The sequence below is a fragment of the Streptomyces sp. NBC_00086 genome (genome assembly GCF_026343255.1).
GTDB lineage: Bacteria > Actinomycetota > Actinomycetes > Streptomycetales > Streptomycetaceae > Streptomyces.
On record NZ_JAPELZ010000001.1, the window covers coordinates 5,129,974 to 5,187,644 of the forward strand.

General features: G+C 72.2%; 41 protein-coding genes and 1 other RNA gene (1 of these 42 running past the window's edge). 28 read left to right on the plus strand and 14 right to left on the minus strand.

Features of this window, described 5'->3' with window-relative positions; translation table 11 throughout:
• The 5 genes from mtrB to OG276_RS23085 all read left to right on the plus strand — a co-directional run.
• Positions 1 to 1,745: the 3' portion of an MtrAB system histidine kinase MtrB gene (gene mtrB, locus OG276_RS23065; RefSeq protein ID WP_266908304.1), read on the plus strand. 343 nt of this gene lie to the left of the window's left edge; only the last 1,745 of its 2,088 coding nucleotides appear in the window; the start codon falls outside the window, past its left edge; the stop codon is at positions 1,743 to 1,745.
• Entirely contained in the window at positions 1,735 to 3,597 is a 1,863-nt protein-coding gene (locus tag OG276_RS23070; RefSeq protein WP_266908306.1) for an LpqB family beta-propeller domain-containing protein, read from the plus strand. Before mtrB ends, OG276_RS23070 begins: the two co-directional genes overlap by 11 nt.
• Positions 3,598 to 3,728: 131 nt before the next feature.
• Positions 3,729 to 4,496, plus strand: a complete 768-nt coding sequence (locus OG276_RS23075; RefSeq protein ID WP_266908308.1) for a ComF family protein — start codon at positions 3,729 to 3,731, stop codon at positions 4,494 to 4,496.
• A gap of 362 nt (positions 4,497 to 4,858) precedes the next feature.
• Entirely contained in the window at positions 4,859 to 5,566 is a 708-nt protein-coding gene (gene raiA / locus OG276_RS23080; RefSeq protein WP_266908310.1) for a ribosome-associated translation inhibitor RaiA, read from the plus strand.
• A 270-nt stretch (positions 5,567 to 5,836) separates the two neighbouring features.
• Entirely contained in the window at positions 5,837 to 6,565 is a 729-nt protein-coding gene (locus OG276_RS23085) for a response regulator transcription factor (RefSeq protein WP_266908312.1), read from the plus strand.
• Positions 6,566 to 6,900: 335 nt separating this feature from the next.
• On the opposite strand, the gene OG276_RS23090 is transcribed toward OG276_RS23085, so the two are convergent.
• Positions 6,901 to 8,061, minus strand: a complete 1,161-nt coding sequence (locus OG276_RS23090; protein WP_266908314.1) for a winged helix-turn-helix domain-containing protein — start codon at positions 8,059 to 8,061, stop codon at positions 6,901 to 6,903.
• Positions 8,062 to 8,070: 9 nt separating this feature from the next.
• Positions 8,071 to 8,661 (minus strand): GNAT family N-acetyltransferase, encoded by a 591-nt coding sequence (locus OG276_RS23095; RefSeq protein WP_266908316.1) that lies wholly within the window; start codon positions 8,659 to 8,661, stop codon positions 8,071 to 8,073.
• A gap of 227 nt (positions 8,662 to 8,888) precedes the next feature.
• Between OG276_RS23095 and secA the strand changes: the two genes are divergently transcribed.
• A complete protein-coding gene (secA, locus tag OG276_RS23100; protein ID WP_266908318.1) occupies positions 8,889 to 11,666 on the plus strand; it encodes a preprotein translocase subunit SecA in 2,778 nt (925 codons plus the stop codon).
• Between the two features lie 109 nt (positions 11,667 to 11,775).
• Here the strand turns inward: secA and OG276_RS23105 are convergent, their stop codons facing one another.
• Positions 11,776 to 12,372: an Rv3235 family protein gene (locus OG276_RS23105; RefSeq protein WP_266908320.1), complete on the minus strand. Its 597-nt coding sequence runs from the start codon at positions 12,370 to 12,372 to the stop codon at positions 11,776 to 11,778.
• 402 nt (positions 12,373 to 12,774) lie between these two features.
• On the opposite strand from OG276_RS23105, the gene OG276_RS23110 reads away from it, so the two are divergent.
• From OG276_RS23110 to OG276_RS23120, 3 genes are all read left to right on the plus strand, one after another.
• On the plus strand, positions 12,775 to 13,275 hold the full coding sequence (locus tag OG276_RS23110; protein WP_266908322.1) for a hypothetical protein: 501 nt from the start codon (positions 12,775 to 12,777) through the stop codon (positions 13,273 to 13,275).
• 122 nt (positions 13,276 to 13,397) lie between these two features.
• Entirely contained in the window at positions 13,398 to 14,102 is a 705-nt protein-coding gene (locus OG276_RS23115; RefSeq protein WP_266913042.1) for an HAD family hydrolase, read from the plus strand.
• A 396-nt stretch (positions 14,103 to 14,498) separates the two neighbouring features.
• Positions 14,499 to 19,481: an NAD-glutamate dehydrogenase gene (locus OG276_RS23120; RefSeq protein ID WP_266908324.1), complete on the plus strand. Its 4,983-nt coding sequence runs from the start codon at positions 14,499 to 14,501 to the stop codon at positions 19,479 to 19,481.
• A 158-nt stretch (positions 19,482 to 19,639) separates the two neighbouring features.
• Here OG276_RS23120 and OG276_RS23125 read toward each other — a convergent pair whose 3' ends face one another.
• Positions 19,640 to 20,422 (minus strand): ABC transporter ATP-binding protein, encoded by a 783-nt coding sequence (locus OG276_RS23125; protein ID WP_266908326.1) that lies wholly within the window; start codon positions 20,420 to 20,422, stop codon positions 19,640 to 19,642.
• Positions 20,415 to 21,356, minus strand: coding sequence for an ABC transporter permease (locus OG276_RS23130; RefSeq protein WP_266908328.1), 942 nt, complete (start codon positions 21,354 to 21,356; stop codon positions 20,415 to 20,417). The genes OG276_RS23125 and OG276_RS23130 overlap by 8 nt, the downstream gene beginning before the upstream one ends.
• A 130-nt stretch (positions 21,357 to 21,486) precedes the next feature.
• On the opposite strand from OG276_RS23130, the gene OG276_RS23135 reads away from it, so the two are divergent.
• Positions 21,487 to 22,116, plus strand: coding sequence for a TetR/AcrR family transcriptional regulator (locus OG276_RS23135; protein WP_266908330.1), 630 nt, complete (start codon positions 21,487 to 21,489; stop codon positions 22,114 to 22,116).
• Positions 22,117 to 22,240: 124 nt separating this feature from the next.
• Here OG276_RS23135 and OG276_RS23140 read toward each other — a convergent pair whose 3' ends face one another.
• From OG276_RS23140 to OG276_RS23160, 5 genes are all read right to left on the minus strand, one after another.
• Positions 22,241 to 24,490, minus strand: a complete 2,250-nt coding sequence (locus OG276_RS23140) for a bifunctional glycosyltransferase family 2 protein/CDP-glycerol:glycerophosphate glycerophosphotransferase (RefSeq protein ID WP_266908332.1) — start codon at positions 24,488 to 24,490, stop codon at positions 22,241 to 22,243.
• A gap of 128 nt (positions 24,491 to 24,618) precedes the next feature.
• The gene (locus tag OG276_RS23145) at positions 24,619 to 25,476 is read right to left on the minus strand and encodes a carbohydrate ABC transporter permease (RefSeq protein ID WP_266908334.1); all 858 of its coding nucleotides are present in this window, start codon (positions 25,474 to 25,476) and stop codon (positions 24,619 to 24,621) included.
• Positions 25,473 to 26,738, minus strand: a complete 1,266-nt coding sequence (locus OG276_RS23150; protein ID WP_266913044.1) for a carbohydrate ABC transporter permease — start codon at positions 26,736 to 26,738, stop codon at positions 25,473 to 25,475. The genes OG276_RS23145 and OG276_RS23150 overlap by 4 nt, the downstream gene beginning before the upstream one ends.
• A gap of 131 nt (positions 26,739 to 26,869) precedes the next feature.
• Complete coding sequence (locus OG276_RS23155) at positions 26,870 to 28,294, minus strand: ABC transporter substrate-binding protein (protein ID WP_266908336.1); 1,425 nt, start codon at positions 28,292 to 28,294, stop codon at positions 26,870 to 26,872.
• A gap of 140 nt (positions 28,295 to 28,434) precedes the next feature.
• Positions 28,435 to 32,577 carry an FHA domain-containing protein gene (locus OG276_RS23160; protein ID WP_266908338.1) on the minus strand — a complete coding sequence of 1,381 codons (4,143 nt, stop codon included), beginning with the start codon at positions 32,575 to 32,577 and terminating at the stop codon, positions 28,435 to 28,437.
• Positions 32,578 to 33,094: 517 nt separating this feature from the next.
• Here OG276_RS23160 and OG276_RS23165 point away from each other — a divergent pair.
• Positions 33,095 to 34,891, plus strand: coding sequence for a serine/threonine-protein kinase (locus OG276_RS23165; protein ID WP_266908340.1), 1,797 nt, complete (start codon positions 33,095 to 33,097; stop codon positions 34,889 to 34,891).
• A 171-nt stretch (positions 34,892 to 35,062) separates the two neighbouring features.
• Positions 35,063 to 36,313, plus strand: coding sequence for a serine/threonine-protein kinase (locus OG276_RS23170; RefSeq protein WP_266908342.1), 1,251 nt, complete (start codon positions 35,063 to 35,065; stop codon positions 36,311 to 36,313).
• A 191-nt stretch (positions 36,314 to 36,504) separates the two neighbouring features.
• Here OG276_RS23170 and OG276_RS23175 read toward each other — a convergent pair whose 3' ends face one another.
• Positions 36,505 to 37,584 carry an isopenicillin N synthase family oxygenase gene (locus OG276_RS23175; protein ID WP_266908343.1) on the minus strand — a complete coding sequence of 360 codons (1,080 nt, stop codon included), beginning with the start codon at positions 37,582 to 37,584 and terminating at the stop codon, positions 36,505 to 36,507.
• A 313-nt stretch (positions 37,585 to 37,897) separates the two neighbouring features.
• On the opposite strand from OG276_RS23175, the gene prfB reads away from it, so the two are divergent.
• Positions 37,898 to 39,007, plus strand: coding sequence for a peptide chain release factor 2 (prfB, locus tag OG276_RS23180; RefSeq protein ID WP_266908345.1), 1,110 nt, complete (start codon positions 37,898 to 37,900; stop codon positions 39,005 to 39,007).
• Positions 39,008 to 39,140: 133 nt separating this feature from the next.
• Here prfB and OG276_RS23185 read toward each other — a convergent pair whose 3' ends face one another.
• The gene (locus OG276_RS23185) at positions 39,141 to 39,335 is read right to left on the minus strand and encodes a hypothetical protein (protein WP_266908347.1); all 195 of its coding nucleotides are present in this window, start codon (positions 39,333 to 39,335) and stop codon (positions 39,141 to 39,143) included.
• 225 nt (positions 39,336 to 39,560) lie between these two features.
• On the opposite strand from OG276_RS23185, the gene ftsE reads away from it, so the two are divergent.
• The 5 genes from ftsE to ssrA all read left to right on the plus strand — a co-directional run bounded on the left by ftsE (position 39,561) and on the right by ssrA (position 43,505).
• Positions 39,561 to 40,250: a cell division ATP-binding protein FtsE gene (gene ftsE, locus OG276_RS23190; RefSeq protein ID WP_266908349.1), complete on the plus strand. Its 690-nt coding sequence runs from the start codon at positions 39,561 to 39,563 to the stop codon at positions 40,248 to 40,250.
• 17 nt (positions 40,251 to 40,267) lie between these two features.
• On the plus strand, positions 40,268 to 41,191 hold the full coding sequence (gene ftsX / locus OG276_RS23195; RefSeq protein ID WP_266908351.1) for a permease-like cell division protein FtsX: 924 nt from the start codon (positions 40,268 to 40,270) through the stop codon (positions 41,189 to 41,191).
• A 67-nt stretch (positions 41,192 to 41,258) separates the two neighbouring features.
• Complete coding sequence (locus OG276_RS23200; RefSeq protein ID WP_266908353.1) at positions 41,259 to 42,485, plus strand: S41 family peptidase; 1,227 nt, start codon at positions 41,259 to 41,261, stop codon at positions 42,483 to 42,485.
• An 18-nt stretch (positions 42,486 to 42,503) separates the two neighbouring features.
• Entirely contained in the window at positions 42,504 to 42,989 is a 486-nt protein-coding gene (gene smpB / locus OG276_RS23205) for an SsrA-binding protein SmpB (RefSeq protein ID WP_266908355.1), read from the plus strand.
• A 127-nt stretch (positions 42,990 to 43,116) separates the two neighbouring features.
• Positions 43,117 to 43,505, plus strand: a transfer-messenger RNA (tmRNA) gene (gene ssrA, locus OG276_RS23210).
• A gap of 54 nt (positions 43,506 to 43,559) precedes the next feature.
• Here the strand turns inward: ssrA and OG276_RS23215 are convergent.
• On the minus strand, positions 43,560 to 44,822 hold the full coding sequence (locus tag OG276_RS23215) for an MFS transporter (protein ID WP_266908357.1): 1,263 nt from the start codon (positions 44,820 to 44,822) through the stop codon (positions 43,560 to 43,562).
• 84 nt (positions 44,823 to 44,906) lie between these two features.
• Between OG276_RS23215 and OG276_RS23220 the strand changes: the two genes are divergently transcribed.
• From OG276_RS23220 to OG276_RS23255, 8 genes are all read left to right on the plus strand, one after another.
• The gene (locus OG276_RS23220; protein ID WP_266908359.1) at positions 44,907 to 45,878 is read left to right on the plus strand and encodes a LysR family transcriptional regulator; all 972 of its coding nucleotides are present in this window, start codon (positions 44,907 to 44,909) and stop codon (positions 45,876 to 45,878) included.
• Positions 45,879 to 46,036: 158 nt separating this feature from the next.
• On the plus strand, positions 46,037 to 47,407 hold the full coding sequence (locus OG276_RS23225; RefSeq protein WP_266908361.1) for a nitrate/nitrite transporter: 1,371 nt from the start codon (positions 46,037 to 46,039) through the stop codon (positions 47,405 to 47,407).
• Between the two features lie 152 nt (positions 47,408 to 47,559).
• The gene (locus tag OG276_RS23230) at positions 47,560 to 48,714 is read left to right on the plus strand and encodes a uroporphyrinogen-III synthase (RefSeq protein ID WP_266913046.1); all 1,155 of its coding nucleotides are present in this window, start codon (positions 47,560 to 47,562) and stop codon (positions 48,712 to 48,714) included.
• A gap of 91 nt (positions 48,715 to 48,805) precedes the next feature.
• A complete protein-coding gene (locus OG276_RS23235) occupies positions 48,806 to 49,351 on the plus strand; it encodes a GNAT family N-acetyltransferase (RefSeq protein ID WP_266908363.1) in 546 nt (181 codons plus the stop codon).
• Positions 49,352 to 49,411: 60 nt separating this feature from the next.
• Positions 49,412 to 49,981, plus strand: a complete 570-nt coding sequence (locus OG276_RS23240; protein WP_266908365.1) for a CGNR zinc finger domain-containing protein — start codon at positions 49,412 to 49,414, stop codon at positions 49,979 to 49,981.
• A 128-nt stretch (positions 49,982 to 50,109) separates the two neighbouring features.
• Positions 50,110 to 52,431: a UvrD-helicase domain-containing protein gene (locus OG276_RS23245; RefSeq protein ID WP_266908367.1), complete on the plus strand. Its 2,322-nt coding sequence runs from the start codon at positions 50,110 to 50,112 to the stop codon at positions 52,429 to 52,431.
• A gap of 469 nt (positions 52,432 to 52,900) precedes the next feature.
• Positions 52,901 to 54,325 carry an NAD-dependent malic enzyme gene (locus tag OG276_RS23250; RefSeq protein ID WP_266908369.1) on the plus strand — a complete coding sequence of 475 codons (1,425 nt, stop codon included), beginning with the start codon at positions 52,901 to 52,903 and terminating at the stop codon, positions 54,323 to 54,325.
• 320 nt (positions 54,326 to 54,645) lie between these two features.
• Positions 54,646 to 54,927 carry an HU family DNA-binding protein gene (locus OG276_RS23255; protein WP_007264399.1) on the plus strand — a complete coding sequence of 94 codons (282 nt, stop codon included), beginning with the start codon at positions 54,646 to 54,648 and terminating at the stop codon, positions 54,925 to 54,927.
• A gap of 199 nt (positions 54,928 to 55,126) precedes the next feature.
• Here OG276_RS23255 and murA read toward each other — a convergent pair whose 3' ends face one another.
• On the minus strand, positions 55,127 to 56,470 hold the full coding sequence (gene murA, locus OG276_RS23260; RefSeq protein WP_243337326.1) for a UDP-N-acetylglucosamine 1-carboxyvinyltransferase: 1,344 nt from the start codon (positions 56,468 to 56,470) through the stop codon (positions 55,127 to 55,129).
• A gap of 274 nt (positions 56,471 to 56,744) precedes the next feature.
• On the opposite strand from murA, the gene OG276_RS23265 reads away from it, so the two are divergent.
• Complete coding sequence (locus OG276_RS23265; protein WP_266908372.1) at positions 56,745 to 57,305, plus strand: YqgE/AlgH family protein; 561 nt, start codon at positions 56,745 to 56,747, stop codon at positions 57,303 to 57,305.
• A gap of 72 nt (positions 57,306 to 57,377) precedes the next feature.
• Positions 57,378 to 57,665 (plus strand): DUF3039 domain-containing protein, encoded by a 288-nt coding sequence (locus OG276_RS23270; RefSeq protein ID WP_243337322.1) that lies wholly within the window; start codon positions 57,378 to 57,380, stop codon positions 57,663 to 57,665.
• Positions 57,666 to 57,671: the final 6 nt, after the last annotated feature.

A 57,671-nucleotide genomic window follows, 5' to 3' on the forward strand; every position in this document is an offset into this window, starting at 1 on the left:
GGCCCGACGCCTCCGACAACAAGGTCGGCCGGGACGCCAGTACCTGGATGAACTCCCTGGTCAAACAGCTCGCCAGTGGCGGGCAGAGCGCCTTCGAGGTGGCGGCGCTGGGTGCCGGCACCGGAACCGGCGAGGAACAGCCGTCCGCCCGCGGAGCCCTCGGCGGCGTCCGCGGAGCCCGCGCCTCCGGCAACGTGGATCCCACGGCCAGCGTCCCGCTGGAGCTGCGCCGCAACGTCAACCACGCGACCGGCGCCTTCAAGACCTTCTCGCAGATCCGCTACACCGACGCCGGGGACAAACTGCCCGAGCCCGCGCTCGTCATCGGCAAGCGGCTCATCGACATCAACGGCGAACCGTACGACCTGTACTACCTCTTCCCGCTCACGCAGGAGGAGGAGTCCCTCAACCTGGTCAAGGCCACCATCGCCACCGCGGGGCTCTTCGTCGTGGTGCTCCTCGGCGGGATCGCCTGGCTCGTGGTGCGCCAGGTCGTCACCCCCGTCCGGATGGCCGCGGGGATCGCCGAGCGGCTCTCGGCGGGGCGGCTCCAGGAGCGGATGAAGGTCACCGGCGAGGACGACATCGCCCGTCTGGGCGAGGCCTTCAACAAGATGGCCCAGAACCTCCAGAACAAGATCCAGCAGCTGGAGGACCTCTCCCGGCTGCAGCGCCGCTTCGTCTCGGACGTCTCCCACGAGCTGCGCACCCCGCTCACGACCGTACGCATGGCGGCGGACGTCATCCACGACGCCCGCGCCGACTTCGACCCGATCACCGCGCGCTCCGCCGAGCTCCTCGCCGGACAGCTCGACCGCTTCGAGTCCCTGCTCGCCGACCTGCTGGAGATCAGCCGGTTCGACGCGGGAGCCGCCGCGCTGGAGGCCGAGCCGATCGACCTGCGGGACGTCGTGCACCGGGTCATCGACGCGGCCGAGCCGCTCGCCCAGCACAAGAACACCCGGATCCGCGTCCTCGGGGACACCCAGCCGGTGATAGCCGAGGCCGACGCCCGGCGCGTGGAGCGGGTCCTGCGCAACCTGGTCGTCAACGCCGTCGAGCACGGCGAGGGCCGCGACGTGGTGGTCCGGCTCGCCTCGGCGGGCGGGGCCGTCGCCGTGGCCGTACGGGACTACGGAGTCGGGCTCAAGCCCGGCGAGGCCACCCGCGTCTTCAACCGCTTCTGGCGGGCCGACCCGGCCCGGGCGCGCACGACCGGCGGTACCGGCCTCGGCCTGTCCATCGCCGTCGAGGACGCCCGCCTGCACGGAGGATGGCTCCAGGCGTGGGGCGAGCCCGGCGGCGGCTCGCAGTTCCGCCTGACGCTGCCGCGCACCGCCGACGAGCCGCTGCGCGGATCGCCGATCCCGCTGGAGCCCGAGGACTCCCGGGCCAACCGGGCCAGGGCCGCCGCGGAGGGTTCCGCGGCCGCCGGGCAGCGGGCGCAGCAGGCGCAGCAGGCCGGGCGCGGCGACCGGTCGCCGATGCCGCCGAGGTCCCCCGTCGCGGGTGCGGTGCCGGTACCGGCCGACCCGACGGCGCTGCCGGGCAACGGGGCGCGGGTCGTGACCCGGCCGGGGCCGGCGGAGCAGGGACACGGCGCCGGGGGCGGGGCGGCGGACGCGCGGTCCGGCGGGACGGCGGGAGCAACCGACCGAGAGGGTGGTAGCGGTGGAGCGGGCGGAGCGGGTCGAGCGGGTGGAGCGGGCGGGGCAGCCGGAGCGGGCGGATCGCATGGGCGCTGAGCCGGGCCGGCCGCGCCGGCGCACGCCGCGCACCCGCGGGGCTCTCGGGGCTCGCGGGGCTCTCAGGGCGTTCGCCTTCGGGGCGGCCGGGCTGCTGCTGGCCGGCTGCGCCTCCATGCCCGACCACGGCGAGGTCCGTCCCGTGGAGGCCTCCCAGGGCGTCGACTCCCAGGTCCGGGTCTTCGGCGTACCGCCGGCCGACCGGGCCAGCCCGCAGGAGATCGTCGACGGTTTCCTGGAGGCCATGACCAGCGACGATCCGCAGCTCCAGACCGCACGCAAGTACCTCACCGAGGAAGCGGCGAAGAACTGGAAGCCCGGTGCGGCGGTCACCGTGCTCTCCGCCGGCCTCGACCGGTTCTCCGTACAGGGCGAGAAGGACCCGGCCGCCCCCCGGTTCAAGGTCGCGGGCAAGATGCTGGCCACGGTGGACGAGCGCAGCGCGTACCAGCCGGAGACCGGCGGCCGGCGCTACGAGCAGTTCCTCCAGCTCGTGCAGAAGGACGACCAGTGGCGGATCGCGACCCCGCCCAGCAGCCTGGTCCTGAGCGAATCCGACTTCCAGCGCATCTACATGCCGGTCAACAAGTACTACTTCGCGGGCGCCACGCTCGTCGCCGACCCCGTCTACGTGCGTCAGCGCAGCGACCCCGACTCCCGGATGGACCCCACCACCCAGACCGTCACCTCGCTGCTGGCCGGCCCTTCCAAGTGGCTGGGACCGGTGGTCACTTCGAGCTTCCCGACCGGTACGGAACTGCGGGAAGGCACCAAGTCCCTTTCGATCGACGGTCAGAACACGCTGCGCGTGCCCCTGAACAAGAACGCGGACGACGTGGACGAGGCGCAGTGCCAGCGGATGGCGACCCAACTCCTCTACACGGTCAAGGACCTGACGGGTTCCAGGGTCGACCGGGTCGACGTCGTGCGCTCCGACGGCACCACGCGCTGCCAGGTGTCCGAGGCGGCCGCGGCCGTGCTCGCCAACCGGCCGCCCTCGCCCGGCCACCAGTACTACGTGGACGCCGAGAACCGGCTGCAGCGGCTGAACCTGGACCCCAACCGTGAGGACCAGCAGGATCCGCCGACACCGGCCCCCGGGCCGCTGTCCACGAACCCGGCCTTCAAGGTGGGCTCCGCCGCCGTGTCCTACGACGAGAAGCGGGCCGCGGTCGTCTCCGCGGACGGGCACGGGCTGTACGTGGTCAACCTGACCACCGCCGGAGCGATGCCGCCGTCGCTGCTGACCGGCAAGGGGGCCAAGCCCAACGGGCTCGCCACCCCGACCTGGGACGCGGCGGGCGATCTGTGGGTCGCGGACCCCGATCCGCAGGACGCGGCGCTGTACCGGCTGCCCGGCGGCACCGGCACCCCCGAACGGGTCGAGGTGTCCGGGCTGGCCGGCGGGCGGATCACGGGGCTGAAGGCCTCCCCCGACGGGGTGCGGATCGCGCTGCTGGTGCAGCGGGAGAGCCGCAAATACCTGTACATCGGGCGGATCGAGCGGCCCGACGCGAAGGGCGACGTCTCCGCGGTCTCGGTGCGCGAGCTGCGCCCGGCCGCCCCGCAGCTGGCGGACGTGGTGGCGATGAGCTGGGCGCCGCGGGGCCGGCTGCTGGTGGTGGGCCGGGAGAGCGGCATGGTCGTCCAGGCCCGCTACATGCTGGCCGACGGGTCGATGGTCGGGGCCGGGCTGCCCGGGGCGAACGGGCTGGTGGCGGTGGCCGCGAGCGAGGACGAGAAGAAGCCGGTGGTCGCCGAGTCGCTGGAGGACGGCATCGTGTGGCTGCCGCCGGGGGCGCAGTGGCGCACGGTGGTGGCCGGCGGGCAGGCTCCGGTCTACCCGGGCTGAGGGCTGGGGACTGAAGGCTGGGGGCTGGGTGAGGGTGGGCCGGCCGTCGCCGCGGCGGGGTGTGACCTGCCCTCTCCGTGGTTGTCCACAGGGCTGGTGGAGTGCTGTCCCGGCCCGGCAGGGTGGACGTCATGCGGGAGTGGTGGCGGGGATGGGCCGGTGAGCTCGCCGGACTGGTGCTGCCGGTGACGTGCGCCGGCTGCGGGGCCGGCCGCGCGGTGCTGTGCGCAGACTGCCGGTCGGAGCTCAGTGGGGCCGGGGCGGGCCCGGTACGGCCGTCTCCGTGCCCCGGCGGGCTGCCCGCGGTGTATGCGGCCACCGCGTACCGGGAGGCCGTACGGGCCGTCGTACTGGCCCACAAGGAGCGCGGGGCGCTGCCGCTGGCCGGAGCCCTCGGGGCCGCCCTGGCTGCCGCCGTCCGCGCGGGCGGGGCGCAGGGAGGGGCGGTGGCCCTGGTCCCCGTGCCCTCCGCGCGGCACCGGGTGCGGGCGCGCGGGCACGACCCGGCGCTCAGGATCGCGCTGGCCGCCTCGGCGCGGCTGCGGCGGGAGGGCGTGCCCGCGCGCGTGACGCCCGTACTGCGGCTGCGGCGGGCGGTGGCCGACCAGGCGGGCCTGGGGGCGGCGCAGCGCCGGGAGAACCTCGCGGGGGCCCTGGAGGCGCGTCACGGTGCCGGGCGGGTGACGGCGGGGGCGGCCCGGATCGTGCTCGTGGACGACCTCGTCACCACCGGGTCCACGCTGGTGGAGGCGGCGCGGGCGCTGCGCGCGGCCGGGATCGGGGTGCCGGGCGGGGCGGCCGCGGCGGCTCTGGTGGCCGCCGTGGTGGCCGCGCCGGCGGACTCCTTCGTGCGTTCCGGCACTGGCGCAACTCGGACAGACCAAAAAACTTGTGAATAGATTTGGAACTGGCGGGGAAGGCGCATCGTTGCAGGTAGTAAGAGGGAACGGCCACCTGAACGGAGGTACGTTCCGGTAGCGGGTGCCGACAACCGGCATAGAGGGATATGTTCGGTTGTAAGGAATTGGCGAACCTTGGGCCCCATGCATCGGAGCGCACGTTTCGAGCGTCTGTACGTTTCGAAAACTTCGTGCCAGCAGAGGTTGTCCCTCGACTCCGAAGTCGGTGGGGTGTAGATCTTGCCGATGGGGGAGGAGGAGGTGGAAGTCGCCAAGTCCGAGGCTCCGGTGTTCACCGGGGTCTGGTGCGAAAGGGAGACGCTTCGCCCCTGAGGCGGAGCTATCCGGGAACGGAGTTCTGCGTGGACATCGTCGTCAAGGGCCGTAAGACCGAGGTGCCCGACCGGTTCCGCAAGCACGTGGCCGAGAAGCTGAATCCGGAGCGGATCCAGAAGCTCGACGCCAAGGTGATCAGCTTGGACGTCGAGGTGTCCAAGGAGCACAACCCGCGCCAGGCCGACCGTTCCGACCGCGTGGAGATCACCCTGCGTTCGCGGGGCCCGGTCATTCGTGCCGAGGCTTCCGCCGCTGACGCGTACGCGGCGCTCGACCTCGCTCAGGACAAGCTGGAGGCCCGGCTGCGCAAGCAGCACGACAAGCGCTACACCCGGCGCGGCGCCGGACGGCTCTCGGCGGCCGAGGTCGCCGACGTGGTTCCGAACGCCGCGACCCTGAATGGCAACGGCGAGCCGGTCAACGGGGAGAAGGCGGACGCGGACGCGATTCCGACCACCCGGATCGGATCGCTGGAAGTGCAGGGCGACGGCCCGCTCATCGTTCGCGAGAAGACCCACTCGGCCGCACCCATGTCGCTCGACCAGGCCCTGTACGAGATGGAACTGGTCGGTCACGACTTCTATCTGTTCGTCGATTCCGACACCAAGATGCCGAGCGTCGTCTACCGGCGCCACGGTTACGACTACGGCGTGATCCACCTCAACGCCTCCGACGCCGCCTCCAGCTCGGGTGAGCTCGACGGTGCGGGTGCGGGTGGCGCGCTCGGGGGCTGAGCCGCTGATTCCGGTCTGATTCCGGACTGATTCCGGGCTGGATCCGGATGTTCGTGCGGTGCCGGTGTGGTGCCCCCGCGTTCGCCCAGGCGGGCGCGGGGGCACTCTTATGAGGCGATGGCTGCGAAACGGTGGCCTGTATGGGTCGGCCTGTAATCGCCGGACCCCGTTCTGCCACGTAGGCATGGAATCATGTCGGGCAGTCAGCCGGCGGCCGCTCTCGTCGGATTGACCCAGCAGCTCAGCACACGTGGTGCAGGGGGAGGAACGATGGCGGACAGCTTCGGGCCGGTGCGTGATGACAACGGTGCGGGCTGCCGTGAGGAGGACCAGGTGGCAGAGCCGATCCGGGTGCTCGTGGTCGACGACCACGCGCTGTTCCGGCGCGGGCTGGAGATCGTCCTCGCGCAGGAAGAGGACATCCAGGTCGTCGGCGAGGCGGGGGACGGGGCGGAGGCCGTGGACAAGGCGGCCGATCTGCTGCCGGACATCGTGCTGATGGATGTGCGGATGCCGCGGCGCGGCGGGATCGAGGCCTGTACCTCGATCAAGGAGGTGGCGCCCTCCGCGAAGATCATCATGCTGACGATCAGCGACGAGGAGGCGGACCTCTACGACGCGATCAAGGCGGGGGCGACCGGGTACCTGCTGAAGGAGATCTCGACGGACGAGGTCGCGACGGCGATTCGTGCGGTTGCGGACGGGCAGTCGCAGATCAGTCCTTCGATGGCGTCGAAGCTGCTGACGGAGTTCAAGTCGATGATCCAGCGGACGGACGAGCGGCGGTTGGTGCCGGCGCCGCGGCTGACGGATCGGGAGCTTGAGGTTTTGAAGCTGGTGGCCACCGGGATGAACAACCGCGATATCGCGAAGGAGTTGTTCATCTCCGAGAACACCGTGAAGAACCATGTGCGGAACATTCTGGAGAAGCTGCAGTTGCACTCCAGGATGGAGGCGGTGGTGTACGCGATGCGGGAGAAGATCCTCGAGATCCGGTAGCTGAGGGTTTCCGGATCCCGTTCCGGATCCCGTTCCGGTTCCGGTCCCGTCAAGGGTGCGGGTGGGATGGCCCTGCGGGGCGGAATCCCCTACCCGCCCTTCGACCGTTCCCAGGGCTCTGCCCTGACCCGGTCCTCAAGCGCCGGACGGGCTGGAGAGGGGTGCCGGGCTGCGCCCGGACCCCCTGGGGCTCCGCCCCAGACCCCGGTCCTCAAACGCCGGACGGCTGGGTTGGCTGCGCCCGGACCCTGTTGGGCTCCGCCCCAGACCCCGGTCCTCAAACGCCGGACGGCTGGGTTGGTTGGCTGTGGGGCCCGGGGGCGAGCGGTGGGTGGTCAGAGGGTGGAGAGTTCTGCGGTTACCGCTTCTGCTTCCGCGGGAGAGCTCGCGCGGTCGATTCGGATGGTGTCGCAGCCGACCCAGGAGGCGGCCTCGCGGAGGGCTTCGGCCATGGGGCGGGCTGCCTTCGGGGTGGTCAGGGAGAGTTGGCGGGCCACCAGGGTGGTGCCCTCGCGGGCCGGGTCCACTCGGCCCTGGAGGTGGCCTCCGGCCAGCAGGGGCATCGCGAAGTAGCCGTGGATCCGCCGGGACTTGGGGACGTACGCCTCCAGGCGGTGGGTGAAGCCGAAGATCCGCTCCGTGCGCGGGCGCTCCCAGACCAGGGAGTCGAACGGGGAGAGGAGGGTCGTGCGGTGGCGGCCCCGGGGCACGGACGCCAGCGCTGAGGGGTCTGCCCAGGCCGGCTTTCCCCAGCCTTCCACTTCCACCGGGATCAGGCCCGCGTCCTCGACCACCGCGTCGAAGTCGACGGCCTTGAGCCGGTGGTAGTCCGCGATGTCGGAGCGGGTGCCGACGCCCAGGGACTGCCCCGCGAGGGCCACCAGGCGGCGCTTGCACTCGCGGTCGTCCAGGTCGTCGTGGAGCAGGGCGGCGGGGACCGCGCGCTCGGGGAGGTCGTAGACCCGCTTCCAGCCGCGCCGCTCGGAGCAGACCACCTCGCCGACGTCGAGGAGCCACTCCACCGCGATTTTCGTCTCGGACCATTCGAACCACTCGCCGCCGTTCTTGGCGCCGCCCAGCTCGGTCGAGGTCAGAGGGCCTTCGGCGGCGAGGCGGTCCAGGACCGTCTTCGTCGAGCGGTGCTTGTCCTCCAGGACGTGCCAGCGGTGGCCGCGGGCCTTGTTGGCCCGGCGGCGGAAGGCGAAGTGCGGCCACTCCTCCATCGGCAGGATGCAGGCCGCGTGCGACCAGTACTCGAAGGCGTGCTGGTCCGACCAGTACGAGGCTTCGACCGTGGAGCGGCCGACCGCGCCGAGGCGGGCGTACGGGATGAGCTCGTGGGAGCGGGCCAGTACGGAGATCGTGTCGAGCTGGACGGCGCCCAGGTGACGCAGGATTCCGCGTACCCCGCCGCGGCGGTCGGGGGCTCCCATGAAGCCCTGCGCGCGCAGGGCGATCCGGCGGGCCTCGTCGGCGGACAGCGAGATCAAGGTCATGTCCGCAGCCTAGGCGGCGCCACTGACAGCGGGCAGGTACGGGACGGCGGACGGCAGGCCGATGTCCGCGGGGAGCAGCGCGCCCACCCACGAGTCGCGGACGCCGTCGGCACGGTGCAGGGAGGCCCGCAGGAGTCCCTCGATCTGGAATCCGGTCTTCTCGGCGACGGCGCGGGAGCCGGCGTTGCCGACCTCGGCGCGCCATTCCAGGCGTACGGCGCCCAGGTCGGTGAAGGCCCAGCGGGCTACGGCGGTGACGGCCTCGGCCATGAAGCCCTGCCCGCGGTGTTCCTTGACCGCCCAGAAGCCGATCTCGTACGAGTTCGCCCCGAACGCCTCGTGCACGTGGACGCCGACGGCCGCGACCAGCGGGCCGCCGGGGCCGAGGCGGACGGCGAAGGAGTAACCGGTGTCGTCGCGCCAGCCGCCGGGAACCAGCTCGCCGACGAAGCCGCGGGCGTGCTCGCGCTCGTACGGGGAGGGGACCATGGTCCAGCGTTGGATGTCGGGGTCCTGGCAGGCGGCGAAGACCTCGTCCTCGTCGGCCGGGCCGAAGGGGCGCAGCTGCAGTCGGGCGGTGTTCAGGACGGTGGGTTCCATGGAGTGATTCTGGTTCTCCGCCGCGCCCGGGGCGAACACTTTTCCCTTGCCCCGGCACCTTCGGTGCCCCCCGCACGTTCTCTTTTCCGGGCAGTCCTGCCCCGCGGATGGTACGGACCTCCCGACACGACCGTGTCCTCGCTTACGATGGCCGTTGCGGTGGGGCCCACCCTCCGTGCCCGCGCACGAAATAGTGCCAGGCCCGACCGGCAAGGAGACAAACCTCGGTGTCCGTCTTCAACAAGCTCATGCGTGCAGGCGAAGGCAAGATCCTCAAAAAACTGCACCGCATCGCGGACCAGGTCAACTCCATCGAAGAGGACTTCGTCAACCTCTCCGACGCCGACTTGCGTGCGCTCACGGACGAGTACAAGCAGCGCTTCCAGGACGGCGAGAGCCTGGACGACCTGCTGCCCGAGGCCTTCGCGACGGTCCGCGAGGCCGCCAAGCGCGTCCTCGGCCAGCGTCACTACGACGTACAGATGATGGGTGGCGCCGCGCTGCACCTCGGCTACGTGGCCGAGATGAAGACCGGTGAGGGCAAGACCCTCGTCGGCACGCTGCCCGCGTACCTGAACGCGCTGTCCGGCAAGGGCGTCCACCTGATCACGGTGAACGACTACCTCGCCGAGCGCGACTCCGAGATGATGGGCCGGGTGCACAAGTTCCTCGGCCTGGAGGTCGGGTGCATCCTGGCGAACATGTCTCCGGCGCAGCGCCGTGAGCAGTACGCCGCCGACATCACGTACGGCACGAACAACGAGTTCGGTTTCGACTACCTCCGCGACAACATGGCGTGGTCGCAGGACGAGCTCGTCCAGCGCGGCCACAACTTCGCCGTGGTCGACGAGGTCGACTCGATCCTGGTCGACGAGGCCCGTACCCCGCTGATCATCTCGGGTCCGGCCGACCAGGCCACCAAGTGGTACGCGGACTTCGCGAAGCTGGTCACGCGCCTGACCAAGGGCGAGCCCGGTCAGCCCCTCAAGGGCATCGAGGAGACCGGCGACTACGAGGTCGACGAGAAGAAGCGCACCGTCGGCATCCACGAGTCCGGTGTCGCGAAGGTCGAGGACTGGCTCGGCATCGAGAACCTCTACGAGTCGGTGAACACCCCGCTCGTCGGCTACCTGAACAACGCCATCAAGGCGAAGGAACTGTTCAAGAACGACAAGGACTACGTCGTCATCGACGGCGAAGTCATGATCGTCGACGAGCACACCGGCCGCATCCTCGCCGGCCGCCGCTACAACGAGGGCATGCACCAGGCGATCGAGGCGAAGGAAGGGGTGGACATCAAGGACGAGAACCAGACCCTCGCGACGATCACCCTCCAGAACTTCTTCCGCCTGTACTCGAAGCTGTCGGGCATGACCGGTACGGCCATGACCGAGGCCGCCGAGTTCCACCAGATCTACAAGCTCGGTGTCGTCCCGATCCCGACCAACCGCGACATGGTCCGCAAGGACCAGGCCGACCTGATCTACCGCACCGAGGTCGCGAAGTTCGCCGCCGTCGTCGACGACATCGCGGAGAAGCACGAGAAGGGCCAGCCGATCCTCGTCGGTACGACGTCGGTCGAGAAGTCCGAGTACCTCTCGCAGCAGCTCTCCAAGCGCGGCATCCCGCACGAGGTGCTGAACGCGAAGCAGCACGACCGCGAGGCCACGATCGTCGCCCAGGCGGGCCGTCGCGGCGCCGTCACGGTCGCCACGAACATGGCCGGCCGCGGTACCGACATCAAGCTCGGCGGCAACCCGGACGACCTCGCCGAGGCCGAGCTGCGCCAGCGCGGTCTGGACCCGGAGGAGCACATCGAGGAGTGGGCGCACGCCCTTCCCGAGGCGCTCACGCGGGCCGAGGCGGCCGTGAAGGCGGAGTTCGAGGAGGTCAAGGAGCTCGGCGGGCTGTACGTGCTGGGCACCGAGCGCCACGAGTCGCGCCGTATCGACAACCAGCTGCGCGGCCGCTCCGGCCGACAGGGCGACCCGGGCGAGTCCCGCTTCTACCTGTCGCTCGGCGACGACCTGATGCGGCTGTTCAAGGCGCAGATGGTCGAGCGCGTCATGTCGATGGCCAACGTGCCGGACGACGTGCCGATCGAGAACAAGATGGTCACGCGGGCCATCGCTTCGGCCCAGTCGCAGGTCGAGACCCAGAACTTCGAGACGCGCAAGAACGTCCTGAAGTACGACGAGGTGCTGAACAACCAGCGCACCGTCATCTACAAGGAGCGCCGCCGGGTGCTGGAGGGCGAAGACCTCCAGGACCAGATCCGTCACATGATGGACGACACGATCGACGCGTACATCACGGCCGAGACGGTCGAGGGGTTCGCGGAGGAGTGGGACCTGGACCGGCTGTGGAACGCCTTCCGGCAGCTCTACCCGATCAAGGTCACGGTGGAGGAGCTGGAGGACGCCGCGGGCGACCGCGCCGGCATCACCGCCGAGTTCATCGCGGAGTCCGTCAAGGACGACATCCACGAGCAGTACGAGGCCCGCGAGGCCACGCTCGGCTCCGACATCATGCGCGAGCTGGAGCGCCGCGTGGTGCTGTCGGTGCTGGACCGCAAGTGGCGCGAGCACCTGTACGAGATGGACTACCTGCAGGAGGGCATCGGCCTGCGGGCGATGGCCCAGAAGGACCCGCTGGTCGAGTACCAGCGCGAGGGCTTCGACATGTTCAACGCCATGCAGGAGGGCATCAAGGAGGAGTCCGTCGGCTACCTGTTCAACCTGGAGGTCCAGGTCGAGCAGCAGGTCGAGGAGGTCCTGGTGTCGGACTCCGGTCCGTCGCTGACCAAGCCGGAGATCCGGGCGAAGGGTCTGGACGCCCCGCAGCGGCCGGACCGGCTGCACTTCTCCGCGCCCACCGTGGACGGTGAGGGCGGCGTCGTCGAGGGCGACTTCGAATCGGAGTCCGGTGACGACTCCGACGGGATGACGCGCGCGGAGCGCCGCAAGGCCGCGAAGGCCACGGGCGGCCGTCGCCGCAAGAAGTAACCCGCGCCGCTCGCGGGACCACCGCCGGGGCCGGACACCACGCTGTGCGTGGGGTCCGGCCCCGGCGGCGTTCGCGGGTACGGGTACCGGTACGGGCCGGGCGCCGGGGTCACGGGCGCGGGCCGTGGAGTTCCACGGCGGCGCAGCGCCAGCGCAGGTCGGGGCCCTGCTCCAGGCGGAAGGCCAGCGCGGTGAGGCGGTCGCCCGTGGCGATGCGGGCGAAGGCCTCGATGACCCCCGGACCGGGGGTGAAGCGGCCGCATCCGTGCAGGACGGGGCTGGGCCGGCGGGCCTCGTACGGGCGCTCCTGCGGCGGGTCGGCGGGGGCGAGGGTGATCAGCTGGTCGTAGGCCGGGCCGATGGTGTGGCCGATCAGGGAGTGCACGGGACGGCGTCCGCTGAGGACGGCGAGCAGCCGTTCGGCGAACCAGTCGTGGGGGCCGCGGTGGATCCCGGCGGAGGGCCGGCGCCGGTCGTGGCGGCGGCCGGGCCGCGCGGAGCCGGGGCCGGTGCTCGCGGGCCTCGCGGAGCCGCGGCCGGGGCCTGTGCCGGCTCCGGCGCTGCCGGGCGTGCGGGGGGTCGCGCTCCCGGTGGTTACTGGGCGCCGGGCGGCCCCGGTGGGTGCGGGGCTCGTGGGCCTCGTGGGGGTGGGGGTGGGGGTGGGGGTGGTGGTGCTTTCGGCGGTGCGGGGGGTGCTGATGGGCATTGCGGTCGTCCCCGGGGGTCGGGCCCGGCGTGGTACCGGGCGGTAACTTGGTAGGGGACTTCTACGGGGCTGCGAACATGCTCCGCAACGACGCCGCGGGAGCCGTCCCGCGCCCGGCCGCCTTCACCTATCCGGGTCGGTCCCCGGCCGCCCCCGGGCCCCGCCCCGGGTCCCGCAAGGAGCGAGGTGGACGCCGCGCGGCCCCGCCGCGGCACCCCGAAGGGGGACGCGGGCCGTCACGGACGGAGTCCGTGACCTCCGGCGGGCGTGCCCCCGGCGCGACCCAGCCCGCCGGAGCCGCGCAGGCCCCCGGGGAGAAGGCGTGCGAGGGGGCGTCGCGAAGGACCGCGGGCGGCCCGGTCGTATCCTGGGGGCGTTTCCGACTACCGAAAGCAGCCGGCCATGCGCGTGTACGTCCCCCTGACCCTCCCCGGGCTCGCCGAGGCGCACCAGGCGGGTGAGCTGGGCCCGGCTCCGCTGCGGGCGTACGCCGTCACGCCCGGGCTGCGCGAGTGGTACGTCTCGGACGACATCGAGGAGCTGGAGTACGCCGCCCTGACCAGGGCCGCCGCCGCCTCGCTGCGGATGATCGCCGAGGACGGGGCCGCGCCCCGCAAGCGGGTCGTGGTCGCCCTCGACGTGGACGACAAGGCCGCCACCGCCACCCCCGGCGCCGACGAGGCCACGCTGGGCCAGGTGGCCCTCGCCGGGGCCGTACGGCTCGCGGTGGCCGCCGCGGTGCACGTGGACGCGGAAGAGGCCCTGGAGGACGTGAGCGCCGCCGTGGCGGCCGTCCCGGCCGCGGACGGGGGCGACGAGGACGCGCGGTCCACCGTCGACGGTGCCGAGGACCACGAGCTGCTGTGGTTCGGGATCCAGGAGATTCCGGGGCTGCTGAAGTGAGCGCGGCATCCCGGAACCCGGAATCCCGGAACCCGGCGGCATCCCAGAACCCGGCGCCCGAGGGCACCCCGCTCGTGGTCCCGACGCCCGAGGGCCCCGCGCTCGCGGTGCCGGCGCCGCCCGTGGCCGCCGCGCCCGAGGGCCCGGCGGCACCGGTCCGCGCCCCCGCGGCCCCGCACATCGTCTGGGACTGGAACGGCACGCTGCTCCACGACATCGACGCCGTGATAGCCGCCACCAACGCCTCCTTCGCCGAGCTCGGCCTCGCGCCGATCACCCTGGAGCGGTACCGCGAGCTGTACGTCGTACCGGTGCCGAAGTTCTACGAGCGCCTCATGGGACGGCTCCCCACGGACGCCGAGTGGCTGGTCATGGACGAGGCCTTCCACCGCCACTACTGGGTGGCCGCCGAGGACGCCGGGCTCGCCGAGGGGGCACGTGAGCTGCTGCGGGGCTGGCAGGCGGAGGGGCTGACGCAGTCGCTGCTGTCCCTCGCGCCCCACGACCAGCTCGTGCCACTCGTCCGGGCGCACGGGATCGACGGGCACTTCCTGCGCGTCGACGGGCGTACCGGGCCCTCCCACACCACCAAGGCGGGGCACCTCGTACGTCACTTGGCGGCCCTGGACGGGACGGGAGTGAGCGCCGGTCGTACGGTACTCATCGGAGACGCCGTGGACGACGCGCTGGCCGCCGCGCACGTGGGCGCGCGGGCCGTCCTCTATACGGGCGGTTCGCACAGCCGCGGCAGTCTGGAATCAGCCGGTGTCCCCGTCGTGGACAGCCTGGCGGAGGCCGTACGCACTGCTCGCGAGCTGGCCGGATAGCGACCGGGCCATGAGCGGAGAGCGACCGCGCACCGGCCTGGCACGCACGGCCGGGCGAGACCCTGTCCAGAGTGTCAAAGTTACCCCCCCTCTTTTGTACACATACAGCTCATGACGAGCCGGGGGTGGAGCGAGATAGCCTGGTACCCGTGATCAGCGCGATAGTTCTCGGAGGCACCGAAGCCTCCGCCCGGCGCCCGGCGCACCACCGTGCCCGGGCCCTCGCTGATCCCCGCCCCCGGGACATCCTGCCGATCATGGCCGATTTCCTCCCGGTGGGCTCTCTCGACGGCATAGCGTCGATCCCGAACGGACACCGACATCCCGCCTCGCGGTGCTATGCCATTCCTTCCTTCACCTACGTCACGCAATGGCGCGCGACAGGAGCCAGAGGACATGCAGACCAAGCTGGACGAAGCAAAGGCCGAGCTGCTCGCGCGGGCGGCACGGGTAGCTGAGAACAGCCCGGCCGGGGGGCTACTTCCGACTGGGTCCGAGCAGGGGGAGCGTCCCGACCGGGACACGACTCTCGCCTACCTCCAGCGCTACTACCTGCACACCGCCCCGGAGGACCTGCTCGACCGGGACCCGGTCGACGTGTTCGGGGGCGCGCTCTCGCACTACCGGCTCGCGGCGAACCGTCCGCAGGGCACGGCGAACGTGCGGGTGCACACGCCCACGGTGGAGGAGAACGGCTGGACCTCCAGCCACTCCGTCGTCGAGGTGGTCACCGACGACATGCCGTTCCTCGTGGACTCCGTGACGAACGAGCTGTCCCGCCACGGGCGCGGCATCCACGTCGTGATCCACCCGCAGGTCGTCGTCCGCCGCGACATCGCCGGCAAGCTGATCGAGATCCTCGGCCCCGACTGCGACGCGCACGGTCCCCGCACCGCGCGCCCCCACGACTCCCTCGTCGAGTCCTGGATCCACGTCGAGATCGACCGCGAGACCGACAAGGCCGACCTCAAGCAGATCACCGCCGATCTGCAGCGCGTCCTGTCCGACGTACGCGAGTCCGTCGAGGACTGGGAGAAGATGCGCGACGCGGCGCTGCGCATCGCGCAGGAGCTCCCCGAGGAGCCCACCGCCCCGGACCTGCGCGAGTACGAGCTGGAAGAGGCCCGTGAGCTGCTGCGCTGGCTCGCCGACGACCACTTCACCTTCCTCGGCTACCGCGAGTACAACCTCGTCGACGGCGACGCCCTGGCCGCCGTGCCCGGCACCGGCCTCGGCATCCTGCGCTCCGACCCGCTGCACCACGGCCAGGACGAGGCGCACCCCGTCTCGCCGTCCTTCAACCGGCTGCCGGCCGACGCCCGCGCCAAGGCCCGCGAGCACCGCCTGCTGGTGCTGACCAAGGCCAACAGCCGCTCCACCGTGCACCGGCCCTCCTACCTCGACTACGTCGGCGTGAAGAAGTTCGACGCCGACGGCAACGTCGTCGGCGAGCGCCGCTTCCTCGGCCTGTTCTCCTCCGCCGCCTACACCGAGTCGGTGCGCCGGGTCCCGGTCATCCGCCGCAAGGTCGCCGAGGTCCTCGAAGGCGCCGGCTTCGCCCCGTCCAGCCACGACGGCCGCGACCTGCTCCAGATCCTGGAGACCTACCCGCGCGACGAGCTGTTCCAGACCCCGGTCGACCAGCTCCAGGCCATCGCCACCTCCGTCCTGTACCTCCAGGAGCGCCGCCGGCTGCGGCTGTACCTGCGCCAGGACGAGTACGGGCGCTACTACTCCGCGCTGGTCTACCTGCCGCGCGACCGCTACACCACCGGCGTGCGGCTGCGGCTGATCGCGATCCTGCAGGAGGAGCTCGACGGCATCAGCGTCGACTTCACCGCCTGGAACACCGAGTCGATCCTCTCCCGCATCCACTTCGTCGTCCGCGTCCCGCAGGGCACCGAGCTGCCCGTGCTGACCGACGCCGACGTCGAGCGGATCGAGGGCCGCCTGGTCGAGGCCGCCCGTTCTTGGGCCGACGGCTTCGGCGAGGCGCTCGTCGCGGAGCTGGGCGAGGAGCGCGCCGCCGAGCTGCTGCGCAAGTACGCGAACTCCTTCCCCGAGGGCTACAAGGCCGACCACTCGCCGCGCTCGGCCGTGGCCGACCTGTGCCACCTGGAGCGGCTGTCCGCGAGCGACCGCGAGTTCGCGCTGTCGCTGTACGAGCCGGTCGGCGCGGGCCCCGGCGAACGCCGGTTCAAGATCTACCGCACGGGCGAGCAGGTCTCGCTCTCCGCGGTCCTGCCGGTCCTGCAGCGCCTGGGCGTCGAGGTCACCGACGAGCGGCCGTACGAGCTGCGCTGCACCGACCGCACCAACGCGTGGATCTACGACTTCGGTCTGCGGATGCCGCTTCCGAGCGGCAACGGGGACCCCGCCGGGAGCTCCAACTACCTCGGCGACGACGCCCGCGAGCGGTTCCAGGACGCCTTCTCCGCGGTCTGGCAGGGCGACGCCGAGAACGACAACTTCAACACCCTGGTGCTCGGCGCCGGACTGACCTGGCGACAGGCCGTGGTCCTGCGCGCGTACGCCAAGTACCTGCGCCAGGCCGGTGCCACCTTCAGCCAGGACTACATGGAGGACACCCTCCGCAACAACGTCCACACCACCCGGCTGCTGGTCTCCCTCTTCGAGGCCCGGATGTCGCCCGGCCGCCAGTCCGCGGGCACCGAGCTCGTCGACGCGATGCTGGAGGAGCTGGACGGGGCCCTGGACCAGGTCGCCTCGCTGGACGAGGACCGGATCCTGCGCTCCTTCCTCACCCTCATCAAGGCGACGCTGCGCACGAACTTCTTCCAGCTCAACTCCGCGGGCGAGCAGCACTCGTACGTGTCGATGAAGTTCGACCCGCAGGCCATCCCCGACCTGCCGGCGCCGCGCCCGGCCTTCGAGATCTGGGTGTACTCCCCGCGCGTCGAGGGCGTCCACCTGCGCTTCGGCAAGGTCGCCCGAGGCGGCCTGCGCTGGTCCGACCGCCGCGAGGACTTCCGTACGGAGATCCTCGGCCTGGTCAAGGCGCAGATGGTCAAGAACACCGTCATCGTGCCCGTCGGCGCCAAGGGCGGCTTCGTCGCCAAGAACCTCCCCGACCCGTCGGTGGACCGCGACGCCTGGCTCGCCGAGGGCATCGCCTCGTACAAGATCTTCATCTCGGCGCTGCTCGACATCACCGACAACCTCGTCGGTGGCGAGGTCCTGCACCCCAAGGGCGTGGTCCGCCACGACGAGGACGACACCTACCTCGTCGTCGCCGCCGACAAGGGCACCGCGACCTTCTCCGACATCGCCAACGGGGTGGCCGAGTCCTACGGGTTCTGGCTGGGCGACGCCTTCGCCTCCGGCGGCTCGGCCGGCTACGACCACAAGGGCATGGGCATCACCGCCCGCGGCGCCTGGGAGTCCGTCAAGCGGCACTTCCGCGAGCTCGGGCACGACACCCAGACGCAGGACTTCACGGTCGTCGGCGTCGGCGACATGTCCGGCGACGTCTTCGGCAACGGCATGCTGCTCTCCGAGCACATCCGCCTGGTCGCGGCCTTCGACCACCGGCACATCTTCATCGACCCGAACCCGGATGCGGCGACGTCCTACGCCGAGCGCCGGCGCCTCTTCGACCTGCCGCGCTCCTCGTGGGCGGACTACGACAGCTCCCTGCTGTCGGCCGGTGGCGGGATCCACCCGCGCAGCGCGAAGGCCATCCCGGTCAACGCGCAGGTCCGCGAAGCCCTCGGCATCGAGGCCGGCGTCACCAAGATGACCCCGGCCGACCTGATGAAGGCGATCCTCCAGTCCCCGGTGGACCTGCTGTGGAACGGCGGCATCGGTACGTACGTCAAGGCGACGGCCGAGACGCACGCCGACGTCGGCGACAAGGCCAACGACGCCATCCGCGTCAACGGCTCCGACGTGCGCGCCAAGGTCATCGGCGAGGGCGGCAACCTGGGCCTGACCCAGCTCGGCCGCATCGAGTTCGCGCGCAGCGGCGCCGGCGGCGAGGGCGGCAAGGTCAACACCGACGCCATCGACAACAGCGCGGGCGTGGACACCTCCGACCACGAGGTGAACATCAAGATCCTGCTGAACTCGGTGGTCGCCGACGGGGACCTGACCGTCAAGCAGCGCAACAAGTTCCTCGCCGAGATGACCGACGAGGTCGGCCGGCTGGTGCTGCGCAACAACTACGCCCAGAACGTGGCGCTGGCCAACGGCGCCGCCCAGGCCCCCAGCCTGCTCCACGCCCAGCAGCGCTTCATGCGCCGCCTGGGCCGTGACGGCCTGCTGGACCGCGCCCTGGAGTTCCTGCCCAACGACCGGCAGCTGCGCGAACTGCTGAACAACGCCAAGGGCCTGACCCAGCCGGAGCTGGCCGTCCTGTTCGCCTACACCAAGATCACGGTGGCGGACGAGCTCATCCACACCGAGCTGCCGGACGACCCGTACCTCGACCGCCTGCTGCACGCCTACTTCCCGGGCGCGCTGCTCGCGAAGTTCCCCGAGCAGGTCGACGGGCACGCGCTGCGCCGCGAGATCATCACCACGGTGCTGGTCAACGACACCGTCAACAGCGGTGGCTCGACCTTCCTGCACCGCCTGCGCGAGGAGACCGGAGCCTCCCTGGAGGAGATCGTCCGGGCGCAGCTCGCGGCCCGCGAGATCTTCGGCCTGGCCGAGGTGTGGGACAGGGTCGAGGCCCTCGACAACGAGGTCGCCGCCGACGTCCAGACCCGGATCCGGCTGCACTCGCGGCGCCTGGTCGAGCGCGGTACGCGCTGGCTGCTGAACAACCGGCCGCAGCCGCTCCAGATCACCGAGACCATCGAGCTCTTCGCCGAGCGGGTGGAGCGGGTCTGGTCGGACGTGCCGAAGCTGGTGCGCGGCGCGGACCTGGAGTGGTACGAGGCCGTCATGGCCGAGCTGATCGGCGAGGGCGTGCCGGAGGAGCTGGCGGCCAAGGTGGCCGGGTTCTCGTCCGCCTTCCCGACGCTGGACATCGTCGCGATCGCCGACCGTACGGGCGTCGAGCCGCTGGCCGTCGCCGAGGTGTACTACGACCTCGCCGACCGGCTCGACATCACCCAGCTGATGGACCGGATCATCGAACTGCCGCGGGCCGACCGCTGGCAGTCGATGGCCCGCGCGTCCATCCGCGAGGACCTGTTCTCCGCGCATGCGGCGCTGACCGCGGACGTGCTGGCGGTCGGGAACGGGACCTCGACTCCCGAGGAGCGCTTCAAGGCGTGGGAGGAGAAGAACGCGGCGATCATCGGGCGGGCGCGGACGACTCTGGACGAGATCCAGGGGTCGGACGACTTCGATCTGGCGAATCTGTCCGTCGCCATGCGGACGATGCGCTCGCTGCTTCGGTCGCACGCGTAGCCCTGCGGGCGGCGGTACTCGAACGGGCCGGGCCCGGGACCCTCTGGGGGGTTCCGGGCCCGGCCCGTTCGTGGTGTGGTCGGTCGTGTGCGGGTGCGGCGCCGTTGGAGTGGTCCTGGAGGGGCTGGATTCGGCCGGCCCGGTGGGGCTGGAGTGGGTCAGCGCTTGTTGGTGAACTCTTCGTATGCGTCGCAGACCTCTTCTGAGGGGCCGTCCATGCGGAGGACGCCTGATTCGAGCCAGATCGCGCGGTCGCAGGTTTCGCGGACCGTGCCGATGCCGTGGCTGACGAGGAAGACGGTGCCTGCCCGTTCGCGGAGTTCCTCGATGCGGGCCTTGCTGCGGCGCTGGAAGGCGGCGTCGCCGGTGGCCAGGGCTTCGTCGATCATCAGGACGTCGTGGTCCTTGGCGGCGGCGATGGAGAAGCGCAGCCGGGCGCCCATGCCCGAGGAGTAGGTGCGCATGGGCATGGAGATGAAGTCGCCCTTCTCGTTGATGCCGGAGAAGTCGACGATCTCCTCGTAGCGCTCGCGGATCTGCCGCTTGGACATCCCCATGGCGAGGCCGCCGAGGACCACGTTGCGTTCGCCGGTCAGGTCGTTCATCAGGGCCGCGTTCACGCCGAGCAGGGACGGCTGGCCGTGCGAGAAGATCCGGCCGCGCGCGACCGGCTGGAGGCCCGCGATGGCGGACAGCAGGGTGGACTTGCCGGAGCCGTTGGTGCCGATCAGGCCGATGGCCTCGCCCTTGTAGGCGGTGAAGCTGACGCCCTTGACGGCGTGCACCTCGCGGATGCCGGTGGCGGGCTTGCGGGAGAAGATCCGGCTGAGGGCCGCGGTCGCGCCGCCCTTGCGGCCGCCCGATCCCTGCACCTTGTAGATCACGTGGACGTCGTCGGCGATGACGGTCGGGGTCCGGGTCTCGGTTGCGGTGTCAGCCACGGCCGTACTCCTCCTCTGCCTTCCAGAAGAAAACGAACCCGCCGACGCCGGCGAACAGGGCCCAGCCCAGGGCGACCGGCCAGACGTGGGGCGGGAGCTGGTGCGCCGTGTACGAGTCGATGAGCGCGAAGCGCATCAGGTCGATGTAGACGGCGGCGGGGTTGAGCTTGAGGGCCATCGAGACCCACTGCGGCAGGTTGTCCGTCTTGAGCATCTGGTCGATCGACCACATGACGCCCGAGGCGTACATCCAGGTCCGCAGGACGAACGGCATCAGCTGGCTGACGTCGGGGCTCTTCGCTCCGACCCGCGCCATGACCATGGCGCAGCCGGCGCAGAAGACGGCCATGAGGAGCAGGGCGGGGAGGGCGAGCAGCCAGCTCGGGGCGGGGGTCTGGCCGAAGACGAGCAGCAGGATGACCAGCGCGCCCATGGTGATCAGCAGTTGCTGGAAGAGCTGGACGACGGTGGACAGCGGCAGCGAGGCGCGCGGGAAGTGCAGGGCGCGGACCAGGCCGAGGTTGGACTGGACGGCGCGGGTGGAGGCGTTGATGCAGCTTCCGATGAAGTCCCAGACGAAGACGCCCGTGATCAGGAACACGATGTAGTCCGGCACGCTGTGCTGGGCGTGCATCACGATGCCGAAGATGAAGTAGTAGACGGCCGCGTTGAGCAGCGGCGTCATCAGGTGCCAGACCTGGCCGAGGCTGGCCTGGCTGTACTGGGCGTGCATCCGGGCGGTGGCGTACGCGGTCACGAAGTGGCGCCGGCCCCAGAGCTGAGCGATGTAGCGGGGGAGGGTGGGGCGGGCTCCGCTGAGGGTCAGATCGTGGGCCGCCGCCAGCTCGGCGATCGGGTCCGGGGTCTTGCCTGCGGCCCTGACCTGGGGATTCGCCGGGGCGGGGGCCGGGGGTGGTGCGGTGGTCGCAGTCACGTGGGTCGCTTTCGACGGGGGCGGGGCGTCGGCGCTTTCGATGGGACGGGTCCGTATCGTCGCTACGGCGAGGTTAGGTCGTTCAACGTCGGAACGCAACCGTATCGTCGTCGCGGGATATGCTCTGCTCATGACTTCTGAGCCTGCCGCCGCCGCCCCTGCCCCCACCGCCCGAAGAGCTCCCGCGGGGGCCGCCGTTCTCCGCGAGGACGTGACCGAGGCGATCCGGGCGGCCGTCGTGGAGGAGCTGGCCACCGTCGGCTTCGCGCGGATGTCGATCGAGGGCATCGCGCGGCGCGCGGGCGTGGGGAAGACGGCCGTGTACCGCCGGTGGAAGTCGAAGCTGCACCTGGTGCTGGACCTGGTGGGAGCCTTCGCGACGGAGGGCCTGCCGGTGCCGTCGACGGGGTCGCTCTACGGGGACGTACGGGCGCTGCTGGAGGTGATGACGCACGTGCTGCGGCATCCGGTGGCCTCGGCGGTGATTCCCGACCTGCTGGTCGAGGCCGCGCGGAATCCGGAGATCGCGGATGCGGTGCGGGGGGCTTTGCTGGAGGGGCAGCGGCGGATGGCGGAGGGGATCATCTCGGAGGCGGTGTCCCGGGGGGAGCTGCCGGTGGGGGTGGATGCGGGGAGGGCGCTCGATCTGGTGATCGGGCCGTTGTACTGGCGGCAGGTGGTCGTGCGGGACGCTGTCCCGGGGGGATATCTGGACGACCTCGCGCGGTCGGTGGTCGCCGGGCTGACGGCCACGCCCTAGGGGCTGCCGCTGCGCGGGGCGGAGTCCCCTACCCGCCCTTCGACCGTTCCCCGGGGCTGCGCCCCGGACCCCCTGGGGCTCCGCCCCAGGCCCCGGTCCTCAAACGCCGGACGGCTGGAAAGACCTACGGCCAGCGGGACGTCGTCAGGTGGGCCAGGGTGGGTTCCGGGGTGGCGGAGGGGGCTGCTGGGGTGGGGCGGCGGTCTTCCAGGGGGGTGATGGGGGCGGTCGGCTGGCTCAGGAAGACGCGGCGGACCACGCGCTCCGCCGCCTGGCCGTCGTCGTGCGTGCAGAACCGGGTCCGGAAGGACGCGCGGAGCTGAGCGGAGCGGGAGCCCTGCCAGTGGCCCGTCGAGAAGATGTCCACCAGCTCGTCCTCGGTGCGGGCGATCGCCCCCGGGGGGAAGGCCCGCAGGTCGAAGTACGTGCCGCGGGAGGCCTCGTACGCCTCCCAGTCGTCCGCGTGGATGACGATCGGGCGGTCCAGGGACGCGTAGTCGAACATCAGGGACGAGTAGTCCGTCACCAACGCGTCCGAGGCCAGGCAGAGTTCCTCGACGGAGGGGTGGGAGGAGACGTCGAGCAGGCGGGGGTGCGGCTCGGGGGAAGGTGAGCCCGCGTAGGTGAGGTGGGTGCGGGTCAGGATCGTGTAGCGCGGGCCCAGGTCGCGCAGGATCCGGTCGAAGTCCGGGTGGGCGGGGCGGCTGCGGCGGTAGTCGCGGTGGGTCGGCGCGTACAGGATCGCCGTGGAGCCCGGCGGGATGCCGAGGCGTTCGCGCAGTTCCAGGACGTCGGCCTGGGTGGCCCGGTGGAACACGTCGTTGCGGGGGTAGCCGTATTCGAGCGTCGTGTACGAGGAGGGGACCGCCTTCTCCCAGACGAGCGTGGAGTGGCGGTTCGAGGAGAGCAGGTAGTCCCACTGGTCCGCGCCGCGCAGCAGGCCCGCGAAGTCCGGTGTGGGGGTGGCCGCCGGGCGGTCCTGGAGGTCGAGGCCGACCCGCTTGAGCGGGGTGCCGTGCTGCGTCTGGACGAGGATCTGTCCGGGACGCTTGACCAGGCCGCGGTCGAAGTTGACGTTCGTGACGAGGTAGGTGGCGCGGGCCAGGGCCGCCCAGTACGCCGCCGAGCCCGGGCGCAGGGGGGTCGTGTCGCGGGGCAGGGTCGAGGCGTGCGCCGGGTCGCAGATCCAGGCCGTCCTCATGCGCGGGGCGAGTTCGCGCAGCTTGGCCTCGATCGCCGCGGGGTTGCAGGCGTAACCGCCGTGCCAGTACGCGGAGAAGACCGCCAGCTCCGGCCGGAGCGGGAGCAGGCGCTGCGCGCGGTAGTGCAGGCGCAGGGCTGTTTCGCGCAGGCCCCGGCCGAGGGTGACCCCGGTGCGGCCCGCCGCGAGCGAGCCCGAGCGGAGCAGGGACAGGACGCGGTACGCGCGTCGCGTGCCCAGCCGCATCAGGAGGTGGCGGGTGCGGTCCGTGCGGCTCAGGGACAGCGGCCGGGGGCCCGGCACCCGGTAGCGGCGCAGCAGGGCCGAGGCCCGGGCGAAGAACTCGGCCCGGGCGGCGCGCGGGAGCCGGCGCGGGTCCGCGTACAGGGCGCAGAAGTGCTCGGCCATCCGCCGGTGCACGGCGGGCCGCCAGCGCTCCAGCTCGGGGCGGGTGGCGAGGTAGCCGAAGACCCGGTCGTACTGGTCGAAGACGTCCAGGTGGCGGCGGGTGGACGTGGTCAGGATCGAGCCCGTGCGGCGCTGGCGGTAGTGCACGCAGACCCGGTCCAGGACCGCCACGGACTCCGCCGCCAGGAGCGCCGGATAGGTCCAGGGGGTGTCCTCGTAGAAGCCGGGCGGGAAGGAGAGGCCCTCGCGCTCCACGTATTCGCGGCGGTAGGTCTTGTTCCACACGACCATCAGCATGCCGAGGAGGGCGGGGCGGTCGGCGAGGCGGAAACTGGCCGGGCCCTCCTCGGAGAGGCGGTGGGACTGGCTGTTGCGGACCAGCTCGCCGGTCCAGTAGGTCCGCGCGTAGTCGTAGACGAGGACGTCCGGGGAGCCGGTGGCCTTCAGCCGGTCGGTGATGGCCTGCAGGGCGTCCGGGGCCAGGGTGTCGTCGCCGTCGAGGAAGACCAGGTAGTCGCCGGTGGCCCGGGACAGGCCCGCGTTGCGGGCCGGCCCCAGGCCGAGGTTGTGCGCCAGGTGCACGGCGGTGACCCGGGGGTCGCGGGCCGCGTAGTCGTCGATGATCGAACCGCAGGCGTCCGGGGAGGCGTCGTCGACCACGATCAGTTCGAGATCCGGGTACGACTGGGTCAGGACCGAGTCCAGACTCTCCTGGAGGTACGCCTGGACCTTGTACGCGGGCACGATGACGCTGAACCGGGGCACGGCACATCCAGGGGTCGGCGCGGGCATATGGCCCAGGAACCCCCGGCGTGGTGATCGGGTTACGCAGGGTGCGGCATTCGGGTTACGGAGCGTCAACCGGGCACGTCAATGCCGTGATCCACACCGCCCTACTTGATCGCTCCCGCCATCACCCCCGAGACGAACTGCCGCTGGAAGGCGAAGAAGACCACGAGCGGCACCACCATCGACAGGAAGGCGCCGGGCGCCAGTACGTCGATGTTGTTCCCGAACTGCCGCACCTGCTGCTGGAGGGCGACCGTGACGGGCGGGTGCGCCGAGTCGGCGAAGACCAGGGCGACCAGCATGTCGTTCCACACCCACAGGAACTGGAAGATGCCGAGCGAGGCGATCGCCGGACCGCCCAGCGGCAGCACCACCCGTGTGAACAGCCGCAGTTCGCCCGCCCCGTCGAGGCGGGCCGCCTCCAGCAGCTCGCGCGGGATCTCCGCGAAGAAGTTGCGCAGCAGGAACACGGCGAACGGCAGCCCGAAGGCGGTGTGGAAGAGGACCACGCCCGCCGTGGTCTCGAACAGGCCGATGGAGCCGAAGAGTTCGGAGACCGGGATCAGAGCCACCTGGACCGGTACGACGAGCAGCGCGACCACGATCAGGAACAGCCAGTCGCGACCCGGGAACTCCAGCCAGGCGAAGGCGTATCCGGCGAACGACCCCAGCACCAGGACGAGCAGGGTCGCCGGGACGGCGATGGCCGCCGTGTCGATCAGCGAGCCCGTGACGGTCTCGTTGGCCAGCAGCCGCTCGTAGTTGCCGGCCGTGAGGCGGGAGGGCGCCGTCAGCGCCTGCCACCAGCCGCCGTCGTTCAGCGCGGTGGGGGAGAGGAAGGAGGAGACCAGCAGCCCGAGCGTGGGCAGCAGCCAGAACAGGCCCGCGAGGACCAGGAAGACGCGCAGCGCCCCGCCGGCCGCCCGGGCGGCGAGGGACCGCGCGGTGGGCAGTGTGCTCATCGGCGGGCCTCCCGGCGCATCCGGCGGATGTTGTAGGCCATGACGGGAGCCACCAGCACCAGCAGCAGCACCGCGATGGCGCTGCCCAGGCCCGGGTCGGCGTCCGTGCCGAAGGAGGTCCGGTACAGCTGGAGCGCCAGGACGTTGGCGTCGTCCTGCACCGCGCCCGGCGCGATCACGAAGACCAGGTCGAAGACCTTCATGACGTTGATGACGAGGGTGACCAGCACGACGGCCAGGACGGGCGCCAGCAGCGGCACCGTGATCCGGCGCAGCACCTGCCACTCGCTCGCCCCGTCCACCCGCGCCGCCTCCAGCAGCTCGCGCGGTACGGCCGCCAGCCCGGCCCCGATCAGCACCATCGCGAACCCGGCCCACATCCACACGTAGGCCCCGATCACCGCCGGGGTCACCAGCGTCGGGCCGAGCCACTCGACGCCCCCGTACGCCTCCCGGAAGTTCGAGGCGGGCAGCCGCAGCAGTGCGCCGTCGGCCGCGGCGGACAGGGTGAAGGTGCCGTCGGCCCGGGTCCTCGCCGAGTCGACCACCCGACCGTCCTTGACCGCCTCGACGCGCAGCCCCGACAGGGCGGACTCGGTGGCGTCGACCGTGTTCGTCGTACCGCCGCCGCCCCGGGTGAAGTCCTGCCAGGCGGTGCCGGTGACCTTCCCGGGGCCGGGGGCTGCCGCCTTCGCCGTGGCGGTGCCCTTGGGCAGGGCCTCGGGGGCGATCCCGACCAGCGGGAGGAGGGCCGCCGCGCCCGCCCGTACCGGATCGCGGGTCACGTACGCACCCCCCTCGGCCGGGACCAGGGGGGAGTCCCGGCCGGGACGGGCCTTGGGGAAGGCGGAGGACTCGGCGAAGGTGTCGTGGACGCCGACCCAGACGGCGTTGGCCACGCCCCGGTCGGGGTCGGCGTCGTAGACGAGCCGGAAGATGATGCCCGCGGCGAGCATCGAGATGGCCATCGGCATGAAGACGATCAGCTTGAAGGCCGTTCCCCAGCGCACCCGTTCGGTCAGCACGGCGAAGAGCAGACCGAGCGCGGTGGCGGTGACCGGCGCCAGCACCACCCAGACCGCCGTGTTCCCCAGCGCGGTGCGGATCGTGTCGTCGCGCAGGATCTCGCCGTAGTTCCCGGCGCCCACGAACTCCTCGCCGGAGCGGTCGAAGAAGCTGCGGTAGAGCGAGTAGCCGATGGGGTGCACGACGAGCGCGCCGAGCAGGACGAGGGAGGGGAGGAGGAACGCCGCGGCGGTCAGCCGGCGGCGCCGGGTCTCCTTGCCCTTCGGGGAGCGGGGGCGGGAGCGGGGGCGGGGGCCGGTCGCGGGGCGCGTGGCCGGGGTGGTGGCGGGGGAGGCCCCGGGGGATCCGGTGGGGGAGGCCACCGGGATCAGTTCCCGTAGGCCTTGGCCGCGTCCGCCTCCAGCCTCGCCTGCGTCCCCGCGACGTCGGCCGGGTTCGCCAGGAAGTCCTGGAGCGCCTTCCACTCGCCCGCGCCCGGGGTTCCGCCGAAGGCCGCCGGGGCCTGGTCCGACATGTCGAAGCGGAAGTTGTCGCCCGCCGCGATCAGGGCCTCGGCGATGCCGCGCTGGATGTCGTTCGGGTACGCGTCCGGTTCGAGCGCCTTGTTCGGGGAGAGGAAGCCGCCCTCACGGGCATGGATCCGCGCCGAGTCCACCGAGGCCAGGAACGTCAGCAGCGCCTGCGCGCCCTTCGAGTCCTTCAGCGCGACCGCCACGTCCCCGCCCGAGACCACCGGCGCCTTGGCACCGACCGCCGGGAACGGGAAGACCAGCGCGTCCGTGCCCACCTTCGCGTCGGTCTGGGCGATGTTGACCGCCACGAAGTCGCCCTCGAAGACCATCGCGGCGGCCGGCCGGTCGCCGCCGGTGAAGGTCTGCGTCACCGACTTCGGGAACTCGGTCGCCAGCGCCCCGCTCTGGCCGCCCGCCAGGAAGTCCTTGCGGCCGAACAGTTCGGCGAGCGAGGTCAGCGCCTGCTTGACGCTGTCGTCCGTCCACTTGATCTGGTGCTTCGCCAACTGGTCGTACTTCTCCGGGCCCGCCTGCGAGAGGTAGACGTTCTCGAACCAGTCGGTCAGGGTCCAGCCGTCGGCCCCGGCCACCGAAACCGCCGGGGTACCGGACGCGGACAGGGTGTCGGCCGCCGTGAGGAGTTCCTTCCAGGTCGCCGGGGGCCGTACGCCCGCCGCCTCGAAGGCCTTCGCGTTGTACCAGATCAGAGACTTGTTGGCGGCCTTGTAGTAGACCCCGTACTGGGTGCCCTCGACCGCGCCGAGCGTCTTCCAGCCGGGCGAGTAGTTCTGGTCGAGCTGGGCCTGCGCGGCCGCTCCCACCGGCTGCGCCCACTTGTTCTTGACCGCCGCGACCAGCGCCCCGACCTGCGGGAGCAGCGCCACGTCCGGCGGGGCGCCGCCCGCGATCTTCGAGCCGAGGAAGGTGACGATCGGGTCCTGCGCCGGGACGAAGGTCACCGTGGCGCCCGTCCGCCGCTCGAACTCCTTCAGGACCTTGACGAAGTTCGCCTGCTCCGCGCCCGTCCAGACGGCGGCGACCTCCAGCTTCTCCCCGTCGAGACGGGGCAGCGCGACGACCGGCCCGCCCTCGGTGGTGGGGCCGTCCGTGCCCTTCGCGGGCTCCTTGCCGTCGCTGCCGCAGGCGCTGAGCGCGAGCGCGCCGACCACGACCAGAGCGGCCCAAGTGCGCCGTCGGGCGTGAGATGTCCGGGGTGTTTGCGGTGTCTGCGGTGTCTGCGATGTATGGGATGTCGTGCGGCTCGTTCCGTGCTTGCGCATGGCGGTGCCCCCGATGCCTCGCTGGCGATGGTGTGTCCCGTGCCACAAGGTCTACGCCGCCCCGCGCACCCCCGCAATACCGCCTCGCGGTGTACGGGGGTGCGTGCAAGACCCCTGGGGGGCTTGGCCGGCGGGCCGGTTCAGGGGGCCGGCGGGAACAGCACCGGCACCGCCGAGACCAGGTGCGAGGCCCGGTCCAGGGCGCTGGCCAGCAGCGCCAGGTCGGTCGGGCCGTTGCCCAGCTCGCGGACCGGGCGGCGGGCCGGCGGATCGCCCATCCGCTCCCACTCCACCGGCACCACCGTCGGCCGCAGCGTCGCCGTCCGGGGGATCCGGCCGGTGACCCGGCCGCCCTGGAAGGGGACCGTGCGCCCGTCGGCGTACCGGAGCACGCCCCGGCCGGGGCCCGGCTGGTCGGGGGCGTCGAGCTCCACGCGCAGGGTCGTCAGCCGGGCCAGCTCGGTGTCGGCCGTTCGGTCCGGGCGGGCACTGGTGGCGATCAGGTGCACCCCGAGGCGGGCTCCCTCGCGGGCCACCGCCTCCAGCGCGCGGACCACCGAACCGGCGGCGGGCCGGCCGGTGCTGCCCAGGCCCGGCGCGACCAGTGCGTCGAAGTCGTCCACGAGCACGACCAGGCGCGGCAGCGGGCTGGGCCCGGCCGCAGGATCGGTACGGGTGGCCGAGGAACGCAGCCGCAGGGTGCCGGAACGCTGGGGTTCTAGGTCGCCGCGCAGCTCGCCGGGGGTGGGCTGGCGGGGCGAGACCATCCGGTCGGAGACCTCGCGCACGGCGTGCCACTCGGAGAACGGCACCCCGTCCAGCAGCTCGGCCCGCCGCTTCAGCTCCGCACCCAGCGCCTGCGCGAACTCCCGCATGCGCAGCGGGTCCGAGGCGATCAGGTGCGCGGAGACGTGCGGCAGCTCCGTACAGGGCAGCAGGCCGTCGCCGCGCTCGCCGCCGGCCCCGTCGAGCAGGACCAGGCCGAGCCGGTCGGGCCGGGCGGCGGCCGACAGGGAGGCCGCCAAGGTACGCAGCAGTTCCGTACGGCCGCTGCCGGCGGGCCCCTCGATCAGTACGTGCGGCCCGTCGGTGACCAGTTCGGCGCCCACCGGCCCGCGCCGGCCGGTGCCGAGGACTATCTCCGCGAGCCCGCCGACGCGCTGCCCCTGATCCGTGGCGGCGGCCCAACGGGCCATCAGGGAGGCCGGGGTGGCCCGGGCCAGCCCCAACTCGTCCAGCAGCCGGGAGGTCTGGGGCAGATTGGCGGCGGCCGGACGGTAACCGCCCTCCACGACCGGGGAGTCGGCCTTCAGGGGGGCCAGGGCACGGGCGAACCGCTCCGCCCAGGCCGCCGATACGGCGTCCGCCGTGGCCGTCGCCCCGGTGGCGGCCGGTCTGCCGCCCGAGACCGCGAAGGTCCGTACGGTCGTGGCCACATCACCGCTCAGCAGGGCCGCGGTCCCGCAGTCGCGGAAGGCGGGGGCGGCCGCGCAGGCGGCCTCGTAGGTCTCGGTGACGGGCGAGGCGGGCGTCGCGGCCGGCGCCTCGGCCAGGGCCAGCACGTGGATCCCGGCGGCCGGCCCGTGCGAGGCCAGCCGGCTGGTGATGTCCCGCAGCGCCCCGGGACCGGGGTCCCCGTCGAGGACCAGGAGGGTGAAGGGGCCGCGGTAGCCGTACGAGGCCTCGCGCACCGCGTCCGGGCCCGCGGTGGCCCAATGGGTGCCGAGGGGGCCGTCGTCGAGCCGCCGGGTCAGCTCCCCGGCGCGGGCGGCCGCCTGATCGCGGTCGTACGCGAGCAGCAGCCGGCAGTCCTGCCCGTGCGCGGGGCGTACGTGGGGCAGCCAGCCGAGCCAGCCCCAGTCGCGGCGGCGTTCGGCGAGCGGTCGGGCCCGGTCGGTGGAGATCAGCACGATCTCCAGACGCTGGCCCGGGGCGTGCAGGGCCGCGAGCCGGGCGATGACGGAGCGGGCCACACCGGTCAGCCGGGCCCGGGGGCCGGCGATCCCGAGCGCGCCGGTCTCGCGGAGCGCGACCTCGCTGCCCGCGCCGAGCGTGACGTCGAGCCCGGCGGGACCGGCCCACAGCCGCGGGGCCGGCCCCAGGGCGGTGAGCAGCAGGGTCGCGGGATCGTCGGAGCCCGGCCGTACGGCGACGACGGCCGCGGTCTCGGTGACCACCTCCACCTCGGCGGCCTCCGCCCCGCGCACCCACTTGCGCGCCCAGGCCCCGATCCCGCGACGCGCCCCACGCCGGGGCTCCGGCCCGCCCTCGGCCGCGCGGACCGGCTCGGACTCCTCCCAGCCGCCCGCCCCGTGATGCTCGACCCCGGTCTGCCGGGCCGCCCCTGCCCCGGCGTGCCCGGACGGCCCGGCGGCCGCGCCCGCGTGCCTTGCTCCGGCGTACGGGCCGGTGGCTCCGGCCGGGTGCGGCTGCCCGGGGGCGCCGGCGCCGTGCGCGGCTCCGCCGTACTGTCCGGGGGCTGCGGCGTCTGGTGCTGCCCCGGCGTGCCGACCGGGGGCACCGGCGTCGTGTGCGGCTCCGCCGCCTGATGCTGCGCCGGCGTGCCCGTCGCGGTGCGCTGCTCCGGCGTGCCGGCCGGGGGCTCCGCCGTCCTGTGCTGCTCCGGCGTGCCCGCCGGGGTAGCCGTCGCGGTGCGCTGCCCCGGTGTGGCGGCCCGGGAGGTCGGCGCCGTGTGCGGTTCCGCCGTCTTGTGCTGCTCCGGCGTGCCGGCCGGGGGCTGCGGCTTGCGTGTACTGGCCCGGGGCTGCGCCCGGGTGCGCCGGTGCGGCGTACTGTCCGGCGGCTCCGCCCTCGTGTGGTGCTCCGCCGTACTGTCCGGCGGCGGGTCGGTCGGGGAGCGAGTGGTGTCCGGCACCCGCGGTGCCGGACCCGGACGCGGGCCTGGCGATCCGGCCTGCGCGCAGGGAGCCGGCGTCGCCGTCCCGGTCGGTCTCCCCGTAGGGCCAGGGGTCCGCGGAAGCGGGGCCGGACGGGCCGCTGCGGCCGCCTCCGGTGTGATGCTCGGTGCTCCGGGCGGCGGGGACCGTTCCGGCGCTGCCGTCCCAGTGCGCCGCGGGCGCGCCGGGGGCGCCGTACCCGGGCCTGACGGGGTCGGGGGCGGAGCCCCCGTTTCGGGAAGGGGCGGGGTGGGGGATCTGCCCCTGTGCCCCCCGGCTCCCGGCGTCGGGGTACGCCCCGGCGCCCCGGGCTCCGCCGGAGGTACCGCCCTCGGGGTACGACCCGCCCGAGGTGCCCGACGCAGCCGCGGGCCAAGCGCCGCCGGAGGCGCCGCCTCCGGTGTGCGACCCCGCCGGGCTGCTGGGCGTAACCCCGGTCCAGGCTCCGCCGGTGGCGCCGCCGTCGGGGTGTGACCCCGCCGGGCTGCCGGGCGTAGCGCCGGTCCAGGCTCCGCCGGTGGCGCCGCCGTCGGGGTGTGACCCCGCCGGGCTGCCGGGCGTAGCGCCGGTCCAGGCTCCGCCGGTGGCGCCGCCGTCGGGGTGTGACCCCGCCGGGCTGCCGGGCGTAGCGCCGGCCCCCGCACCGTCAGGGTCGCCGCCCTCGGGATCGGATCCCGCGAGGGGGACGGAGAGGTGGCCCTCCAGGTCAGGGGTGAGGGGGAGGGGAGCGGGGCCCGGGCCCACGGCCAGGCGGAGGGTGGATTCGCCGACCCGCAGCAGCGCCCCCGGCGCGAGCGCCACCCGCTCGGCGCCGACCACCGCGCCGTCGAGCGTCGTACCGTTCGTCGACCCGAGGTCGGCCACCGCCACCCGCCCGTCGGGCAGCACCGTCACGGTGCAGTGCAGGCGCGATACGTCCGGATCGTCCAGCGGGACGTCCGCGTCGGCCGAGCGCCCGATCCGGATCGCCCCCGGGTGCAGCAGGTGGACCCCGCCGGCGTCCGGCCCGGCCACGACGTGCAGCTGCGGCCCGTCGCCGAGGGCGGTCGCGGCCGCGGTCCCGTCCGTGCGGACGTCGGGGCCGGGCACGTTCAGGGACAGCACCGCCCCGTCCACGAGCGGCGGCTCGCCGAGCGCGCACCGCGCCGGGTCCAGCCGCTCCGTACCGGCGTACAGCACGACCGTGCCCCCGGTGTCGGGTCCGCCGACGGTCGCCGCGAGTCCGGAGGCCACCGCGGACAGCGCGGTGCCGGCGGGCGCGGTGACGAGCACGTCACAGCTCGCCGGCGCGCCTCCTGGGCCGGTCCCCCCGCCGGAGGCGGTCGCGGTGGCGGTCTGGTGGCCGCTGCGCGACCCCGACCCAAGGACGGTCAGCCGGATCTGCATCGCCGTCAGCGGTCCCTTCTGCGCGGTGCGCGGTGTGTGCGCCCGGCAGGGACCCGCGGGAGGGATCACCCGTGCCGTTCGCACGTGGTGCCCGTCCGTCCGCCCCCACCCGGCACGGACGCGTCGTCCGGTCAGGTCTGCCCGGAAGGCGGGGCTCCCGTCCCGGCCGTTCCGTACGGGTGCATCCTCGCACCTGTCGTCCTCAACACGCCCGCCACCCACCGGCAAGTGATCTTGATCGGTCGCGGACCGGCACCGGACCTGCAGGCGGACCGATCGGATACGGACACGAAGGACGGGAAAATCGCCCCCGGCATACGCCACAAACATCACCCTTCGTGCATATGTGCGGCAACCAACCTCCCTCGGCCCGCGTCTTCCCTCGGGACAAGCCCTAGAGTGGGCCGGAAAACCATTTCGCAGATCAAGCGCGGACCAAGCGTCGACCGAGCGTCGGCCAAGCGCGGACCGTGCACGGATCACTCGCCGGAATCGACGACAGCAGGGAGCGCGCGACGTGCGGCCAGTCGGCAGCAAGTACCTGCTCGAGGAGCCGCTCGGGCGCGGCGCCACGGGCACCGTCTGGCGCGCCCGCCAGCGTGAGGCGGCAGGTGCGGAGGCGGCGGTGGCCGGGCACGCCGGCGAGACCGTGGCCATCAAGGTCCTCAAGGAGGAGCTGGCCCAGGACCCGGACATCGTCATGCGCTTCCTGCGCGAGCGCTCCGTCCTGCTGCGCCTGACCCACCCCAACATCGTCCGCACCCGCGACCTCGTCGTCGAGGGCGATCTCCTCGCCCTCGTCATGGACCTCATCGACGGTCCGGACCTGCACCGGTACCTGCGCGAGAACGGCCCCTTCAGCCCGGTCGCCGCGAGCCTGCTCACCGCCCAGATCGCGGACGCGCTCGCCGCCAGCCACGCCGACGGCGTGGTGCACCGGGACCTGAAGCCCGCCAACGTCCTGGTCGACGAGCGCGACGGCCAGATGAAGCCGATGCTCACCGACTTCGGCATCGCGCGCCTGGCCGACTCCCCGGGCCTGACGCGCACGCACGAGTTCGTCGGCACCCCGGCCTACGTCGCCCCCGAGTCCGCCGAGGGCCGCCCGCAGACCTCCGCCGTCGACATCTACGGCGCCGGCATCCTGCTCTACGAGCTCCTCACCGGCCGGCCGCCCTTCGCCGGCGGTACCGCGCTGGAGGTCCTGCACCGCCACCTCAGCGAGGAGCCGCAGCGCCCGCCGAACGTGCCCGAGCCGCTCTGGACGGTCATCGAGCGCTGCATGCGCAAGGAGCCCTACGAGCGCCCGAGCGCGGAGACCCTGGCGCGCGGCCTGCGCGTGGTCGCCTCCGGCATCGGCGTGCACTCCACGGCCGCCGAGGTCGAGGCCGCCCTCGGCGTCGGCGCGCTGCTCGCCCCCGACCCCTCGCCCGCGCCGGTGCCCGAGACCCCGGGCGCCGCGGACGCCACGCAGATGCTGCCCGGCGGCTCCGCGGGGGCCTCCCCGATGGGCGCCTACGACCCCAACGCCATGACCAGCGTGATGCCGCCGGTCGGCGCGGCCGACGCCACGTCGGTGCTCCCGAGCACGGGGGCGCCCGGCGCCGACCCGACCTCCGTGATGCCGCCCGTGCAGCGGCCGGACTCCCCGCACCCGTGGCAGTCGCAGATGCGGGCCGCCCGCGACCGCAACGAGCAGACGCAGATGCAGTACCTGGACCCGAGCGAGGACCCCCTGCGCCGCCGGCCGCAGCGCCAGGGCCCGCCGCCGCAGCAGCAGCACCAGCAGCCCCAGCGGCCCCAGCAGCAGCCGCAGCGACCGCAGCAGCCTCCGCAGCAGCAGCAGCCGTACCGACAGGCCCCGCCGCCGCAGCAGTACCAGCAGCCCCAGCAGTACCAGCAGCAGCAGTACGCGCCGCAGCCCCCGCCGCAGCACTACCAGCCGCAGCAGCAGCACCCCCAGCAGTACCAGCAGCCGCAGCAGCAGCCTCAGTACCGCCAGCCTCAGCCGCCGCCCCAGCAGCAGCCCCCTCAGGGTCCGCCGCCGGGCCGCCAGCCGGAGCGCAGGGAGCCCCGCGAGCCGCGCCGCAGTGCGAATCCGGTGAAGATTCCGGGACTGGGCTGCCTCAAGGGCTGCCTGGTGATGATCCTGGTGCTCTTCGTGGCGGGCTGGCTGGTCTGGGAGTTGACCCCGCTCCAGGAGTGGGTCGGTACCGGCCGCGGCTGGTGGGACCAGGTGTGGACCTGGGGCTCGGACGCCGTGGACTGGGTGAGCACGATCGGCGAGGCCACGGGAGGCGGCACGAGCCGCTGATCCGGCCTTCGAATTGGCCCGAATCAGCTCGCGTAGCGGCGACTTCATGGATTTGTCGACTTCTGGGACGTGATTTCGCCCGCAGAAGTGAAGGTCGCCGCGATCCGTGGACTACAACCCCCATCCGGCCGCGTAGCTTTGGCACGTACTCCAGCCGCTGAGGGAGCAGTCGTGGCACGGAAGATCGGCAGCCGGTACACCGCGCACCAGATCCTGGGACGCGGCAGCGCGGGCACGGTGTGGCTGGGCGAGGGGCCTGACGGCCCCGTCGCCGTCAAACTGCTGCGCGAGGACCTCGCGTCCGACCAGGAACTCGTCGGACGGTTCGTCCAGGAGCGCAGCGCGCTCCTGGGCCTGGAGCACCCGCACGTCGTCTGCGTCCGCGACCTCGTCGTCGACGGCAACGACCTCGCCCTCGTCATGGACCTCGTTCGCGGTACGGACCTGCGCACGCGCCTCGACCGCGAGCGGCGGCTCGCCCCCGAGGCGGCCGTCGCCATCGTCGCGGACGTCGCCGACGCGCTGGCCGCCGCGCACGCGGCCGGGGTCGTACACCGGGACGTGAAGCCGGAGAACGTCCTGCTCGACATGCAGGGCCCGCTCGGCCCGGGCGGCGCGCATCCGGCGCTGCTCACCGACTTCGGCGTGGCCAAGCTCATCGACTCCCCGCGCCGGTCCACCGGCGGCCGGGCCTCGGCCCCCACCACCCGGATCATCGGCACGCCCGACTACCTGGCGCCGGAGATCGTGGAGGGGCTGCCGCCGCGCGCGGCGGTGGACATCTACGCCCTGGCCACCGTGCTGTACGAACTCCTCGCCGGTTTCACGCCCTTCGGCGGCGGGCATCCCGGGGCGGTGCTGCGGCGCCACGTGACGGAGACCGTCGTCCCGCTGCCCGGCATCCCCGACGAGCTGTGGCAGCTGATGGTCCAGTGCCTGGCGAAGGCCCCCGCCTCGCGGCTGCGGGCCTCGGAGCTCTCCCTGCGGCTGCGGGACCTGCTGCCGCTGCTGGCGGGGATGCCGCCGCTGGACGTGGACGAGCCGGACGAGCCGGAGCAGGCGGAGTTCCCGGAACCGGAGGCCGCCGCCGCCGCGGATCCGGTGCGGCGGCGGGGTGTGGTGCCGCTGGTCCCCGGCTCCTCCACCGACTCCAACCGGGACACCCACACCTCGATGCGGGTGCCGGGGCCGGACGAGCTGGCGGGCGGGGCCCTGGGCACCGCCCGGGTCCCGCGTCCCGCCGGGGGGCACCGGCCCGGGTCCGCGCGGCACCGGGCGGAGACCGTCCGCAAGCGGAGGCTCGCGCTGTCCGCTGCCGCGGTTGCGCTGGCCGCCGCGGTGGGTGTCGGCAGCTGGCTGGCCGTCTCCTCCGACTCGGCGCCGCCCCAGGACAACAAGCAGTCGGGCTCTACGTCCCCGTAGCCGGGGGCGCGGCTGGGTGGGCCCTGCGGGGCGAAGTCCCCGACCCGCCCTTCCGCCGTTCCCCGGGGCTCCGCCCCGGACCCCGCGCCTCGAACGCCGGCGGGGCTGGAATCGCCCTGCGGGCAATCCGGCCCCGACCAGGCTGAATCCAGCCCCTCCGGCGCTTGATGAGCGGCGCCCCAGAGGTAGGGCTACGCCTCCGTCAGTTCCGGGTGCCAGCGCCGCGCCACCGCCGGGTGGGCGCGGACCCAGCCCTTCAGTTCGTTGCGGCCGTACTCCGCGTGCAGCGGGTTCGACGCGTCGTGCGCTATCCCCGGCGCCGCGTCCAGGTAGTCGCCCGGGACCGTCTCGATGACGGCGTCCAGGCGCGGGTTGTAGAAGAACGGCACCGAGAACCGCTCCACCGCCCCCGCCGGGCTCACCACGCGGTGGTCCGTCGCCGTCAGGTACCCCTCCGTCGCGATCTCCAGCAGCTCGCCCAGGTTGACCACGAAGGCCCCCGGCAGCGGGGGGACGTCCAGGAAGGCCCCGTCCCGGACCACCTGGAGCCCGCCCACCGAGTCCTGGAGGAGCAGGGTGAGGAAGCCGTAGTCCTTGTGGGCCCCGACCCCCTGGTCGGTGCCCGTCGGCGCGGATCCCGGGTAGCGGATCAGCTTCGTGTGCAGGTGGGGCCGGTCCGCGAAGGCCGCGTCGAAGAAGTCCGCCGGGGCGCCGATCGAGGCGAGCAGCTCCTGGAGCAGGCGGTGGGCCACCGCCGCCAGCCGGGACTGCCACGCCAGCACCGCGTCCCGCAGTTCCGGCAGCGCCGCGGGCCACTGGTTCGGGCCCTCCAGCCACAGGTACGCCGGGTCGTCCGGTCCGACCTCCCGCGCCTCCCGCTCCGCGCCCACGTCGAGCTGGTCGCGCCAGTCGGAGGCGCCGCCGGTCAGCTCGTGCCCGATGCGGGTGTAGCCGCGGAAGTGCGGGGAGTTGAGATTGCTCACCGCCAGCCGGTCAGCTTCCGGGAGGGCGAAGAACGCCCTGGTCAGGTCCAGGATCCGAGTGGTCTCGGCGGCGGTGACCCCGTGCCCGGTGAGGTGCAGGAAGCCGCTGTCCCGGGCGGCCGCGTGCAGTTCCTTGCGGAAGGAATCGCGCAGCGCCGGATCGTCCGCCTGGGACAGGTCCAGGACCGGAAGGGAGGTGGCCGCGGAGGAAGGAGAGACAGAGGAAGGCGAAGGAGAAGAAGCAGGAGAAGAAGCAGGAGAAGCAGGAGAAGGGTGCGCGGACGGCATGACGGCTCCGTTTCGGGATGTCACGGGGTCCTGTCCCCAGGGGTGGCGGGGGCCGCGGCTGGGGAGGGCCGCCGGCAGGGTTGGCGCCGGGACCGCGAGGCCGCGTACAGGACCAAGTCGGATCGGGGTGGATCAGGCTTGGGGCAGGTCCGGCGGCAGACAGCTCGTCGTCGTGACACGCATGTGGTCCACATGGCGGCGCTTGACGAGGAAGACGGTCATATCGTGAGCGTACGCCCGTGCGACCCTCCATTAGTACGGGGGATTCGGCCTGGCCGGAGAGCGTCCCCCGGGGACCGGCTACGCTGGACCCGTGGCAGTCGTCGATGTTTCCGAAGAGCTGAAGTCCCTCTCCTCGACCATGGGGTCGATCGAGGCCGTCCTGGACCTCGACAAGCTGAGGGCAGATATCGCCGTGCTCGAGGAGCAGGCCGCCGCGCCGTCCCTGTGGGACGACCCGGAGGCCGCCCAGAAGATCACGAGCAAGCTTTCGCACCTCCAGGCGGAGGTCCGTAAGACCGAGAGCCTGCGCGGGCGCATCGACGACCTGGCGGTGCTGTTCGACCTCGCCCAGGAGATGGACGACGCGGACACCCTCGCCGAGGCGGAGACCGAGCTGGTCTCCGTGCGCAAGGCGCTGGACGAGATGGAGGTCCGCACCCTGCTCTCCGGCGAGTACGCCGAGCGCGAGGCGCTGGTCAACATCCGGGCCGAGGCCGGCGGCGTGGACGCCTCCGACTTCGCCGAGCGCCTCCAGCGCATGTACCTGCGCTGGGCCGAGCGCCACGGCTACCCGACCGAGATCTACGAGACCTCGTACGCGGAAGAGGCCGGCATCAAGTCGACCACCTTCGTGGTCAAGGCCCCGTACGCCTACGGCACCCTTTCGGTCGAGCAGGGCACGCACCGCCTCGTCCGGATCTCGCCCTTCGACAACCAGGGCCGCCGCCAGACCTCCTTCGCGGGTGTCGAGGTGCTGCCGGTCGTCGAGTCCAGCGACCACGTCGAGATCGACGAGGGCGAGCTGCGCGTGGACGTGTACCGCGCCTCGGGCCCCGGCGGCCAGGGCGTCAACACGACCGACTCCGCGGTGCGCATCACGCACCTGCCGACCGGCATCGTGGTGTCCTGCCAGAACGAGCGCTCGCAGATCCAGAACAAGGCCAGCGCGATGAACGTCCTCCAGGCCAAGCTGCTCGAGCGGCGCCGCCAGGAGGAGAAGGACAGGATGGACGCCCTCAAGGACGGCGGAAGCTCCTGGGGCAACCAGATGCGCTCCTACGTCCTGCACCCGTACCAGATGGTCAAGGACCTCCGGACGGAGTTCGAGGTCGGCAACCCGCAGGCGGTGCTCGACGGCGAGATCGACGGCTTCCTGGAGGCCGGGATCCGCTGGCGCAAGCAGCAGGAGCAGACCGCGTAGGTTCGCGGATACGCAGGGAAAACGCTGGTCAGAGCAGTCAGAGCAGCAGGAAGGGCCCGGACGCCGTCAAGGTGTCCGGGCCCTTCCGTGTATGTGCTTCCGTACGTCTGATCGGGACGTGGCGGCTGAGGAACTACGCCGTCTGCTGAGCCACCAGTGCCAGCGCGGCCACCAGGATCACCAGCAGCGCGATGAGCGCCACCGGGTTGAGACCGCCGGAGAAGGGGTCCTCCTGCTGGAGGCGCCCCCGGTTCGCCCGGCACACCGGGCAGCGGCCCTGGCTGACGGGTGCGGCGCAGTTCGCGCACACGAGCCGGTCATATGTCATGCGCTCCTCCTTTCGTCCCCTCGGTTACAACGGTCGCGGGAAACGGTCCGTTCCCCCTCCCACTGTGCCAGCTTCGATGACATTCGGCGCGGCCCCTCCGTGCAATCGCGGTCGGGCACCTCTCGGACCAGGGGATATATCGGGCAACTCCGGACGCCGGGTCCACACCTCGCGCCTGTTCGCGTATGGTCACGCACACCTACTCCCGGCGACCGTGGTGCACCCGTGATCCGATTCGACAACGTCTCCAAGTCCTACCCGAAGCAGAGCCGCCCCGCACTCAGAGATGTTTCTCTGGACATCGCGAAGGGCGAGTTCGTCTTCCTGGTCGGCTCCTCCGGCTCCGGCAAGTCCACCTTCATGCGGCTCATCCTGCGCGAGGAGCGGGCGAGCCACGGCCAGGTGCACGTCCTGGGCAAGGACCTCGCCAAGCTCTCCAACTGGAAGGTTCCGCAGATGCGGCGCCAGCTGGGGACCGTCTTCCAGGACTTCCGCCTGCTGCCCAACAAGTCGGTGGCCGACAACGTGGCCTTCGCCCAGGAGGTCATCGGCAGACCTCGCGGCGAGATCAGGAAGGCCGTTCCCCAGGTACTGGAACTCGTCGGCCTCGGCGGCAAAGAGGACCGGATGCCCGGCGAGCTCTCGGGCGGTGAGCAGCAGCGCGTGGCCATCGCCCGTGCCTTCGTCAACCGGCCGGCGCTGCTGATCGCGGACGAGCCCACCGGCAACCTGGACCCCCAGACCTCCGTCGGCATCATGAAGCTGCTGGACCGGATCAACCGGACCGGCACCACCGTGATCATGGCGACCCATGACCAGCAGATCGTCGACCAGATGCGCAAGCGCGTCATCGAACTCGAGCAGGGCCGTCTCGTCCGCGACCAGTCGCGCGGCGTCTACGGCTACCAGCACTGAAAGGCTCCTGAGACGCGATGCGCGCCCAGTTCGTCATGTCGGAGATCGGGGTCGGTCTCCGCCGCAATCTGACCATGACCTTCGCGGTCATCATTTCCGTGTCCCTGTCGCTGGCCCTGTTCGGCGGTTCCCTGCTCATGCGCGACCAGGTGAGCAAGATGAAGGGGTACTGGTACGACAAGGCCAACGTTTCCATCTACCTCTGCAACAAGAACGACGCGGAGACCGTGGGTGGCTCCGCCTGCTCCAAGGGAGCGGTGACCCCGGAGCAGAAGCAGGCCCTGGAAGCCGAACTCAAGGGCATGGACCTCGTCAAGGGCGTCACCTACGAATCCGCCGACGAGGCCTTCAAGCACTACCAGGAGCAGTTCGGCAAGACCCCCCTGGCGGCCTCCATCACCCCGGACCAGATGCAGGAATCCTTCCGGGTGAAGCTGAAGCAGCCCGAGAAGTACAAGGTCATCACGACCTCCTTCTCCGGCCGTGACGGCGTCCAGGCCGTCGAGGACCAGCGCAGTGTGACGGACAACCTCTTCAAGCTCCTCGGCTACCTCAACCTGGCCGCCCTCGGCATCATGCTGATCATGCTGATCGTGGCCCTGCTGCTGATCGTCAACACGGTGCGCGTCTCGGCCTTCAGCCGTCGGCGCGAAACCGGGATCATGCGCCTGGTGGGCGCCTCCAGCTTCTACATCCAGGTGCCGTTCATCATGGAGGCGGCCTTCGCCGGCCTGATCGGCGCGCTGCTCGCCTGCGGGATGCTCGGCGCCGGCCAGTACTTCGTGATCGACCACGGCGCCGCACTGCGCGAGAAGATGGAGCTCATCAACTTCATCGGCTGGGACTCGGTCCTGACCAAGCTGCCGCTGGTGCTCGTGATCGGCGTGCTGATGCCCTCGCTGGCCGCCTTCATCGCGTTGCGCAAGTACCTGAAGGTGTGACGAGCGCCCCGCGAGCGGTACGGCCAACCACCCGTACCGCCGCGGGCCTTGTCCTAGACTCGGCGCCATGCCGGGACTGCCCGCCCTCTGTCTCCGGCCCCGCGACGTGCGTCGCGGGGCCGTTTTGACGTTGTTCTTCCTCGCCGCCGTGGGGGCCGGTGCCTGCACCGGGAGCTGGGAGTACCCCGGCGCCGGGCGGGCCGCGCGTCCCGCCGCGCTGGTGGCGGGTACGGAGCCCTCCGCGGCCGGGGCCCTGCCCGGGACGCGGGCACCGGCGCAGGCGCACCGCGAGACGGGCACCGCCGACCGGGACGCGGTGGCCCGCGCGGCCGCCGAGGCCGTCGCCGAGGGCAAGTCCGCGAAGTCGGCGGCCCAGGAGGTGGTCAGCCGCAGCGGGGACCGCTGGGCCGCGGTGTACGACCAGGGCGAGTACGAGGCCTTCGCCGACGACCTGGACGGCCACTGGACGGGCGTCGGCCTGTGGGCCGGGCGGCTGCGCGACGGCCGCATCGAGATCGACCGGGTGCAGCCCGGCAGCCCCGCGGCGCGGGCCGGGATGCGCGCCGGGGACCGGCTGCTCAGCATCGACGGGCAGAGCGTGACCGGGCTCAAGGTGGCCGAGGTGGTGGCCCTGCTGCGCGGCGAGGCCGGCACCCCCGTGGTCCTGAAGCTGACCCGTGGCGGGGCCGACCTCACGCAGACCGTGCGGCGCGAGCGGCTGCGCAGCGAGCCGGTGACGGTGCGCGAACTGCCCGGCGGGATCACGGTCATCAAGGTCGCCTCCTTCACCCGGGGTTCCGGCGACCGGGTCCGCTCCGCGGTGCGCGCCGCGCCGCCCGGCGGCGGGGTCATGCTCGACCTGCGCGGCAACACCGGCGGCCTGGTCACCGAGGCCGTGACGGCCGCCTCCGCCTTCCTGGACGGCGGGCTGGTGGCCACGTACGACGTGCGCGGCGCCCAGCGCGCCCTCTACGCGACCCCGGGCGGCGATACGGCCCGGCCCCTGGTGGCGTTGATCGACGGCGGCACGATGAGCGCGGCCGAACTGGTCACCGGGGCCCTGCAGGACCGGGGCCGTGCGGTGGCGGTCGGTACCCGCACCTTCGGCAAGGGCTCGGTGCAGATGCCGACGGAGCTGCCGGACGGTTCGGTGGCGGAGCTGACGGTGGGTACGTACCGCACTCCGGCGGGCCGCAGCCTGGACGGTGCGGGCATCACCCCGGACCTGGCGGCGGCGGACCGGGTCGAGGAACGGGCCCGCACGGTATTGGGTGGCATCGGGGTGGGTCCATAGTGCGAAAATGACCGCACTATGGCTAAGGAAACAGGGCGCAAGCTGATCGCCCAGAACAAGAAGGCGCGGCACGACTACACGATCATCGACACCTACGAGTGCGGTCTCGTGCTCACGGGTACCGAGGTCAAGTCCCTGCGTCAGGGACGTGCCTCGCTGGTGGACGGCTTCGTGTCGGTGGAGAGCGGCGAGGCCTGGCTCTACAACGTGCACGTGCCCGAGTACAGCCAGGGCACCTGGACCAACCACAGCGCGCGGCGCAAGCGCAAGCTGCTCCTGCACCGCGAGGAGATCGACAAGCTCGACTCGAAGACGGGGGAGACGGGCAACACGATCGTGCCGCTCGCCCTGTACTTCAAGGACGGCCGGGCGAAGATCGAGATCGCGCTGGCGAAGGGCAAGAAGGAGTACGACAAGCGGCAGTCGCTGCGCGAGAAGCAGGACACGCGCGAGACGAACCGGGTGATCTCGGCCGTGAAGCGCAAGGAGCGCGGCCAGCTTTAATGTCCTGGCAGAGTGTGGTCCACGTCGCGTACCATGGCGTCAGCACCACACGCTTGCGAGTGGCGCCGGTCGAGCGGGACGCATGGAGAGCGCCTGCTGGATCTCATAACTGAACAGCGTGAAACATGGGGATGATCGGTTTCGACAGCGGATGTCGATGTAGGGGAAGCGAGCCGAGAAAGCGGCAATGATCTCGTTAACCATATGTCGCAAACAATAATCGCCAACTCCAAGAGCGATAACTCCCGCTTCACCCTCGCTGCCTAATAACAGTGAGCTGAAGCCTCTGTGAGGAGCGTCAGCCCGGAAGTGGTCCCGGTCCGGATCCTGGCGTCAATTAGGGATCTAAACCTCTAACTCCGGTCACGGGGGATAGAGGGAAATCAAACAGTGACTGAGCCCGTCGGAGACTTGTCCGTGTGATCTCCGGGGCTGAGAAAAGCGCAGCGGAATGCGCTCGGAGAAGCCCTACTTCTGCACCGTTGGACGCGGGTTCGATTCCCGCCATCTCCACAACCCCCATGTTGGGCAAAGGCCCCGCGGCCATCAGGCTGCGGGGCCTTTGTCGTGTCAGGCGCCCCGGGAGGCGCGCACGGTCCCCGTGCCGACGAGGAGGGCCAGCAGGGCCGCCGCCGCCGGGAGGACGTACGGGGCCGTCGTGCCCCAGTGGTCGATCGCGGCGCCGGCCGTCGCGGAGCCCGCCGAGATGCCCGCGAAGATGGCGGTGACGGCGAGGGTCATGCCCTCGTTGAGCCGACCCGGCGGGGTCACGGCGTGGATCCGGGACATCGCGGTGACCATGACCGGGGCCGTGGCCGTGCCGGCCGCGAGCAGGGCCGCGGCGAGGGCGAGCACCGAGCCGGTGGCGGCCGCCGCCCAGGGCAGGGCCATTGCCCCGGCCAGGACGGCCAGGCAGACCGGCAGTCCGCGCGGGCGCAGGGTGCCGTAGAGCAGGCCGGCCAGGCAGGAGCCCGCCGCCTGGAGGGCGATGACCGGGCCCGAGAGGGCGCCGAGGCCGTGCCCGCCGAGGTGGGCGACGGAGGTGATCTCCAGCGAGCCGAACATCGTGCCGAGGACGAAGAAGAGCGGCAGCAGCCGTCCCAGGCTCCGCAGCGGCGACTTGCCGCGGACCGGCGCCGCCGCCGGGGGCTCCGTGGCGCGGTGGGCCGTGAAGACCAGCATCCCGGTCAGGAGCAGCGCGGCGCCGACGAGCGTGCCCGCTTCCGGGAAGACGGTGGTGCAGAGGAACGCGGCGACCACCGGCCCGAGCATGAACGCCAGCTCGTCCGCGGCCTGTTCGAAGGACATCGCGGTGTGGTGCGCCGCGGGGTCGCCCTTCAGCAGGTGCGTCCAGCGGGCGCGGGACATGCCGCCGATGTTGGGGGTGGTCGCGGTGGCGGCGTAGGAGGCGAAGAGGGTCCAGGCGGGCGCCTCGCTGCGGACGCACGCGACGAGCGAGAGGGAGCCGAGTACGGCGATCAGGGTGGCCGGTACGGCGACGCGGGCCTGCCCGTGCCGGTCGACCAGCCGGGCGGTCCAGGGGGCCACGACCGCGGTGGCCGCCAGACCGGCCGCGACGACCCCGCCGGCGAGGGCGTACGAGCCGCGCTGGCCCGCGATCATCATGACGGCGCTGATCCCGAACATGCCCATGGGGAGCCGGGCGATGAGGTTCCCGGTGGTGAAGCCGCGGGTGCCGGGGAGGGCGAACAGCCGCCGGTACGGGCCGGGGGTGCGGGCCGGGCGGCGACCCGGCCGCCCGGGGGTGGGGGCGGGGCCGGGGGCGAGGACCAGGGTGGTGCCGGTGACGGTCATCAGCGGGGTGGTGGGCATGGATCAAGGCTCGGGCCCAGGGGCCGTACGGGTCCAACACCTGTTCGGGGGTGATTCACCGCCCTGTGTTGTTAGTCTCCGCAGGTGACTCCCCGAGACGTCGAACCCCGCCTGCTGCGCTCCTTCCTCGCCGTGGCCGAGGAACTGCACTTCACCCGTGCCGCCGCCCGGCTCTACGTCGCCCAGCAGGCCCTGAGCCGGGACGTGCGCCGCCTCGAACAGGCTCTGGGCGCGCCTTTGTTCGCCCGCACCACCCGCGCCGTCGAGCTCACCTCCGACGGGGAGCGGCTGCTGCCCCTGGCCCGGGGCGTCCTGCGCGCCCACGAGGAGCTGGCCGCCGCCTTCGCCGGGGACACCACCGCCCGGCCGCTGCTCGTCGACCTCAACACCGACGGCCCCGGCACCGCGCGCGCCGTCCTGGACCGGGCCCGCGAGCTCGCCCCCGACTGCGAGCTGATGGCCCGCTTCGAGTCCGGGCTCACCCACGCCGCCGCCGAGATCGCCGCCGGCCGCCTCGACGTCTCCTTCGGGTACGCCGACGGCCTCGACCCGGCGCTGCGGGCCCGCCTCGCGCAGACGCCCGTACGGTACGAGCCGCTCGCGGTGGTGCTGGCCGAGGGGCACGCGCTGGCCGGGCTGGACTCCGTACCCCTGGACGCGCTGCGCGGGGAGACGGTGTACGCGGGGGCCGGGAACCCGCGGACCCTGGAGTGGACCGGGCTGGCGCGCGAGCTGTTCGCCGGGCGGGGCATCGAGCCCGCGCCGCCCGCGCCGGTGGCGATGGGCAAGGACGAGTTCCGCCGGGTCATGGTCAAGACGGGCAATCCGGTGCTCGCCACGGTGGACTTCGTCGACATGCCCGGCTGCGTCAAGCGGCCGCTGACCGCGCCGGTACCGCTGTCACCGCTCGCCATGGTGTGGCGCAAGGGAATGAGCCACCCCGGGCTCGACGCCCTGCGCGCCGCTGCCGCGGAGCTCGGCGCCGGGCGCGGCTGGCTGGAGGTCCCCGCGGACAGCTGGCTGCCCGCGCTCACACCGGGCCCGGGCGCTGGGTGAGTGCAAGGTTTCCCGCCGGTCATCCGGCGGGGACCGGGGCTGAAACGAGCCCTTCCTACGGTCGTCACCACGGACGAGACGCGACGAGCCCGGCAAGCCGGACAAGGCCGACGAGCGCGACGAGCGCGACGTGATCGCAGCAGCTGTGGAGGCGTGTGATGACCAGTACGACCGCACCGCGCAAGGGTGGCCGCTGGATCGAGCGGTGGGACCCCGAGGACGAGACCTTCTGGCGCGAGACGGGGGAGAAGACGGCCCGCCGGAACCTGATCTACTCCGTGCTCTCCGAGCACATCGGGTTCTCGATCTGGTCCCTGTGGTCCGTGATGGTGCTCTTCATGGGCCCGCAGTACGGGATCGACCCCGCCGGAAAGTTCTTCCTCATCGCCACCGCCACCTGCGTGGGCGCCCTGGTCCGCGTCCCGTACACCTTCGCGGTGGCCCGCTTCGGCGGCCGCAACTGGACGGTCTTCAGCGCCCTGATGCTGCTCGCGCCGACGGTCGCCGCCTGGCTGGTGATGGAGCCCGGGACCTCGTACAACACGTTCCTGCTGGTGGCCGCGCTGACCGGGGTCGGCGGCGGCAACTTCGCCTCGTCGATGACGAACATCAACGCCTTCTTCCCGCTCCGCAAGAAGGGCTGGGCGCTCGGCCTCAACGCGGGCGGCGGCAACATCGGGGTCCCCGTCGTCCAGCTCGTCGCCCTGCTGGTCATCGGCACGGCCGGGGCCGGCCACCCGCGGCTGCTCCTCGGCGCCTACATCCCGCTCATCGTGATCGCGGCGGCGCTCGCCGCGCTGCGGATGGACAACCTGGCCCCCGTGCGCAACGACACCGGAGCCGTCCGCGACGCGGCCCGCGACGGGCACACCTGGATCATGGCGTTCCTGTACATCGGCACCTTCGGTTCCTTCATCGGCTACAGCTTCGCCTTCGGACTGGTGCTCCAGACGCAATTCGGCCGCACGCCGCTCCAGGCGGCCTCGCTCACCTTCATCGGACCGCTGCTCGGCTCGCTGATCCGGCCGGTCGGCGGGGCCCTCGCGGACCGCTTCGGCGGCGCGTGGATCACCCTGGGCACCTTCGTGGCGATGGCGGCGGCGACCGGAGTGGTGATCACGGCCTCCGTACGGGAATCCCTGCCGGTCTTCCTCGTCGGCTTCGTGGGGCTCTTCGTCCTCAGCGGGCTCGGCAACGGCTCCACCTACAAGATGATCCCCGGCATCTTCCAGGCGAAGGCGCTGGCCCGCGGGATGAGCGGCGAGGACGCGGCCGCGTACGGGCGGCGGCTGTCCGGCGCCTCCATGGGACTCATCGGCGCGGTCGGCGCGCTCGGCGGGCTCGGCATCAACCTGGTCTTCCGGGAGGCCTTCCTGAGCTCCGGCTCGGGCACGGCGGCCTTCATGACCTTCCTCGGCTTCTACGCGGTGTGCTGCGCCGTCACCTGGGCGGTATACCTTCGCCGGCCCGCCCAGGTGATGATCCCCACGGCCGGGGCGGAGGCGAAGCCGCAGCTCACCTCGGTGTAACGGCGGCCACACGTCGGTTAACGGCACCGAAATACGCGTGAACCGAGCCTGATACGCCCCCAGGGCAGGCTCGGTCCACGCGAACCTCACGAGTGCGTGTGAACGCGACACCGGACCCCGACACCGGACCCCACTGCGCGAGGCAGGTCACCATGCACGACATCCACACCGGTCCGCCGGCCGGCCCGCTCGCCGGATTCACCGTCGGGGTCACCGCCGCCCGGCGGGCCGACGAGCTCATCGCCCTGCTGCGCCGCCGCGGGGCCACCGTGCTGCACGCCCCCGCCCTGCGGATCGTGCCGCTCGCCGACGACGCCGAGCTGCTGTCCGCCACCAAGGAACTCATCGGCTGCGCGCCCGACGTGGTGGTGGCGACCACCGCCATCGGCTTCCGCGGCTGGATCGAGGCCGCCGACGGGTGGGGGCTCGGCGAGGAACTCCTCGGGCGGCTGCGGGAGACCGAACTGCTGGCGCGCGGACCGAAGGTGAAGGGCGCGATCCGGGCCGCCGGGCTCGTGGAGACCTGGTCCCCGCGCTCGGAATCGCTCGCCGAGGTACTGGACCGGCTGCTCTCGGCCGGGGTGGCCGGCCGGCGCATCGCCCTCCAGCTGCACGGGGAACCGCTGCCCGGGTTCATCGAGGCCCTGCGGGCGGGCGGGGCCGAGGTGGTCGGCGTACCCGTCTACCGGTGGATGCCGCCGGAGGACCTCGGGCCGCTGGACCGGCTGATCGACGCGGTGGCCGTGGGCGCGGTGGACGCGGTGAGCTTCACCTCCGCCCCGGCGGCGGCCTCCCTGCTGACGCGGGCCGCGGAGCGGGGCGTACGGGAACCCGTGATCGAGGCGCTGACCGGCGGGTCGGTCCTGTCCGCGTGCGTGGGGCCGGTGACGGCCCTGCCGCTCCAGGCGGAAGGCGTGCCCACGGTGCAGCCCGAGCGCTTCCGGCTCGGACCCCTCGTGCAGCTCCTGTGCCAGGAACTCCCGGGCCGGGCCCGCGTGCTCCCGGTGGCCGGACACCGGCTGGAGCTGCGCGGCCACGCGGTCCTCGTCGACAGCGAGCTGCGCCCCGTCCCGCCGGCCGGCATGGCCCTGCTCAGGGCCCTGTCCCGGCGCCCGGGCTGGGTCGTGGCCCGCTCCGAGCTCCTGCGCGCCCTGCCCGGCGCGGGCCGCGACGAGCACGCGGTGGAAACGGCGATGGCCCGCCTGCGCGTGGCCCTGGGCGCCCCGAACCTCATCCAGACCGTCGTCAAGCGCGGCTACCGGCTGTCGCTGGACATGTCCGCCGACACGAAGTACGCGGACGCCTGAGGGACCGGGCCGTCCCTTGCGGCAGGACCGGGCCGGAAGCCGCAGGGGCTCCCCTCTGGCCGGGGCCCGGGCCGTCCGTTAGCGTGCCCGGATGATCATTGACGGTGTGGAGATGAGGGCCCTGCGGCTGGAAGACGCCGCCGGGAGGGCCGAGACGCTGGTGCGCAACCGCGCTCACATGGCTCCCTACGAGCCCTGGCGGGACGAGGAGTTCTACACCGAGGCCGGGCAGCGGGCCCGGATCCAAGGGATCCTCGCGGAGCAGGAGGGCGGCCGGGCGCGGTCCTTCGTGCTGGTCGCCGCCGACGGCGAGCAGGTCGGGGTGATCAACCTCCAGAACATCGTGCGCGGGCCGATGCTCAGCGCCTCCGTCGGCTACTGGATCGACCAGGCCTGGGCCGGCAGGGGGCTGGCCACCGCCGCGCTGCACGAGGTCTGCCGGATCGCCCGCGACGAGGAGCGGCTGCACCGGGTCGAGGCGGGTACGAGGGTCGACAACCTGGCCTCCCAGCGGGTGCTGGAGAAGGCCGGCTTCGAGCCGTACGGGCTCGCGCCCCGCTTCCTGCACGTCGGCGGGGACTGGCAGGACCACCGCCTCTTCCAACTGCTCCTGAACGACGAGCCGCCCGCCCTCTAGCCGACGGCCCCGCAGACGGGCACTCTGGGGGCACGCCCCGAGTGGGAGGCGGTGACGGGCATGTGGTTCGACTCCGGGCGGGTCTGCCTGGACCTGGTGGCTACTTTTGCGCCTCTCGCGAAGACCGAGGGCATCCGGGACGGGGCCGGGCTGCGGCTGTGGCTCACCGGAGCCGGGCTGGTGCCCGGCCGGACGCCGCTGAGCCGCGTCGGGGACGACTGGGTGCGGGCCTTCCGGGAGCTGCGCGCCGACGTCGAGAGCCTCGTACGGGCCGAGCTGGCCGGAGCCGCGCCGCCCGGGGCCGCGCTGGCCCGGGTCAACGCGGCGGCCGCCGGTCCACCCCCGGGCCTGTGTGCCGTACAGGACCAAGAAGGGCACCTCGTGCGCGAGTTGTGCGGCGGCGTCGAATGCGCCGGGCTGCTCGCCGCCGTGGCCCGGGACGCCGTCGAACTGCTCACCGACCCCGGCGAACGGGAGTTGCTGCGCGCCTGCGAGGGCGACGGCTGCGCCCGGGTCTACCTCGACACCTCGCGCGGACACCGCCGCCGCTGGTGCTCCAGCGAGCTGTGCGGGAACCGCGAGCGCGTGGCCCGCCACCGGCGCCGCGTCCTGGAATCGCGCCCCGGCTGACCCCGCCCGCGGCGCCCGCCGGGCGTGATCTTCGTCCTGATCCGCGAGCCGTCCTGGAAGGGGCGTGCGCGGACGGGCCCCTTCGCGTACGGTTGACGGCTGCCCATGCACGTCAGAAAGGGGCCTTGGTGGCCGCGCAGAATGCCGCTGTCGACAGCACGGCGGATTCCGTCCGCGATCGGGAGATCGCGGTCGAGCAGACGCATCTCGATCACGTGTACCGACGCCTTGAGGAGAAGATCCACGAGGCGGAGTTCCTGATGAACGACGCCGCCAAGCGTGGCCAGGTCGGCACGCCCGGCGCCCTCGCGGAACGGGACGCGCAGGTGTTCCGTGCCGGAATCCACCTCAACCGTCTCAACAACGAGTTCGAGGACTTCCTGTTCGGCCGCATCGACCTGGTCCTCGGCAAGGACGGGGAGCGGGGCCCCGACGGCGCCTTCACCTCCGTCGAGCCCGCCGACGACGCGATCCGTACCGACCTCACGGCCGACATCGCCGAGACGCTCCACATCGGCCGCATCGGGGTCCTCGACTCCGACTACGCGCCGCTCGTCATCGACTGGCGCGCCCCCGCGGCCGCGCCGTTCTACCGCTCCACCCCCAAGGATCCCGGCCGCGTCGTGCGCCGCCGCGTCATCCGCTCCAAGGGCCGCAAGGTGCTCGGAGTCGAGGACGACCTGATGCGCCCCGAGGTGACCGCCTTCCTCGACGGGGACGAGCTGCCCGTCATCGGCGACGGCGCCCTGATGGCCGCCCTGGGGCGGGCCCGTACCCACTCGATGCGCGACATCGTCTCCTCCATCCAGGCCGAGCAGGACCTCGTCATCCGGGCGCCCGCCGCCTCGGTCGCCGAGGTCGCGGGCGGACCGGGCACCGGCAAGACCGCCGTCGCCCTGCACCGCGCCGCCTACCTGCTCTACCAGGACCGCCGGCGCTACTCCGGCGGCATCCTGATCGTCTCCCCGACCCCGCTGCTGGTGGCCTACACCGAGGGTGTCCTGCCCTCCCTCGGCGAGGAGGGCCAGGTCGCCATCCGGGCGCTCGGCTCGCTCGTCGACGGGGCCGAGGCGACCACGTACGACGACCCGTCCACGGCACGCATCAAGGGCTCGTCCCGGATGCTGAAGGTGTTGCGCAAGGCCGTACGGGGCGCCCTGGAGTTCGGCGGTCCCGGCGGGACCCCCGCCCCCGACCGGCTGCGCGTGGTGGCCTTCGGGCGCCGCCAGGAGCTGGAGGCCCCCGACCTCGACCGGATCCGGCAGAACGTCCTGTCCGGCACCGCCCCCGTCAACCTGCTGCGCCCGCGCGCCCGCAAGCTCCTGCTGGACGCGCTGTACTCCAAGTCCGGCGGCGCCGGCCGGCACAGCGACCCGGAGCTCGCGGCCGAGCTGCGCTCCGCCTTCGACGAGGACATCTCGACGGAGGACGCGTTCATCGACTTCCTGAACGCCTGGTGGCCCGAGCTGACCCCGCGCGCCGTGCTGGCCTCCATGGCCGACGAGCGGCGCCTGTCGCGCTGGTCGCGCCGGGACCTGAACCCGCGCGAGACCCGCCAGGTGGCGCGCTCCCTGCGCCGGGTGGGCCCGGACGGCAAGGGCGCCCTGTCGGTGCACGACGTGGCGCTGCTGGACGAGCTCCAGCAGCTGCTGGGCGCGCCCGCACGGCCGAAGCGGAAGCGGGAGCTGAACCCGCTGGACCAGCTGAGCGGGCTGGAGGAGCTGATGCCCACCCGCGAGGAGACCCAGTGGGAGCGGGCGGAGCGGCTCGCGGCGGAGCGCACCGAGTACGCGCACGTCATCGTCGACGAGGCGCAGGACCTGACGCCGATGCAGTGGCGGATGGTCGGCCGCCGCGGCCGGGGCGGCACGTGGACGGTGGTCGGTGACCCGGCGCAGTCCTCGTGGACCGATCCGCAGGAGGCGGCCGCAGCGCGCGACGAGGCGCTGGGCACGCGGCCGCGGCGCAAGTTCACCCTGACGGTGAACTACCGCAACCCGGCCGAGGTCGCCGAGGTCGCCTCGCGCGTGCTGAAGCTGGCCGCGCCGGGCACGGAGCCGCCGACGGCGGTGCGCTCCACGGGCCTGCTGCCGCGCTTCACGGCGGTCGTTGAGGATCTGCGCTCCACCGTCGTGGAGGAGACCCGGCGGCTGCTGGAGCAGGTGGACGGCACCGTCGGCGTGGTCGTGGCCATGGACCGGCGCGCGGAGGCCGCGGGGTGGCTCGCGCACCTGGGGGAGCGGGCGGTCGCGCTGGGCAGCCTGGAGGCGAAGGGCCTGGAGTACGACGCCACGGTGGTCGTCTCCCCGGCGGAGATCGCGGACGAGTCCCCGGCCGGCCTGCGGGTGCTCTACGTGGCCCTGACCCGTGCGACGCAGCAGCTGACGGTGATCTCCACCGACCGGGACGCCCCGGACGCCGAGGGGGTCGCGGCGCTGCTCCAGCCGTAGGCGCCTCGGCACGGCACCTCGGTGGGCACCTCGTAGGGCCGGTTGGTCGGCGGCCAAGAGCGTGGTCCCGCAACCGGTCGCCGGTGGGGGGATCGCTTCGGGCGAACCTTTGTTAGCCTGGGTTACGGCACCGACTCGATCCAAGCCCCCGGGCCCAACCTTAGTCGCCTAGAGCGACCACTTGCCGCGAGGCGAGCATGGCGGGTCGGTGTCGTAAACGTAGGAAGCATCAGGTCCGCGTCCTCCACCCAGTGGAGGGCGCGGACCTTTTTGTATGGGCCACCCATTCCACAGGCGAGAGTTATCTCGTATGGTGGAAGTGTTCTTCCGAAATTTGTAGCTGGTTACCTTGTACCGGCTGGTAGGTGGGACGATCGGACAACAGGTCCTGCCATACCTGCCATGTTCTCGGCGGTGCAGCGCGGGACCCTGCGTGTAAAAGAACCAGGGACAGAAGAGGAACACGGCCATGGCAACGGCGCCCAGCGTCTCGTACTCGATGACGGTCCGCCTGGAAGTGCCCGCGAGCGGTACCGCGGTCTCCCAGCTCACCACCGCCGTGGAGTCCTCCGGTGGCTCGGTCACCGGCCTCGACGTGACCGCATCCGGCCACGAGAAGCTCCGTATCGACGTCACCATCGCCGCGACGTCCACGGCGCACGCCGACGAGATCGTCGAGAAGCTCCGCGGGATCGAGGGGGTCAGCCTCGGCAAGGTCTCCGACCGCACCTTCCTGATGCACCTCGGCGGCAAGATCGAGATGCAGTCGAAGCACCCCATCCGCAACCGCGACGACCTCTCGATGATCTACACCCCGGGCGTGGCCCGCGTGTGCATGGCGATCGCCGAGAACCCCGAGGACGCCCGCCGTCTGACCATCAAGCGCAACTCCGTCGCAGTCGTGACGGACGGCAGCGCCGTGCTGGGCCTCGGCAACATCGGCCCGATGGCCGCGCTGCCCGTCATGGAGGGCAAGGCGGCCCTCTTCAAGCGCTTCGCCGGCATCGACGCATGGCCGATCTGCCTGGACACCCAGGACTCCGACGAGATCGTCGCCATCGTCAAGGCGATCGCCCCGGGCTTCGCGGGCATCAACCTGGAGGACATCTCCGCGCCGCGCTGCTTCGAGATCGAAGCCCGGCTGCGCGAGGCCCTCGACATCCCCGTCTTCCACGACGACCAGCACGGCACCGCCATCGTGGTCCTCGCCGCCCTCACCAACGCACTGCGCGTGGTGGGCAAGGCCGTTGGCGACGTCAAGGTGGTCATGTCGGGCGCCGGAGCCGCCGGTACCGCCATCCTCAAGCTGCTCCTCGCCGCGGGCGTCAAGAACGCCGTCAGCGCCGACATCCACGGCGTGGTGCACGTGGACCGCCCCGACCTCGTCGACGCGGCCCCGGACTCCCCGCTGCGCTGGATCGCCGACAACACCAACCCCGAGGGCTACACGGGCACCCTGAAGGAGGCCGTGGCGGGCGCCGACGTGTTCATCGGCGTCTCGGCCCCCAACGTCCTGTCCGGCGAGGACGTGGCCGCCATGGCGGAAGGCGCGATCGTGTTCGCGCTCGCGAACCCGGACCCCGAGGTGGACCCGGCGATCGCCCGCCAGACCGCCGCCGTCGTGGCCACCGGCCGTTCCGACTTCCCGAACCAGATCAACAACGTGCTGGTCTTCCCGGGTGTCTTCCGCGGCCTGCTGGACGCCCAGTCGCGCACGGTCAACACCGAGATGATGCTGGCCGCCGCGAGCGCCCTGGCCGACGTGGTCGGCGAGGACGAGCTGAACGCGAACTACATCATCCCGTCGGTCTTCAACGACAAGGTCGCGGGCGCGGTCGCCGGAGCCGTCCGCAAGGCCGCCTCCGCGGCTGTGACGGCGCCCACCTCCGCCTGATCCCCGGCGCGTCGCGGGATGCGGGCCCCCCGGGCCGCCCATAGGGTTGCGGGGATGCCCGCGTGGTCCGCGGTCCGCGTCTCCGGACACCCATCCGGACGCCTTCTGGTGCGGACGGAGCGTCACCGCGGCGTGACTGTGGCGCTTTTCGTGTGACCCCGGTGGGTGCCGGATTGGCTTTCCCGCCGGTGGTGGGGGCAGGATGCGTAACCGGGCGAGAGGGTCTGACGTCAGACCCGGGTCCGGGGACTGTCCTAGGGCCCTGGCAGCATCGGCTTCGATCTCACGCCTCTAAGGCACGTTGAACACGGGAGTACAACATGAACCGCAGTGAGCTGGTGGCCGCTCTGTCCGAGCGCGCCGAGGTGACCCGCAAGGACGCCGACGCCGTTCTGGCCGCGCTCGCCGAGACCGTCGGCGAGATTGTCGCCAAGGGCGACGAGAAGGTCACCATCCCCGGCTTCCTGACCTTCGAGCGCACCCACCGTGCCGCTCGCACCGCGCGCAACCCGCAGACCGGCGACCCCATCCAGATCCCGGCCGGCTACAGCGTGAAGGTCTCCGCGGGCTCCAAGCTCAAGGAAGCCGCCAAGGGCAAGTAGTACGCCCTTGTGCCGGGGGCCGTACAGGCTTTCGGGACGGCAGTAGTACGTATTACGCGAGAGGCGGCCACCCGGCACCGGGTGGCCGCCTCTCGGCGCTCCCGGGGTACCGGATGGCCTCCGGGGGCCAGAACGCCCCCACAGGCCCTGTACGGGGCCTGTGGGGGCGTTCTGGGACGGTCTGTGTGGATCTCGCCGGTCAGACGAGGTCGCCGCCCGGAAGTTCGACCTTGGCGCCCAGTTCCACGAGCTTCTCCATGAAGTTCTCGTAGCCCCGGTTGATCAGGTCGATGCCGTGCACCCGCGAGGTGCCCTCGGCGGCGAGCGCCGCGATCAGGTACGAGAACCCGCCGCGCAGGTCGGGGATGACCAGATCGGCGCCCTGGAGCTTGGTGGGCCCCGAGACGACGGCCGAGTGCAGGAAGTTGCGCTGGCCGAAGCGGCAGGCGCTGCCGCCCAGGCACTCGCGGTAGAGCTGGATGTGCGCGCCCATCTGGTTGAGCGCGGAGGTGAATCCCAGACGGGACTCGTAGACCGTCTCGTGGACGATCGACAGGCCGGTGGCCTGGGTCAGCGCCACGACCAGCGGCTGCTGCCAGTCGGTCTGGAAGCCGGGGTGGACGTCCGTCTCCAGCGCGATGGCGTTGAGCGGGCCGCCCGGGTGCCAGAAGCGGATGCCGTCGTCGTCGATCTCGAACGCCCCGCCGACCCGGCGGAAGGTGTTCAGGAACGTCATCATCGAACGCTGCTGCGCGCCGCGCACGTAGATGTTTCCGCCGGTGGCGAGCGCCGCGGACGCCCAGGAGGCGGCTTCCAGCCGGTCCGGGAGCGCCTTGTGGTTGTAGCCGCCCAGGCGGTCGACACCGGTGATCCGGATGGTCCGGTCGGTGTCCATGGAGATGATCGCGCCCATCTTCTGCAGGACGCAGATGAGGTCTTCGATCTCCGGTTCGACGGCGGCGTTGCTGAGCTCGGTGACGCCCTCGGCCAGGACGGCCGTCAGCAGCACCTGCTCGGTCGAGCCGACCGACGGGTAGGGCAGGCGGATCTTGCAGCCGCGCAGGCGCTGGGGGGCCTCCAGGTACTGACCGCCCTCGCGCTTCTCGATGGTCGCGCCGAACTGGCGGAGCACCTCGAAGTGGAAGTCGATCGGCCGGCCGCCGATGTCGCAGCCGCCCAGGCCCGGGATGAAGGCGTGGCCGAGGCGGTGCAGCAGCGGGCCGCAGAACAGGATCGGGATCCGCGAGGACCCCGCGTGCGCGTCGATGTCGGCGACGTTCGCGCTCTCGACGTGCGAGGGGTCGAGCACCAGCTCGCCCGGTTCGTCACCGGGGCGGACGGTCACCCCGTGCAGCTGGAGCAGCCCGCGCACGACCCGGACGTCCCGGATGTCGGGAACGTTGCGCAGCCGGCTCGGCTCGCTGCCGAGCAGGGCCGCGACCATCGCCTTGGGTACGAGGTTCTTCGCGCCGCGGACACGGATCTCGCCCTCGAGCGGAGTTCCGCCGTGGACAAGCAGTACATCGTCACTGATGCCGGTCATGAATCTCGCGTTCCGGAGAGGGGTGGGCAGGGGGCCAGTGAAAAGGGTAAGGGGCATGACCCCCCTGTTCGTAAGGCTGACGGGGCCGTAGGACTGTCATGAATTCGGCACAACACCCTGGGTGCCCGCCAGATAGCGGAGCGTCTCCTTCCGGCCGGGGGTCCGGCCGGCTGCCCGCGCGCGCCCCGTACTGCCGCGGTGCGCCCTGAGCTGCGTACGGTCCGGTCGTGCCGCCCACTCCCCCTCGCGGGCGAATGTGCGAGATCATGTCGCCATGACCGAGGTGTCCTCCCTCACAGGGCGGCTGCTCGTGGCCACCCCCGCCCTCGCGGACCCGAATTTCGACCGCGCGGTGGTGCTGCTGCTCGACCACGACGAGCAGGGCTCGCTCGGCGTCGTCCTCAACCGGCCCACCCCGGTGGGCGTCGGTGACGTCCTGCTGCCCTGGGCTCCGCTGGCCAAGGACCCCGGAGTGGTCTTCCAGGGCGGCCCGGTGGCGCTGGACTCCGCGCTGGGGCTGGCGGTCATCCCGGGCGAGGAGGGACCGCTCGGCTGGCGCCGGGTGCACGGGGCGATCGGCCTGGTGGACCTGGAGGCCCCGCCGGAACTCCTCGCGGCGGCCCTCGGCGGCCTGCGCATCTTCGCCGGGTACTCGGGCTGGGGCCCGGGGCAGCTGGAGGAGGAACTGGGCGTGGGCGCCTGGTACGTCGTCGACTCGGAGCCGGGCGACGTCTCCTTCCCGGACCCCGAGCGGCTCTGGCGCGCCGTGCTGCGGCGCCAGCGCAGCGAGCTGGCCATGGTGGCCACGTACGCGGACGACCCGTCGCTGAACTGAGGCCGGGGGCGGGGCGGCCGGTGCGGCCGCCGCGGATCCCTCGCGCGCGAGGGACTCGGTACCCTGGCAGTCATGAGCACTCTTGAGCCCGATCGCGGGACTGGTACGGGGACCCTCGTAGAGCCGACGCCGCAGGTGTCCCACGGCGACGGCGACCACGAGCGCTTCGCCCACTACGTCCAGAAGGACAAGATCATGGAGAGCGCGCTCGGGGGCACCCCCGTCGTCGCGCTCTGCGGCAAGGTCTGGGTTCCGGGCCGCGACCCGAAGAAGTACCCGGTCTGCCCCATGTGCAAGGAGATCTACGAGTCCATGGGCCCCGGCGGGGACAAGGACAAGGGCGGCAAGGACGGGAAGTAGTCCTCC

Excerpts from the sequence above, each read along its gene's own strand:
- OG276_RS23070 (WP_266908306.1), top strand. The coding sequence starts at position 1,735 with ATGGGCGCTGAGCCGGGCCGGCCGCGCCGGCGCACGCCGCGCACCCGC.
- OG276_RS23075 (WP_266908308.1), top strand. The coding sequence starts at position 3,729 with ATGCGGGAGTGGTGGCGGGGATGGGCCGGTGAGCTCGCCGGACTGGTG.
- OG276_RS23085 (WP_266908312.1), top strand. The coding sequence starts at position 5,837 with ATGGCGGACAGCTTCGGGCCGGTGCGTGATGACAACGGTGCGGGCTGC.
- OG276_RS23090 (WP_266908314.1), bottom strand. The coding sequence starts at position 8,061 with ATGACCTTGATCTCGCTGTCCGCCGACGAGGCCCGCCGGATCGCCCTG.
- OG276_RS23095 (WP_266908316.1), bottom strand. The coding sequence starts at position 8,661 with ATGGAACCCACCGTCCTGAACACCGCCCGACTGCAGCTGCGCCCCTTC.
- OG276_RS23105 (WP_266908320.1), bottom strand. The coding sequence starts at position 12,372 with ATGCCCATCAGCACCCCCCGCACCGCCGAAAGCACCACCACCCCCACC.
- OG276_RS23110 (WP_266908322.1), top strand. The coding sequence starts at position 12,775 with ATGCGCGTGTACGTCCCCCTGACCCTCCCCGGGCTCGCCGAGGCGCAC.
- OG276_RS23120 (WP_266908324.1), top strand. The coding sequence starts at position 14,499 with ATGCAGACCAAGCTGGACGAAGCAAAGGCCGAGCTGCTCGCGCGGGCG.
- OG276_RS23135 (WP_266908330.1), top strand. The coding sequence starts at position 21,487 with ATGACTTCTGAGCCTGCCGCCGCCGCCCCTGCCCCCACCGCCCGAAGA.
- OG276_RS23145 (WP_266908334.1), bottom strand. The coding sequence starts at position 25,476 with ATGAGCACACTGCCCACCGCGCGGTCCCTCGCCGCCCGGGCGGCCGGC.
- OG276_RS23155 (WP_266908336.1), bottom strand. The coding sequence starts at position 28,294 with ATGCGCAAGCACGGAACGAGCCGCACGACATCCCATACATCGCAGACA.
- OG276_RS23160 (WP_266908338.1), bottom strand. The coding sequence starts at position 32,577 with ATGCAGATCCGGCTGACCGTCCTTGGGTCGGGGTCGCGCAGCGGCCAC.
- OG276_RS23175 (WP_266908343.1), bottom strand. The coding sequence starts at position 37,584 with ATGCCGTCCGCGCACCCTTCTCCTGCTTCTCCTGCTTCTTCTCCTGCT.
- OG276_RS23185 (WP_266908347.1), bottom strand. The coding sequence starts at position 39,335 with ATGACATATGACCGGCTCGTGTGCGCGAACTGCGCCGCACCCGTCAGC.
- ftsX (WP_266908351.1), top strand. The coding sequence starts at position 40,268 with ATGCGCGCCCAGTTCGTCATGTCGGAGATCGGGGTCGGTCTCCGCCGC.
- OG276_RS23200 (WP_266908353.1), top strand. The coding sequence starts at position 41,259 with ATGCCGGGACTGCCCGCCCTCTGTCTCCGGCCCCGCGACGTGCGTCGC.
- smpB (WP_266908355.1), top strand. The coding sequence starts at position 42,504 with ATGGCTAAGGAAACAGGGCGCAAGCTGATCGCCCAGAACAAGAAGGCG.
- OG276_RS23215 (WP_266908357.1), bottom strand. The coding sequence starts at position 44,822 with ATGCCCACCACCCCGCTGATGACCGTCACCGGCACCACCCTGGTCCTC.
- OG276_RS23225 (WP_266908361.1), top strand. The coding sequence starts at position 46,037 with ATGACCAGTACGACCGCACCGCGCAAGGGTGGCCGCTGGATCGAGCGG.
- OG276_RS23230 (WP_266913046.1), top strand. The coding sequence starts at position 47,560 with ATGCACGACATCCACACCGGTCCGCCGGCCGGCCCGCTCGCCGGATTC.
- OG276_RS23235 (WP_266908363.1), top strand. The coding sequence starts at position 48,806 with ATGATCATTGACGGTGTGGAGATGAGGGCCCTGCGGCTGGAAGACGCC.
- OG276_RS23240 (WP_266908365.1), top strand. The coding sequence starts at position 49,412 with ATGTGGTTCGACTCCGGGCGGGTCTGCCTGGACCTGGTGGCTACTTTT.
- OG276_RS23250 (WP_266908369.1), top strand. The coding sequence starts at position 52,901 with ATGGCAACGGCGCCCAGCGTCTCGTACTCGATGACGGTCCGCCTGGAA.
- OG276_RS23255 (WP_007264399.1), top strand. The coding sequence starts at position 54,646 with ATGAACCGCAGTGAGCTGGTGGCCGCTCTGTCCGAGCGCGCCGAGGTG.
- murA (WP_243337326.1), bottom strand. The coding sequence starts at position 56,470 with ATGACCGGCATCAGTGACGATGTACTGCTTGTCCACGGCGGAACTCCG.
- OG276_RS23265 (WP_266908372.1), top strand. The coding sequence starts at position 56,745 with ATGACCGAGGTGTCCTCCCTCACAGGGCGGCTGCTCGTGGCCACCCCC.
- OG276_RS23270 (WP_243337322.1), top strand. The coding sequence starts at position 57,378 with ATGAGCACTCTTGAGCCCGATCGCGGGACTGGTACGGGGACCCTCGTA.